The organism is Streptomyces viridiviolaceus (assembly GCF_014650995.1).
GTDB classification, from domain to species: Bacteria; Actinomycetota; Actinomycetes; order Streptomycetales; family Streptomycetaceae; genus Streptomyces; species Streptomyces viridiviolaceus.
In genome coordinates this window covers 113078-170515 of record NZ_BMWA01000014.1, presented here as the reverse complement: position 1 = coordinate 170515, position 57438 = coordinate 113078, and the positions used below count along the sequence as shown (strand labels likewise).

General features: G+C 71.2%; 48 protein-coding genes and 2 pseudogenes (1 of these 50 running past the window's edge). 21 read left to right on the top strand and 29 right to left on the bottom strand.

The window, feature by feature from the left end:
- The first annotated feature begins 109 nt into the window (after positions 1-109).
- The 4 genes and pseudogenes from IE260_RS21950 to IE260_RS21935 form a co-directional block, all read left to right on the top strand.
- Complete coding sequence (locus IE260_RS21950; RefSeq protein ID WP_189874449.1) at positions 110-1354, top strand: MFS transporter; 1245 nt, start codon at positions 110-112, stop codon at positions 1352-1354.
- A complete protein-coding gene (locus tag IE260_RS21945; protein ID WP_189874447.1) occupies positions 1351-2622 on the top strand; it encodes an amidohydrolase in 1272 nt (423 codons plus the stop codon). Before IE260_RS21950 ends, IE260_RS21945 begins: the two co-directional genes overlap by 4 nt.
- A 48-nt stretch (positions 2623-2670) precedes the next feature.
- Positions 2671-4323 (top strand): amidohydrolase, encoded by a 1653-nt coding sequence (locus IE260_RS21940; RefSeq protein WP_229881027.1) that lies wholly within the window; start codon positions 2671-2673, stop codon positions 4321-4323.
- A gap of 32 nt (positions 4324-4355) precedes the next feature.
- Positions 4356-4604, top strand: a pseudogene (locus IE260_RS21935) (alpha-hydroxy-acid oxidizing protein); the annotation flags it as partial.
- Positions 4605-4668: 64 nt separating this feature from the next.
- On the opposite strand, the gene IE260_RS21930 reads toward IE260_RS21935, so the two are convergent.
- From IE260_RS21930 to IE260_RS21885, 10 genes are all read right to left on the bottom strand, one after another.
- Complete coding sequence (locus IE260_RS21930; protein ID WP_189874445.1) at positions 4669-4953, bottom strand: hypothetical protein; 285 nt, start codon at positions 4951-4953, stop codon at positions 4669-4671.
- Between the two features lie 57 nt (positions 4954-5010).
- A complete protein-coding gene (locus IE260_RS21925; protein WP_189874443.1) occupies positions 5011-5364 on the bottom strand; it encodes a hypothetical protein in 354 nt (117 codons plus the stop codon).
- Between the two features lie 393 nt (positions 5365-5757).
- Positions 5758-7251: a glycosyltransferase gene (locus IE260_RS21920; RefSeq protein WP_229881024.1), complete on the bottom strand. Its 1494-nt coding sequence runs from the start codon at positions 7249-7251 to the stop codon at positions 5758-5760.
- A complete protein-coding gene (locus IE260_RS21915) occupies positions 7248-7418 on the bottom strand; it encodes a hypothetical protein (protein WP_189874622.1) in 171 nt (56 codons plus the stop codon). Before IE260_RS21915 ends, IE260_RS21920 begins: the two co-directional genes overlap by 4 nt.
- A gap of 399 nt (positions 7419-7817) precedes the next feature.
- On the bottom strand, positions 7818-9098 hold the full coding sequence (locus IE260_RS21910; RefSeq protein ID WP_189874441.1) for a glycoside hydrolase family 16 protein: 1281 nt from the start codon (positions 9096-9098) through the stop codon (positions 7818-7820).
- Between the two features lie 229 nt (positions 9099-9327).
- The gene (locus IE260_RS21905; protein WP_189874439.1) at positions 9328-10116 is read right to left on the bottom strand and encodes a restriction endonuclease; all 789 of its coding nucleotides are present in this window, start codon (positions 10114-10116) and stop codon (positions 9328-9330) included.
- 120 nt (positions 10117-10236) lie between these two features.
- Positions 10237-11088, bottom strand: a complete 852-nt coding sequence (locus IE260_RS21900) for a sugar phosphate isomerase/epimerase family protein (RefSeq protein ID WP_189874437.1) — start codon at positions 11086-11088, stop codon at positions 10237-10239.
- A gap of 29 nt (positions 11089-11117) precedes the next feature.
- A complete protein-coding gene (locus IE260_RS21895) occupies positions 11118-11954 on the bottom strand; it encodes a carbohydrate ABC transporter permease (protein WP_189874435.1) in 837 nt (278 codons plus the stop codon).
- Positions 11948-12835, bottom strand: a complete 888-nt coding sequence (locus tag IE260_RS21890; protein WP_189874433.1) for a carbohydrate ABC transporter permease — start codon at positions 12833-12835, stop codon at positions 11948-11950. The genes IE260_RS21895 and IE260_RS21890 overlap by 7 nt, the downstream gene beginning before the upstream one ends.
- A 27-nt stretch (positions 12836-12862) precedes the next feature.
- Positions 12863-14182 carry an ABC transporter substrate-binding protein gene (locus IE260_RS21885; RefSeq protein WP_189874431.1) on the bottom strand — a complete coding sequence of 440 codons (1320 nt, stop codon included), beginning with the start codon at positions 14180-14182 and terminating at the stop codon, positions 12863-12865.
- Positions 14183-14542: 360 nt separating this feature from the next.
- Here IE260_RS21885 and IE260_RS21880 point away from each other — a divergent pair, with 360 nt between their 5' ends.
- The 3 genes from IE260_RS21880 (at position 14543) to IE260_RS21870 (ending at position 17770) form a co-directional block, all read left to right on the top strand.
- Positions 14543-15544, top strand: coding sequence for an SIS domain-containing protein (locus IE260_RS21880; RefSeq protein WP_189874429.1), 1002 nt, complete (start codon positions 14543-14545; stop codon positions 15542-15544).
- Positions 15545-15752: 208 nt separating this feature from the next.
- On the top strand, positions 15753-16664 hold the full coding sequence (locus IE260_RS21875; protein WP_189874427.1) for a PfkB family carbohydrate kinase: 912 nt from the start codon (positions 15753-15755) through the stop codon (positions 16662-16664).
- A gap of 59 nt (positions 16665-16723) precedes the next feature.
- Positions 16724-17770 (top strand): LacI family DNA-binding transcriptional regulator, encoded by a 1047-nt coding sequence (locus IE260_RS21870; protein WP_229881021.1) that lies wholly within the window; start codon positions 16724-16726, stop codon positions 17768-17770.
- Between the two features lie 127 nt (positions 17771-17897).
- Here IE260_RS21870 and IE260_RS21865 read toward each other — a convergent pair whose 3' ends face one another.
- The 5 genes from IE260_RS21865 to IE260_RS21845 form a co-directional block, all read right to left on the bottom strand.
- Complete coding sequence (locus IE260_RS21865) at positions 17898-18350, bottom strand: DUF7144 family membrane protein (protein ID WP_189874423.1); 453 nt, start codon at positions 18348-18350, stop codon at positions 17898-17900.
- A gap of 30 nt (positions 18351-18380) precedes the next feature.
- Positions 18381-18845, bottom strand: coding sequence for an SHOCT domain-containing protein (locus IE260_RS21860; RefSeq protein WP_189874421.1), 465 nt, complete (start codon positions 18843-18845; stop codon positions 18381-18383).
- Positions 18846-18990: 145 nt separating this feature from the next.
- Entirely contained in the window at positions 18991-19854 is an 864-nt protein-coding gene (locus IE260_RS21855) for a YhjD/YihY/BrkB family envelope integrity protein (protein ID WP_189874419.1), read from the bottom strand.
- Positions 19855-19857: 3 nt separating this feature from the next.
- Positions 19858-21192, bottom strand: a complete 1335-nt coding sequence (locus tag IE260_RS21850; RefSeq protein WP_189874417.1) for a hypothetical protein — start codon at positions 21190-21192, stop codon at positions 19858-19860.
- 27 nt (positions 21193-21219) lie between these two features.
- Positions 21220-21879, bottom strand: coding sequence for an HdeD family acid-resistance protein (locus IE260_RS21845; RefSeq protein ID WP_189874415.1), 660 nt, complete (start codon positions 21877-21879; stop codon positions 21220-21222).
- Between the two features lie 217 nt (positions 21880-22096).
- Between IE260_RS21845 and IE260_RS21840 the strand changes: the two genes are divergently transcribed.
- The gene (locus IE260_RS21840; RefSeq protein ID WP_189874413.1) at positions 22097-22735 is read left to right on the top strand and encodes a potassium channel family protein; all 639 of its coding nucleotides are present in this window, start codon (positions 22097-22099) and stop codon (positions 22733-22735) included.
- Positions 22732-24141 (top strand): DUF2252 domain-containing protein, encoded by a 1410-nt coding sequence (locus IE260_RS21835; RefSeq protein WP_189874411.1) that lies wholly within the window; start codon positions 22732-22734, stop codon positions 24139-24141. The genes IE260_RS21840 and IE260_RS21835 overlap by 4 nt, the downstream gene beginning before the upstream one ends.
- Before the next feature lie 126 nt (positions 24142-24267).
- Here the strand turns inward: IE260_RS21835 and IE260_RS21830 are convergent, their stop codons facing one another.
- From IE260_RS21830 to IE260_RS21805, 6 genes are all read right to left on the bottom strand, one after another.
- Positions 24268-24465, bottom strand: coding sequence for a DUF8691 family protein (locus IE260_RS21830; protein WP_189874409.1), 198 nt, complete (start codon positions 24463-24465; stop codon positions 24268-24270).
- 129 nt (positions 24466-24594) lie between these two features.
- Complete coding sequence (locus IE260_RS21825) at positions 24595-25122, bottom strand: hypothetical protein (protein ID WP_189874407.1); 528 nt, start codon at positions 25120-25122, stop codon at positions 24595-24597.
- A gap of 18 nt (positions 25123-25140) precedes the next feature.
- Entirely contained in the window at positions 25141-26928 is a 1788-nt protein-coding gene (locus IE260_RS21820; RefSeq protein WP_373303378.1) for an MFS transporter, read from the bottom strand.
- 22 nt (positions 26929-26950) lie between these two features.
- Positions 26951-29629 carry a winged helix-turn-helix domain-containing protein gene (locus tag IE260_RS21815; RefSeq protein ID WP_189874594.1) on the bottom strand — a complete coding sequence of 893 codons (2679 nt, stop codon included), beginning with the start codon at positions 29627-29629 and terminating at the stop codon, positions 26951-26953.
- A gap of 160 nt (positions 29630-29789) precedes the next feature.
- On the bottom strand, positions 29790-30596 hold the full coding sequence (locus IE260_RS21810) for a YhjD/YihY/BrkB family envelope integrity protein (RefSeq protein ID WP_189874404.1): 807 nt from the start codon (positions 30594-30596) through the stop codon (positions 29790-29792).
- 129 nt (positions 30597-30725) lie between these two features.
- Positions 30726-32831, bottom strand: a complete 2106-nt coding sequence (locus tag IE260_RS21805; protein ID WP_189874402.1) for an FUSC family protein — start codon at positions 32829-32831, stop codon at positions 30726-30728.
- Between the two features lie 348 nt (positions 32832-33179).
- Between IE260_RS21805 and IE260_RS21800 the strand changes: the two genes are divergently transcribed.
- Positions 33180-34250 carry an NAD(+)/NADH kinase gene (locus IE260_RS21800; RefSeq protein WP_189874400.1) on the top strand — a complete coding sequence of 357 codons (1071 nt, stop codon included), beginning with the start codon at positions 33180-33182 and terminating at the stop codon, positions 34248-34250.
- Between the two features lie 45 nt (positions 34251-34295).
- On the opposite strand, the pseudogene IE260_RS21795 reads toward IE260_RS21800, so the two are convergent.
- The 3 genes and pseudogenes from IE260_RS21795 to IE260_RS21785 all read right to left on the bottom strand — a co-directional run bounded on the left by IE260_RS21795 (position 34296) and on the right by IE260_RS21785 (position 38093).
- Positions 34296-36424: pseudogene (locus IE260_RS21795) on the bottom strand (xanthine dehydrogenase family protein molybdopterin-binding subunit).
- Positions 36425-36528: 104 nt separating this feature from the next.
- On the bottom strand, positions 36529-37557 hold the full coding sequence (locus tag IE260_RS21790; RefSeq protein ID WP_189874398.1) for an FAD binding domain-containing protein: 1029 nt from the start codon (positions 37555-37557) through the stop codon (positions 36529-36531).
- Between the two features lie 11 nt (positions 37558-37568).
- Positions 37569-38093, bottom strand: coding sequence for a (2Fe-2S)-binding protein (locus tag IE260_RS21785; RefSeq protein WP_189874396.1), 525 nt, complete (start codon positions 38091-38093; stop codon positions 37569-37571).
- Positions 38094-38167: 74 nt separating this feature from the next.
- Between IE260_RS21785 and IE260_RS21780 the strand changes: the two genes are divergently transcribed.
- The 8 genes from IE260_RS21780 (at position 38168) to IE260_RS21750 (ending at position 45400) form a co-directional block, all read left to right on the top strand.
- The gene (locus IE260_RS21780) at positions 38168-38563 is read left to right on the top strand and encodes an antibiotic biosynthesis monooxygenase (protein WP_229881017.1); all 396 of its coding nucleotides are present in this window, start codon (positions 38168-38170) and stop codon (positions 38561-38563) included.
- Positions 38485-38727, top strand: coding sequence for a putative antibiotic biosynthesis monooxygenase (locus tag IE260_RS41755; RefSeq protein ID WP_229881014.1), 243 nt, complete (start codon positions 38485-38487; stop codon positions 38725-38727). Before IE260_RS21780 ends, IE260_RS41755 begins: the two co-directional genes overlap by 79 nt.
- A 319-nt stretch (positions 38728-39046) precedes the next feature.
- Entirely contained in the window at positions 39047-39262 is a 216-nt protein-coding gene (locus tag IE260_RS21775) for a hypothetical protein (protein WP_189874394.1), read from the top strand.
- A gap of 539 nt (positions 39263-39801) precedes the next feature.
- Positions 39802-40029 (top strand): ferredoxin, encoded by a 228-nt coding sequence (locus IE260_RS21770; RefSeq protein ID WP_189874392.1) that lies wholly within the window; start codon positions 39802-39804, stop codon positions 40027-40029.
- A complete protein-coding gene (locus tag IE260_RS21765) occupies positions 40019-41410 on the top strand; it encodes an NAD(P)/FAD-dependent oxidoreductase (protein ID WP_189874390.1) in 1392 nt (463 codons plus the stop codon). Before IE260_RS21770 ends, IE260_RS21765 begins: the two co-directional genes overlap by 11 nt.
- A gap of 24 nt (positions 41411-41434) precedes the next feature.
- Positions 41435-42670 (top strand): cytochrome P450, encoded by a 1236-nt coding sequence (locus tag IE260_RS21760; protein WP_189874388.1) that lies wholly within the window; start codon positions 41435-41437, stop codon positions 42668-42670.
- A gap of 247 nt (positions 42671-42917) precedes the next feature.
- The gene (locus IE260_RS21755; RefSeq protein ID WP_373303377.1) at positions 42918-44255 is read left to right on the top strand and encodes a PP2C family protein-serine/threonine phosphatase; all 1338 of its coding nucleotides are present in this window, start codon (positions 42918-42920) and stop codon (positions 44253-44255) included.
- A gap of 101 nt (positions 44256-44356) precedes the next feature.
- Positions 44357-45400 (top strand): MASE1 domain-containing protein, encoded by a 1044-nt coding sequence (locus IE260_RS21750; RefSeq protein ID WP_189874386.1) that lies wholly within the window; start codon positions 44357-44359, stop codon positions 45398-45400.
- Positions 45401-45427: 27 nt separating this feature from the next.
- On the opposite strand, the gene IE260_RS21745 is transcribed toward IE260_RS21750, so the two are convergent.
- The 5 genes from IE260_RS21745 to IE260_RS21725 form a co-directional block, all read right to left on the bottom strand.
- Positions 45428-47347: a DUF2264 domain-containing protein gene (locus IE260_RS21745; RefSeq protein ID WP_189874384.1), complete on the bottom strand. Its 1920-nt coding sequence runs from the start codon at positions 47345-47347 to the stop codon at positions 45428-45430.
- 21 nt (positions 47348-47368) lie between these two features.
- Positions 47369-49786: a polysaccharide lyase 8 family protein gene (locus IE260_RS21740; protein WP_189874382.1), complete on the bottom strand. Its 2418-nt coding sequence runs from the start codon at positions 49784-49786 to the stop codon at positions 47369-47371.
- A 19-nt stretch (positions 49787-49805) separates the two neighbouring features.
- Positions 49806-51179 (bottom strand): M60 family metallopeptidase, encoded by a 1374-nt coding sequence (locus IE260_RS21735; RefSeq protein WP_189874380.1) that lies wholly within the window; start codon positions 51177-51179, stop codon positions 49806-49808.
- Between the two features lie 169 nt (positions 51180-51348).
- Positions 51349-52443, bottom strand: coding sequence for a LacI family DNA-binding transcriptional regulator (locus IE260_RS21730; RefSeq protein WP_189874378.1), 1095 nt, complete (start codon positions 52441-52443; stop codon positions 51349-51351).
- A 62-nt stretch (positions 52444-52505) separates the two neighbouring features.
- The gene (locus IE260_RS21725) at positions 52506-53492 is read right to left on the bottom strand and encodes a hydroxyacid dehydrogenase (protein ID WP_189874376.1); all 987 of its coding nucleotides are present in this window, start codon (positions 53490-53492) and stop codon (positions 52506-52508) included.
- Positions 53493-53830: 338 nt separating this feature from the next.
- On the opposite strand from IE260_RS21725, the gene IE260_RS21720 reads away from it, so the two are divergent.
- The 3 genes from IE260_RS21720 to IE260_RS21710 form a co-directional block, all read left to right on the top strand.
- On the top strand, positions 53831-54778 hold the full coding sequence (locus IE260_RS21720) for an ABC transporter permease (protein WP_189874373.1): 948 nt from the start codon (positions 53831-53833) through the stop codon (positions 54776-54778).
- Positions 54779-54866: 88 nt separating this feature from the next.
- Entirely contained in the window at positions 54867-55727 is an 861-nt protein-coding gene (locus IE260_RS21715; RefSeq protein ID WP_189874590.1) for a carbohydrate ABC transporter permease, read from the top strand.
- Between the two features lie 48 nt (positions 55728-55775).
- On the top strand, positions 55776-57438 hold the 5' portion of the coding sequence (locus IE260_RS21710; RefSeq protein ID WP_189874371.1) for an extracellular solute-binding protein. The gene runs 11 nt beyond the window's last position; the window shows 1663 of its 1674 coding nt (coding positions 1-1663); the start codon lies at positions 55776-55778; its stop codon lies off the right edge, out of view.

The window sequence follows — 57438 nt, the reverse complement described above, 5'->3', positions numbered from 1 at the left end:
AGCGCCCCGTCGGACCACGGCGGCGGCGCACCGGCCCGCCGTCGCGGCCACCTCAGAGAGGATCACCGTGCCCTTCCTCCGTTCCCCTTCCCGCGCGGCGAGGCCGAAGATGAGCGCGCAGGTCAGGATCACCGTGGTGCTGCTGTTCGCGGCATGGTTCATCGACTATGTCGACCGGCTCGCCATCGCCACGATCCTGCCGACGATCGGTGACGAGTTCGATCTCGACCTCGGCCGGCAAGGGCTCGTCGTCTCCGTGTTCTTCGTCGCCTACGCCGCCGCTCAGATTCCCGGCGGCATGCTGGCCGACAGGTTCGGTGCCAAGCGGGTCACCTGCTGGGCCCTGCTGGCCTGGTCGCTGTTCACCGCGCTCACCGGTCTGGCCTGGTCCTTCACCGCACTGCTGTTGGTGCGCTTCGCCTTCGGGGCGGCCGAGGGCATCTTCCCGTCCGCGTCCATGAAGGCGCTGGTCGAACGGACGTCCCTCGCGGAGCGGATGGGTGCCCAGGGACTGATCATGAGCTCCAACTCCATCGCCTCGGTCGTCGCTCCGCTGGCCGTTCCGCCCCTGGCGGCCCTGGTCGGCTGGCGCTGGGCCTTCGTCTCGGCCGCCCTGCTGGGCGTCCTGGTGTACTTCGCGGTGCGGTGGTGGCTGCCCGCCCCTGCGGAACGGACCGAGGACATCGTGCGGCCGTCGGACGGTGTCCCTGTGCGGGAGGTCCTGCGCATCGGCGTTCTGTGGCGCTTCGCCCTGATGCTCTTCGGGTACTCCACCGTCGCGTGGGGGCTGAGCACCTGGATACCTTCCTACCTCAGCACGGAACGCGGACTCTCCCTCACCTCCGCCGGTGTTCTGATGGCCGTGCCCTCCCTCGCCGCCGCCCTGGGCACCCTGTTGGGCGGGCGTCTGTCCGACCGGCTCGAGGGCCACCACCGCAAGGTGATCGTGCCCGCCATGTCGGTCTCGGCGCCCGCCCTGTGCCTCATGGCAGTCTCCCCCGGCCTGGCCGGTTCCGTGGCCTGCGGCACGGTCGCCATCTTCGCCGCCTCCCTGTGCTACATGCCGATCTTCGCCGTGCCGCTGCGCAGCCTCCCCCCGGGGCTCGTCGGCGTCGGCAGCGCCGTCATCGTCTTCGGCGGGCAGGTCGCCGGCATGGTCGTACCACCCGTGCTGGGTGTGATCGCGGACGCCGTGTCCTTCGAAGCGGCCTTCGCCGTCCTGGCCCTCGGACCGGTCCTCACGGCGCTGGTCGCCCTTGCCACCCCGCAGGACACGGAGTCCTTCACCGCCGCCCTCCGTCACCGCACGCCCCGGGCCGACAGGTCCGTTCTTCCCGAGAAGGAGACCTCGTGACCGCCGAATGCACGGCACTCCTCGCCGGCCTGGCCCGGCAACTGCCCGCCCTGCACGCCCTCTACCGCGACCTGCACACCCACCCCGAGCTGTCCCACCAGGAGTTCCGCACCGCCGGGATCGTCGCTGCCCGTCTGCGCCAACAGGGCTGGGCGGTCACCGAGGGCGTCGGCGGTACCGGCGTCGTCGGCGTCCTCGCCTCCGGTGACGGACCGGTGGTCCTGCTGCGGGCCGACATGGACGCGCTGCCGGTACGGGAGGCGACCGGTCTTCCCTACGCCTCCACCCGGACCGCGGTGGACGCGGACGGCGCGGAGGTGCCCGTGATGCACGCCTGCGGCCACGACGTGCACGTCACGTGCCTGCTGGGCGCCACCGCGCTGCTGGCCGCCAACCGGCACGCCTGGCGGGGCACGGTCGTCGCGGTCTTCCAGCCGGCGGAGGAGGTCGGCGGCGCCCCGGCGATGATCGAGGACGGGTTCGCCGAGCGCTTCCCGCACCCGGACGTCTGCCTGGCCCAGCACGTGGCACCCGCTCCCGCGGGCCTGGTCGCCACCCGCCCAGGATCGGTCATGGGCGCCTCGGACAGCCTGGCCGTCCGCCTCCACGGCCGCGGAGGGCACGGATCCACCCCTGCGGCGACCGTGGATCCGGTCGTCATGGCCGCCGCCACCGTGATGCGTCTGCAGACGGTGGTCGCACGGGAGGTGAGTGCGGACCAGGCGGCCGTTGTCACCGTCGGGTCACTGCACGCCGGGGCCCGGGAGAACGTCATTCCCGACACCGCCGACCTCAGGATCAACATCCGCAGTGCGACGCCCGCGGTGCGCCGGCGACTGCTGGAGGCCGTCGAGCGGACCGTCCGCGCCGAAGCCACCGCTTCCTCGGCACCGAAAGAACCCGAGACCACCGTCCTCAGCAGTTTCCCGGTGACCGTCAACGACCCCGAGGCCACCGCGGCCGTCCGGCACCGGTTCCGCACCGTCTTCGGGCCGGGCCACGTGATCGACCTTCCCCGACCGCTCACCGGCAGCGAGGACTTCGGCGCCTTCGGGACCCTGCTCGGCGCGCCATCGGTGTACTGGACGTTCGGTGGCCTCGACCCCGCTGCCTTCAGCGGCGTCGACCTGCTGGAGGACGGGATCCCGCCGGAGACACCGCACAACCACTCCCCGCTGTTCGCGCCGCTGCCCGACCCGACCATCGAACTGGGCGTCCGCTACCTCCTCGTCGCGTCGACGCCATGGCTGGCGCCGCCCACCGCCTGACGGCGCGATCCGGATACCGAGCACACGAGCAGGACAGGAGACGCTTCCGTGCCCCACGCCCCGCAACGCATCTTCACCGGCGGTCCGATCCTCACCATGGATCCCGCCGCCCCCGAGGCGGAGGCCCTTGCCGTACGCGACGGCACCGTCGTCGCCCTGGGTTCCGCTCGCGACGTACTGCCCCTGCGCGATTCCGGCACCGACGTCGTGGACCTCGAGGGCCGGACGCTGATGCCCGGGTTCGTGGAGGCCCACGGGCACCCGACGATCATGGGCCTGGCCATCGCGCCGCCCGCCGTGGACGTCCGCCCCTTCACCGTGCCGACCGGGCGGGAGGTCTACGACACGGTCCGCGCGGCCGTGGCATCGGCACCCGGCCGGCCGGTGGGCGCGTACGGCATCGACCTTCTGCTCCAGCGAGACCTCGACCCACCCCACCGCGCGACGCTCGACGAGATCAGCCCGCATGCACCCCTGGTGCTGGTCTCCAACAGCGGTCACGCGGCGTACGGCAACACAGCCGCACTGCACGCCGCTGGAATCACCGCCGCCACGCCCGACCCGCCCGGCGCACGCTTCGTCCGCGACGCGCAGGGCGAGCCCACCGGCGAGGCGCACGAAAGCGCGGCCGTCATCGCGCTGATGAACACCGTCGCCGACGACCGCCTGGACGACCATCACGTGCAGGCCGCCCTGCGCTGGGCCTTCTCCCGTCATGCGCGCGCGGGCATCACCACCGTCACGGAGATGGCCGCCGAACCCCGGCTGCTGCCCGCGCTGCGCGCCGCCGCAGAACATCCGGACTCCGAGGTGCGAGTGCGTGCCTACGTCATGGGGACGCCCGACCTCGCCGCCGATCCCGACCGCCGGTTCGCCGGACACGCCCCGGCGCGGGCGATGTTCGGCGTATCCGGCATGAAACTGTGGGCCGACGGCACCCCCTGGCAGGGCAGCATCGCCACCAGCTTCCCTTTCAAGGACAACGACGCCACCCTCCGCATCGGCCTCGACCACTGCGCCCACGGCTCGATGAACTACAGCGCGGACGAACTCGCCGCCCTCACCCTCGCGTTCAGCGCTCAGGGGTTTCCGGTCGCCTGCCACGTGCACGGGGACGTCACCTTCGAGGCCGTCCTGGACGCCTACGGCAAGGCGGCCGCCGACGATCCCGAGCGGCTGCGCACGCTGCGACCGCGCCTGGAGCACTGCGGCGCCGTGACGGCGGACCAGTACCGCCGCGCCGCCCGGCTCGGAGCCACCGTCAGCCTGTTCATGGACCACGTACGGTGGTGGGGAGACGTGCTGGCGGACGACTTGTTCGGCCCCGAAGTCGCCGACCGCTGGATGGCCGCCCGTTCCGCCGTGGACGCGGGCCACCGGGTCTCCCTCCACAACGACGGCATCTGCTCCCCGACCGACCCGCTCTCGAGCGTCGCCACCGCGATCACCCGCCGCAGCCATACCAGCGGCCGTGTGCACGGCCCCGCCGAACGTCTCACGGTCGAGGAGGCCCTGAGGGCCGTCACCGTCAACCCCGCATGGCAGCTGCACCTGGAGAACGAGATCGGCATGCTCCGCGCGGGAATGCGCGCCGACCTCGTCGTCCTGACCGCGGACCCGCGTGTCGTGGGCCCGGACAGCTTCCGGGGGGAGGTCGCGGTGGCCGCCGCCTACCTCGGCGGCCGGCCGACGTGGTCCTGATGGAAACCCCCGAACGAGAAAGGCCGTGAGCCATCTTCGACTCCGGGGTGCGTTCCGGCGCCGACGTCGTCAAGGCCCTCGCGCTCGGCGCCACAGCGGTCGGTATCGGCCGCCCCTACGCCTACGGACTGGCTCTCGGCGGCACCGACGGTGTCGTCCATGTCCTGCGCGCACTGCTCGCCGAGGCGGACCCCATCGTGGCGGTCGACAGCTATCTTGGCGTCACCGACCTCGGCCCGGCGGCCATGCGGCAGGTCTGCTGCGGCAGAGTGAGCCACTGACGGCCGGTGGGCGAGCACACGGAGTGAGCGCCACCGCTCAGCGCCGCCCACCGTCCTGCATCCGTCAGACGCTGTTGCAGATCCGCTCGGCCTCGGCGCGGGCCGTGCTGCGCTCGACATCGGCGTCCGCGAGTGCCTGACGCTGGGAGGCGTCGGGATGGCCGCCGTCGGCCATCTGGGCCAGGTAGTCCTTCCTCATCGCCTCGAAGTCGTCGTCCGCCTGGTCGGCTGCCGCCTGGGCACTGGCGCAGTCGGCCGGAGTGGCCGTCGGCGCGGCAATGGCCCCTGCGGGCAGGGTCAGGGTCGTCGCGGCGAAGGCCGTTGCCACGAGCGTACGGATGGACATCATGAGGAAACCTCCCGGGCCGGCGGGGCACAGGTCACTGCTGTCGCCTGCTACGCCTGACTACGACGTCAGCGTGATCCATCGGCTGCTGTCGCTTGTGTCGACGCACTGCTGGTAGGGGTTGGGGGAGCCCTCTTGCTCCCGGCAGCTCCACGTGGAGCCCGCGGCGTGGACGGTCGTGGCCGCGTCACCCGTGCCGTCCCAGTCCCGGGTGTAGGCGCCCGCGACCTGGAGGGCGGCGGAGCACTCCTCGGCCCGGCCGGCCGACACGGCGAGTCCCGTGGCGTCGTCGGTGCCGCACACCACGCTGTTCGCCTCGCTCACGGGCCCGGCGGCCATCGCTACCGGGCCCGTGACGGCCAGCAGGGCGATGCCGGCCAGTCCCGACACTGCCGTGTTCCTCAACGCGTTCATCCGCTCTCCCTCGTCCCGCTGGTGCCGTCCACGAGTGACGTGGCCGACGCACAACCGTCCGGCCCGGCGCAGCAGGCCGAGAGCGCCGGCCACCGGCGGCCCGGACAGGTGATGGAGACGGCCGCCGGTTCCGTCATGCGAACGCCCCTGCGCCGCGGGCGGAGCCGTGCGGCGGCGGTACCGACCGGCGCGCACGGACACACGCCTCGGAAGGGCAGGTCGCAGGGGCTGCGTCCTCCTGCCACCATCGCCGAAGGAGACCGGCACCGCCACTCGAACGGCCCACCCGCATCGGCAGCCCCGGCGCACCGTTTGCCGTCCGCCCGGAGGCGGTGACCGCGGCGGAGCGGGTCCCGCCCCGGGGGGTAGGGCAGGACCCGCGGTCCATGGCGGCTACCGGGGGCGCAGCGATATTTCCAGCGTCTGCTCGCTGTACGGGTCCAGGAGCTTCGCATGCTGGGCCGGGGCAGGTGGACGGTCCATGGGGGCAGGGGCCGTCGGCGGTGTGGGGGTGCTGCCGTTGAGGGAGACCTCGGCGCCGTTCTGCCGGGTGCCCCAGCCGGTCCGGGCGCAGGTGACGATGCCGTACCAGCGGAGCCAGCGCAGTACCGTCCAGGCGAGGACGATCGCCAGCGGCATCATCAGCCAGGTCAGCGCCCGGGACCGGATCCGTTCGTCGCTGCGGATGATGCCGAGGTAGCGCAGGCCCTGGGCCCAGCCGATGAGGAACGGCACCCACAGCATGGATGCGGGCGGCAGGTTGTTGAACGCGAGTGGTTCCACCAGCAGCAGCCAGACGGTGACCATCTGCACGAGGAACATCTGGAACCAGCGCAGCAGGTGCAGCCAGAACGCGGGCCGGGCGGGAGACAGGTACTTCATGCGCCACACGGAGCGGATGGTGGAACCCCGCATCCACCGCAGGTACATCCGGGAGAAGTGGGACCACTTCTCGGGCATGGCGGTGAACACCACGGCGCTCGGCTGCTGGACGGTGAGGCCGCGTTCCTGGGCGTAGAGAGTGAGCAGGCTGTCGTCGGAGAACATCACGGGACGGCCCATGAAGGTCTCGTTGAGGTAGGAGCCGAGGTTGTCCCGGACGACGTCGGCACGGTAGGCGGCGAGTGGCCCGGAGTTCACCATGACGGCGCCGACCGCGGACTGGCCGGAGCGGTCGACGAGCTGGGTCGTGGTGAACCACAGGTCGGTGATGCGCGCCAGGAGGTTGGCGCGGTTGTTGGTGGCGATGACGATGCCTGCCACCGACTGCACCCGCGGGCGGGTGAAGGGGGCGAGGACTTCGGCGACCGCGTCGGGGGCGAAGCAGGAGTCGGAGTCGCAGGTGATGTAGATGTCCGCGTCGGAGCTGACGCGGACGGCGTGGGCCTGGGCGTGGCGCTTGCCGCCGTTGGGGACGCGCTGCCAGCTGGTGGCGACGCCGGCCTGCCTGGCGGCCTGTTCCCACCAGGCCCGGACCTCGGCGTAGTCGCTGCTGGTGGAGCCGTCGTCGACGATGTGGACGCTGTTCGGCAGGCGGGTCTGGCGGAGGAAGGATTCGAGGCCGAGCTTCAGGTAGCCGGGGTCCTCGTTGTAGACGGGGACGAGAATGGACACGTGCAGTTCGTCCAGTTGGCGGGCCAGCCTCGGCGTCAGCCGGCGGGGCCGCTCCAGGTGGTACATGAGGGTCTGTGCCATGAAGACGAAGAACAGGGCGAGCCAGACCATCGACAGGCGGCTGGTGGTGCGGGAGTTCCAGTCGGAGGCGACAAGGGCGTGGTGGGCGGCCCAGGCGGCGGCGAGGCCGAGGACGAAGATGCCCATCAGTACGGTGCCGGACCGGTGCTGGCGCGCGGCCAGCACCGGGATCCGGCGGCGCCTGCCGCTCACTCCTCGCCCACGCTGCGGCCACGACGGAACCGCAGGCGGATCAGAAGTGCCCCGGCGATGACGAGGGTGGCTGCGGCGGCGATCATCCATCCGCCGATGTAATAGGCGGTGCCGCCGATGACAACCGTGCCGATGCCGGTCTGGGCGAGCTGTCCGTTGTCGGACATGTGCTGTTCCCCCCTGGGAGTGAAAACTTGTGCGGATGCAGTGCATCAGGTTGACAGCGACCTGTGTGACGTTTGGACCTGAGTTGAACGGATGTTGCGCACTGCGGGTGACCTGCGCGCATGGGAGAACGTAGTTCCGCTACGACACCTTGGTGACCTTCGACTGGCCCGCCCGTTTCGGACCACTCACGGGGTCGCACCATCACCCGGACCGGGCTCAGGAAACGAAGACGGAAGACGAAGCCAACAGGGAGGAAATGGCTTCGGTCTCCTGATTGCGTCCACCCTTCGAACGACCCCTGCCGGCACTCACCGCGTCGGGGTCCGGCGTGCCGAGAGCGAGGGTCTCGGCCGTGTCCGGCGCGGGCCGGTGCTGCTGTCAGCCCCGGCCCGCGCCGTTCACCGGGTCACCGTCCACTTCTGGTTGGAGGCACCGGTGCAGGTCCATATCTGCAGCCGGGTGCCGTTGGCGGAACTGCCGCCCGTGGCGTCCAGGCACTTGTCCGCCTGGGGGTTGACGATGTCGCGGGCGGCGGGGACCGCCCACTGCTGGGCGGCAGAGCCGTTGCAGTCCCAGAGCTGGACGGGGGTGCCGTCCGCCGTGCCGCCCGATGCGACGTCCAGGCACTTGCCGAGCGCGCGGATGGTGCCGTCGGAGCCGACGGTCCACCGCTGCGCGGCGGTGCCGTTGCAGTCGTACAGCTGGACAGGGGTGCCGTTGGCCGTGCCCGCGCCTGCGACGTCGACGCACTTGCCGCCGACGCCCGTGATGGGACCGCCGCCACCCGGCTGACCACTGTCCGTGCTGACCCGGACGTAGTCCACCAGGAGTTGCTGGGGGAACACCGTGCTGCCGTCCGGGTCTCCGGGCCAGTAGCCGCCGACGGCGAGGTTCAGGATCAGGAAGAAGGGCTTGTCGAAGACCCACTGCCGTCCGCCGAGGTCGGCGGGCGTGCGCCGCTGGTACACGGTGCCGTCGACGGACCAGGTGATCGCGTTCGGGCTCCAGTCGACGGCGAAGGTGTGGAAGGCGTCGGCGAACGCCTGACCACCGGGCAGCGTGTACCCGGCGCCTATACCTCCGGAGCCGGAGTAGCCGGGGCCGTGGAGGGTGCCGTGGACGGTGGACGGCTCGAAGCCCACGTTCTCCATGACGTCGATCTCACCGGAGTTCGGCCAGCCGACCTGCCCGATGTCGTTGCCGAGCATCCAGAACGCGGGCCACATGCCCTGTCCGCGCGGAATCTTCATCCGGGCCTCGACACGCCCGTACGTCGTGGTGAACCGACCGGCCGTGTTGAGCCGGGCCGACGTGTACTCGCACCTTCCGTACCAGCACTGGTAGTTGCCCGGGTTCTCCCTCCGGGCGGTGATGACCAGGTGGCCCTGACCGTCGAGGGCGGCGTTCCGGTTGCCCGCCGTGTAGTACTGCCGCTCGTGGTTGTTGACGTTGTCGCCCGTCTCGGTCTGCCATTTGGTCCCGTCGACGGCGGAGCCCGCGGGCCCGTCGAACTCGTCGGAGAACGTGACGGCGGCCGCTGCCGGGGCGGCGGCGGAAGGCGCGGTGATCCCTTCCTCGGGCGCGGGCGCGCCTTGCGCCAGTCCGGTGGACAGCGACGCGAAGGCGAGGACCGAGGCGAGGGACAGCAGCAGGCGCCGGGGCGAGCGCGGGAAGTCCATGTCTCTCCCTTCCAGGAGATCGTGGGGGGTGATGCCTATTGGCATGCGCATGACAGACACGGAGCCGAGCGGCGCGCTGAACCGATTGATCACCGCGCCGATGTGAATGTGGGGACGACAACTCGACCTGTGGGGCGTTCAGTTCACTTTGTGATTTAAGAAGTGAAGAAAACACCTGTCAAGGGCTTGGTCCAGTCCAACTTAGTGAACAAGACACCGCCCCAGCCGGTCAGGGGTCGATGCCCGCTCGCTCCCACGGGCAGGGCATGGCGCCATCGCGCCACGCGTGCAGGTCCTGACCGTCCAGGCACACGATGCCGCACTGCTGCGCGTACTCAAGGGCGGGGGCGGTGAAGTCGCTCGTCGTGACGAGCACCGCGATGTCGGCTTCGTGCACGGTGAAGCACGTCCCCCCGAAGCGCTGCATGTCCTGCGAGCCGACCTTGTGGTCGTCACCGTAGCGCTTGCACTGGATGACCAGACGCCGCCCGTCGGGGGTGACGGCTATGACGTCGGCGCCCAAGTCGCCTGCTCCTCCCACCACTTCCACCTCCCGGCAGTGGTCCCGGGCGCACAGTTCGGCTATGGCGTGCTCGAAGCCGTCGGGGTCGAGCTCGGTGTAGTCGGCCGGGGAGCCGAGGTCGATGGCCGTATCCTCCTGCCCCTGCACCAGCGGCCCGGCCGTGGTCTGTGCCGCGTCCGGCACCAGGCCCTGCGCATCGAGGCTGTCCGAGGCCGTCTCGGCTGCTTCCTCCAGTGCCTCGGCGGCTCGGCGCACGTACCTCGCGGTCGAGAAGCGGCGCCACCTGGACCGGCACAGCTGTGCGGCCGCGACACCCATGACGGCGAGCGAGCCGGCCCACAAAGGGTGGCGTTCGGCGGCGCCGGCCGCAGTACGGACCAGGAACGCCATGCCGCACAGGATGATCGCGAGCAGGAGGAAGAACAGGGCGGTCGCGCGCAGATCGAAGCGCCGCTCAGGGTCCGTGCGTCGAACTGGGCGCGAAGGTACACCCATTGCGCTCCCTCCCGTAGGGCAACAACCATGGTCACCTTTCTACGCGTGCCCAAGATCGTCACTCTTAACAACGGCCGCCACATGCGCGCCCCACCGTCGTGAACAGGAAGGCCGCGTACGTCACTCCCCCGGTCCGGCGGTCGAGCACCTCCGCACCGCCGCATCGCACCGCTCCACCGCCGCCCGCGGATCGAGCGCGTACGTGCCGTCGCCGAAGAGCTCGAACGTCATGCAGCCGTCGTAGCCGTGACGCTCGAAGGCCCGCAGGTAATCGGACAGCGGGAGTTCGCCGTCGCCCCAGGCCAGGTGTCCCATGGGGCGGCCGTCGATCAGGTGGACATGGAGGATGCGGTCACCGAGTGCGGCGAAGGCGTCGTCGACGGATTCGCCGGCCACGGCCATCGTGGCCGTGTCCAGCACCGCCCCGATTCGGGCGGTGCCGATCTCGTCGAGCATGGCCGCCAACGTGCGCGAGTCGTTGACCAGGTTGGACTCGACACGCTGGAGCGCTTCGAGCACGCATGTCACGCCGAGGGTGTCCGCGTAGGCGGCGATGTCGCCGATCGCGTCGACCGACCGGCGCCAGGCGGGGCCCGGGGGTTCGTCCTCGCGGCCTCGGCCAGGTGTCAACAGCAGTTTCCCTGACCCGAGTTCGGCACAGACCTCGGCAGCTCGGCGGAACATGGCGATGCTCTGCGTGCGTAGCCAGTCGACCGGCGAGGCCAGATTGACCGGGTACATGACCTGCTCCGGCGTCAGACAGTAGGCCGCGAGGCCACGTGCTTCGATACGGCGCCGCATGCCGCGCACGTCCGCGTCGCTGACCTGTGGGACGTGCAAGTGCGGGGCGATGCCCCACAGTTCGAGCTCTTCGCGGCCCAGTGCCGCCGCGTCGTCCAGGAAGGTGTCGAACGGCAGGTGCTGGTAGGCGAAGTTCGATCCGGTCAGCCGCGGCAGCCGGGCGGTGGGCATGTGGTCACCTCTCGTACGTGAGGGCCGTTTCACTTCCCGATCCCGTCGGCCAGGCCCTTGACGATGTAGCGCTGCCCGAAGAGGAACAGGAGCACGACCGGGACGGCGGCGATCACCATGCCGGCGAACACGACGGGGAAGTCGGTGCCGTGCTTGCTCATCAGGCTCGTGAGGCCGACCGGCAGCGTCTGCACGTCGCTGCCGTTGGTGAACACCATGGCGAACAGGTACTCGTTCCAGGCGAAGAGCACGTGCAGCAGGACGGTGGAGGTGATGATGGGCTTGCACATCGGCAGGACGATCCGCCAGAACGCGGTCCAGCGGCCGGCACCGTCGATCTGCGCCGCCTCGTCCACCTCGCGCGGCAGGTCGATCATGTAGGCGCGGATGAGGAAGGTGGTGAAGGGGACGCGGAAGGCCGTGTAGAGGATGAGCAGCGCCCAGAAGCTGTTGTACAGGCCGATCGACTGGAACATGCGCACCAGCGGTACGAGGGCGACGGTCGGGGTGAGCATGAGGCCGCCGAGGATGACGGCGGTGAGTACCTTGTTGAGCGGGATGTTCACCCGCGTGAGACCGTACGCCGCCCATGCACTGATGAAGACGGTCGCCGCGGTGGACGTCACCGTGACCAGGACGCTGGTCACGAGGTAGTCGCTCACGCCGCGGTTCCACGCGTCGCGGTAACTGTCGAAGCTGAAGCCGGTGGGGAACGCGAAGGGGTTGCCGAAGAGTTCGGCGTTGGTCTTGAACCCGTTCAGCACCATCCACAGGAGCGGATAGAGCACCACCACCGCGAGGCCCAGCAGGAAGGCCCACACGAACAGGCGCGCGATCACGCCGAGGAAGCCGAGGCGACTCACCATTCCACCCTTCTTCTACGGGTGAACCACAGCTGCACCATCGCGATCGTGAGGGTGATCACGAAGATCACGGTGCCGATGGCCGCGGCGTAGCCGAAGTCGTTGCGTACGAAGCCGTTGCGGTACAGCCACGTGCCGAGCACGTGGGTCGAGTTGTCGGGGCCACCGCTGGTCATCACCATGACCTCGTTGAACACCTGGAAGGCGCCCGAGACGGTGACCATGACCATCAGGCCGGTCATCTCCCGTACCAGTGGGAGTGTCACCTGGAAGAAGCGGCGGACGGGCCCGACGCCGTCGAGCGCGGCCGCTTCGTAGAGCTCCGAGGGGATGCGCTGGATGGCGACGGCGAACAGCAGCGTCGAGTACCCGAAGCCCTGCCACTGGCTCATGGCGATGACCGCCGTCATCGCGGTGCTCTCCTGACCCAGCCACGAGTGGTCGAACGTGCCCAGTCCGGCGGCTTCGAGCGCATGGTTGAGCAGTCCCATGTTGGGCTCGTAGATGAAGTAGAAGAGCAGTCCCGCGACGGTCAGGGAGATCGCGGAGGGGATGAAGTAGATCGTCCGCAGGGCACGCTGCCATCGCGTGCTGCGGATGCTCTCCACCAGCGCGGCGAGCAGCAGGGCGCCGAAGACCTGGAAGACGACCGACAGCAGGGCGTACGAGAGGTTGTTGGTGAACGAGGTCCAGAAGACCGGGTCACGGAACAGTTCGCGGTAGTTGTCCAGGCCGACGAATTCCTGGCTGCCGCTGTAGATGTCCCACGTCAGCGTGGAGTACCCGACGTTCTGGACGAGCGGGAGGTAGACGAACACTCCGAGCAGGACAAGGGCGGGCGCGGTCCACGCGAGCCCGGCTGCTCTTCGGTAGAGGGTGCGCACCGGCTTGATTCCCTTCGGCCGCGTGGATCACTTGGCGGAATCGGAGGCCCGGCGCACGCCGTCCATGACCTGTTCGGGCGACTTGCTGCCGCTGATGAGCGCCTCGCCGCCGGCCAGCCACGCGTCGGCGACTTCCGGGACGGTCACCATGTCGAGCCAGCCCGCGAGCCGGGGAGCCTTGTTGATCAGGTCGATGCCCTCGTGGACGGCCTTGCTGGACGTCTTCGGCGTCACCGCGCCGACCACGGTGCTCGGCTGGCCGTAGGGCGGCGCCGAGAGGGTCTTCGCACTGTCCGACGTCGTCACGAACTTCATGAAGTCGACGGCGAGGGCGGCACGCGGCGACCGGGCGTTGACGAGGTATCCCTCGGGTGCCCCTTCGACGACTTCCGGGTCGCCCTTCGCGCCGGCCGCGGCGGGCAGCGGGAAGATGCCCAGGTCGCTCGGCCTGAGGTTGCCGCCGGACGTGGTGCTGTCGAACTCCAGGATCTCCTGGTAGTACATGGCGGCCCTGCCCTGTCCGAAGGCTTCCTGCGCCGAGGTGTAGAGGACGCCGTTGGTACCGCTTCCGGTGTCGGTGCAGCCGGAGACGAGCGTCTTGAACTGCTTGAGGGCCGTGAGATACCCCGGGTCGTCCCACTGGGCGGTCTTCGGGTCGTAGTCGGCCTCGCGCACGGTGGTCGGCACGTTGTGGGCGAAGAGCTGCTGGAGGTAGTGCAGGGCGGGCCAGCCGTCCTTGTTGCCGAAGGCGATGGGTTCGTAGCCGGCTTCGCGCAGGTCGGGACAGGCGGCGATCAGTTCCTCGAAGGTCTTCGGCACGTCGATGCCGGCCTTGTCGAAGGCGGACTTGCTGTAGCCCATGAACTTGCCGTTGTTGTACAGCGGGACGCCGTAGTAGCGGCCGTCGTGGGCGAACGCCGACAAGGACGACTTGCCGAACGTCCTGCCCCATTCGGTGCCGGGGCCGATCACCTCGGTGAGATCCGCCGCGCGGCCTCCGCGTATGAAGTTCTCCGCCCAGTTGCCGGTCCAGGTGAAGTAGATGTCGGGCAGGGCGTCGGAGGCGGTGAGCGTCTTGGTCTTGTCCTTGATGCTCTGGTCGGTCTCCTGGATGAGCTCGACGTCGACCTTGGGGTGCTTGCGCTCGTACGCGGCGGCGAGGTCCTCGAAGTAGGGCTCCAGGGGTTCGCCGGCGAACTTGGTGAGGATGCTCAGGGTGCCGGAGTACTCCGGCTTCGCGGTCACGTCGGCCGCGGGACCCTTCGCCGGTCCGGCGAAGCAGCCGGTGAGGACGAGTGCCGAGGCCCCGAGGAGTGCCGCGGACCGCGTCAGTGCACGTGCGCGCATGGGCTTCCTTTCGTCGAGTGGGCGGGCCCGCCGAAGGTGCGGGCACGTCGGATCCGCTGCGGGTGTCCGGGACACGGCCGCTGGCGTGCGGCGACTGTACAGAGAATCTGATACCGGTACCAGAGCTGGAACAGAGAACTTCTCCGAGAAGGACCGGGAGCACGCTCTCCACCGGCCGCCCCTTGCACTTTCCATCAAAGAACCTGCAGCTCACGGCGATTACTACAGTCGATCACGAACCGGTGAGCACGCCACCGCTGTTGACGCGACCGGAACGCTGTGTCAGCGTGTGGGCCGCGTGATACCGGTATCAGGTCGCTCAGCGCCGCCGGCCGCACCCGTTCCCGAAAGGACGCGAAGATGCTCGGATTCGACGAGCCGGAATTCCTCTCCCAGTTGGCGAGCACGGTGGCCCTGCGCCCCCGGATCGAGGAGCTCGCCGACCGCCTCACGGACGAAGGTCTCGACAACCTGTTCCTCGTCGGCGCAGGCGGCACCTACGCCCAGATGTGGCCGTACGAGCGCCTCGCACGCCGTACGTCGACCCTGCCCGTGCACGCCGTGATCGCGGCGGAGCTGGTCACCGGCGGCGAGGCGACGCTCGGCGAACGCTCCGTGGCCGTCTTCACCTCGGTGTCGGGCACCACCGAGGACAGCCTCCGGGCCATCGAGTACTGCAAGGCGAAAGGCGTTCGCACCGTCGGATTCACCGGCTACGCCGACTCCCCCGTCGCCCGGAGCGTGGACGTGGCCCTCGTGTCCGAGCCGAAGGCCTGGCCGTTCGACCCCCAGATGCTGCTGCTCATGGGCCGACTGCTGGCGCGCCGAGGGGAGTTCGAGGGCTACGAGAAGCTCGCCGACGAGCTCGCCGGGCTTCCCGGCGTCCTCCTGGAGGTGGCGAAGCAGGCCGAGCCGACGGCCGCCGCCTTCGCCGAGGCCCACAAGGACACCGACTACCACTTCCTGGTCGGCGGCGGAAACCTGTGGGGATTCACCTACCTGTACTCCATGTGCATCCTGGAGGAGATGCAGTGGCTGCGCACCACCCGCGTGCACAGCGCCGAGTTCTTCCACGGCTCACTCGAACTCCTGGAGGAGGACACGAGCGTGCTCGTCTTCCAGGGCGAGGACGAGACACGGGCCCTCACCGACCGGGTCGAGGCCTTCGCCAAGCGCATCTCGCGCGATGTCACCGTCTTCGACACCCGCGACCACGCGTTGACCGGCATCAGCCCTGAGTTCCGCAGCCTGCTCGCCCCGCTGGTGCTCGACACCGTCATGGGCCGGGTCAGCAAGCACCTCGAACGGGTGCGCGGACACTCGCTGGACCTGCGCCGCTACTACCGCGTCATGGACTACTGAGATGCCGAGCCGGCCGCTGCCGCTTCGGGGAATCCCGGCGGCGGCGGCCGGCGCAGCGCGGCGCAGCGCCCTCGTCCTGCGCGAGACCCCCGGCGTCAGGCGCCGCGCTTGTCCCGCCGTCCGCACCGGCCGGTGCCGAGTCCGGTGCCGGCCACCCGTCCGTGTCCCCGCCCCGTGGCGTGCCGGGGCCACCGCACAGGAGAACCCCATGAGAGTCCTCGGCTTCGGCGACAACATCGTCGACCGGTTCGTCGACCGCGGCATCGACTACCCGGGCGGCAACAGCGTGAACGTGGCCGTCTACGCAAGGCGCCTCGGTCTGGAGGCGGCTTACCTCGGGGTGTTCGCCGACGACCCCCTCGGCCGGTTCCTGCGTGAGGCCATCGCCGACAGCGGTGTGGCCGTCGACCGCTGCGTCGTGCGCGAGGGCGAGAGCGGTGTGTCCACCTTGCGGGTCGACGCCGGCGACCGTGTCTTCCTCGGCTGGAACGGTGGCGGTGTCACCGTTCGGGAGCCGCTCGTCCTCGACAGCGCCCTGCTCGCCTACGTGTCGTCCTTCGACCTCGTGCACTCCAGCGTGTACTCGGGCAGCGAGGGCGAGCTGCCCAAGCTCGCCGGACTCGACACGCTCACGTCGTTCGACCTCTCCAGCGAGGAGGAGTTCCGTACGCCCGACTACCTGGACCGCGTCTGCCCGCACGCCGACCTCGTGCTGCTGTCCTGCTCCCATCTGGACGAGGCCGCCACCCGGGACCTGCTGGCGCAGGCCGTGCACCGCGGAGCCGGGCTCGCGCTCGCCACCCGCGGCGCCGAGGGTGCCATCGCGCACGACGGCCGTACGACCGTCGCCGCGCCGGCGCGCCCCCTGGACGACGAGACGTCCGTCGTCGACACGATGGGCTGCGGTGACGCCTTCCTCGCCGGGTTCGTGGTCTCACTGCTGCGCGCGGGCTGGACGAGAGCGGCCCCGCCGGACAGCCGTCTGCTGGAGTGCGCGTTGCACGCCGGGGCGGACGCCGCCCATGACCAGTGCTTCACCGAGGCGGCATTCGGCCACGGCCGGCCCGGCGACCGACCGGCCGTGTCTAGCATGTGGACAGCCATCGACGAGGAGAAGTGAGGTACCGGGCAATGTCAGGAGAGCGGCCCCGCGCGTCGGCGCCCCCGACGATCTCCGAGGTGGCCGCAGAGGCCGGCGTCGGCCGGGCGACCGCGGCCCGAACGCTCGGCGGGTACGGATACGTCAGCCCCGAGCTGAAGGAGCGGGTGCTCGCCGCTGCCGAGAAGCTCGGCTACCGGGCGAACGCGCTGGCCCGCAGCATGTCGACGGGAGTGACCCACACGCTCGGGGTCATCGTCGCGGACATCGGCAACCCCTTCTTCGCGGGTGTCGTGCGCGGCATCTGCGACACCTCCCGCGCCCGCGGCTTCGACACGCTCGTGCTGAGTACGTACGAGAAGCTCGACGAGGAGGTCGCGGCGACCAACGTCCTCATCGACAAGCGCGTCGACGGCATGATCGTCGCGTCGGCCGCGGTCGACCGCGCTTCGGTCGGCCACATCCGCACGGCCCTCGACCGCGGCATCCCGGTCGTCCTCGTCGACCGCGCGGTGTCCGCGCTCGAACTCGACGCCGTCGTCATCGACAACCGGGAGGCGGCGCGCGAGGCGGTCGAGACGCTCATCGCGGCCGGTCACCGTCGTATCGGATTCGTCTGGGGACCGCCGGTGGACAAGCCTCCCGCCACACGGCGCGAACTGATCTCCGCCGCGTCCCGGAATCTGTGGACCGACGGGGAGCGCCTGCGCGGATACCTCGACGCGCTCGACGACGCTGGCATTCCCTTCGACCCCGAGCTGGTGATGGTGGGGCCGAAGGAGGAGGAGCGGGCGACGGAAGAGGTCGCCCGGATGCTCGGCCTCCCCGACCGCGTCACCGCACTGTTCTGCACCGAGACCGACGGCGTCACCGGTGCTCTGCGCGCCGTGCGGGACCGGGAGTTGTCCTGCCCTGGTGATGTGTCCTTGATCGGTTTCGACGACAGTGCCTGGGCGGCGGTCATGGTGCCACCGCTGACGATGATCCGACAGCCGGTGCACCAACTCGGCTCCAAGGCCGCCGAAGTGCTGCTCGACGTCCTCGAAGGAGCCGAAGCGCGCCGCGAGATGCACACACTCCGCACACGCCTCGTCCAACGATCATCGGTCGCGCCGCCGCCGGCCTGAGCACACCGTCCGCCGAGGAGACCGGTGGGCGCGGTGGAGTGGACGGTGCCGGTCGGCTCCCCCCGTCCACCGCGCTCACAGCACGCCGCCGGGGCCCACACCCCGTCCGCCTCGTGCCGGGGCCGTCTCACACGTGCCGCGGCGGGCGTTCCTCGGAGAGGTCGTAGAGATTGTCGCGCTCGACCGTGCACAGGGCCCAGATGATGAAGCCCGAGATCGCGATCATCACGACCGACCAGACCGGGTAGTACGGCAGGGAGAGGAAGTTGGCGATGATGACGAGTCCGGCGATGACCACTCCGGCGACGCGTGCCCACGTCGCGGTCTGGAGCAGCCCGATGCTGACGATCACGGCTACCACGCCCAGAACCAGGTGGATCCAGCCCCAGCTCGTCAGGTCGAACGCGAACACGTAGTTGCGCGTCGTGACGAAGATGTCGTCCTCGGCGATCGCCGTTATGCCTCGGCAGAGGTCGAGCACGCCGACGAGAAAGAGCATGACGGCGGCGAAGGCCGTCAGGCCGGTCGCCCACTCCTGCTTCGCCGTGTGTTGTGCCGGCCGGGGATGTGTCGCGGTCATGTTGCGCCTCTTTTCTTCGTGTGCGGATGCTCAGCGGCCGGAGGTGCCGCTGGTGGGGCCCGGGTGTTCGGCCGGGCCGTGCCCGCTCAGGACCAGTTCCTTCGCCCGGCGGAACTCCTCGTCGGTGATGGCCCCGCGGTCGCGGATCTCCGACAGCCTGGCGAGCTCGTCGACGCTGCTGGGCCGGCCGCCGGCCGCGGTCTGCCGGATGTAGGCGTTGAACTCCTCCTGCTGCGCACGCGCCTGCGCGATCTCCCGGCGGCCCATGCTCCTGCCGCGGGCTATCACGTAGACGAGCACGCCCAGGAAGGGCAGGACGATGCAGAACACCAGCCAGCCGGCCTTCGCCCAGCCCCCCATGCTGTCGTCACGGAAGATGTCGACGACGATCCGGAACAGCAGGATGAACCACATGATCCACAGGAAGAACCAGAGCAGGGTCCAGAAGGCGCCCAGCAGCGGATAGTCGTACGCCAGATAGGTCTGCGCGCTCATGTCGGTCCTCCGTCCCGGGCCTTCGCCCCGCAGCCGTTCCATGCCGTCATCAGCGTGCCTCCGGCAATCACCCGACGGCCTCACCCTGCGGGGGTGAGTGCGCGGCGCGCAGGCCCCCCCCGCGGGGTCCGGCTCTCGCAGTCGGTCAGGGTCCGCTCTCCGCGCGGCCGTGGGGTGCGGCGACCGCCCGGTACCAGGAGGTGGAGGCGGCGTACGCGCCGAGAGCCAGGCCCGAGACGGCCACCAGGAAGACGGCGATCAACCAGGAAAGGAAGGTGAAGACAGGTCCCAACGGGCCGAACTCGGCCAGGCTGTGCTCCATGGCCGTGGGCATCAGCACGCGGGCGGCCCGGCTCAGCAGGACCGCACCAGCGCCCGCGAGCAGTGCTCCGGGCAGCAGGCTCCGCCAGCCGATCCGGCCGCCCAGCAGCAGATACTGGGACCACCACCACAGCAGCGTCGCCGAGAGCACGGACAGCACCAGCCCGGCCACGGCGCCCCCGCCCAGGCCACTGCGCAACGGCGCCTGGAGCAGGAGGAAGACCAGCCAGAGGACCAGCCAGAGCAGCCAGCGCCAGACCGCGGTCCGCACCGGTGCGCGCGGCAGGTGCCAGCACCGCTCGCACACCGCCTGGAGCGCCCGGCTGAACGCGGTGGCCGACACCAGCGTCACCACCACACCCACGGCCCCGGCGGTGTTCCGTGTCGTGCCGGTGGCGGAGAAGACCTCGCGAATCTCGTCGAGGGTGTCGCCGCGCACTCCCAGCACCGTGCGGAGGGAGTCGGCCAGCAAGTCCTGCATCCAGCCGGGGGCGAACGCCGCGACGGTCATCAGCAGCGGGAGTCCGGTCAGGAACGCCTGCGCGGCGAGCCGTACGGATCCCTCCACGACGTTGAGTGCCGACAGGCGGGACAGCAACCGGGCCGTGGCGCCCGACCGCAGGCCCGCCGCGAGCCGCCCAGCCGTCGGCCTTCGGAACGCGCGCCCGAGCCCGGGTTTCCCGGCCATGGCTCACTGGGCCGCCCGGTCGGCCGGTCCGGCGGCGGCCGCGAGGATCGCCAGGACGACCAGGACGGCCAGGGCGACGCCGAGAACGAGAGCCACCGCTCCGACCGTGGGATGGTTCCAGAGCACCAGCGCCAGCGCTGCGGCCGCGATGACACCACCGGTGGTCCGCGCCCGGTGGTCCGTCAGCCGGCGTCCCGTGGACCCGGTGTGCACTCCGGCGCGGCCGAGGGCCCGGCCGGCGGCCGTCGTCCACCGTTGTGCCGTCGTGCGGACGGCGCGGGCAGGGCGTCCGGGGCCGTACAGGTACGCGGCCAGCGCCGTGATGACCGAGACGACCAGCAGGGTGCGCGTACTGTCGCGCAGGAAGCGGACGAACGTGTCGAAGATCGCCGCGGCGGCGTCGGGGGGCAGCGCCGTGGGCGGGACCGAGTCCAGATACACCCGTCGGAACACGGCCAACGCGACGAGCAGTACGGCCATCATCACGCCGGTACCGACCGCGGTGATCATCAGCATCACCCGGTGCGCCGGAGCCGTCCACACGGCGAGCACGGCGAGTACGACGGTCAGGACGGGCAGCCAGACGCCGAGGACGTCCAGCAGTCGCATCGTCTCCTGTGCCTTGCCCAGTTCCTCCGCCTCGAACAGTGTGATCGTCCGGTCGGTGTCCGGGATGGCGGCGGCCTTGTCGAAGCCCGCGTCGACGAGCCGCTCGCGTACCTGGTCGACGACCTCTCCCAGGTCCAGCCGGACGGCCCCGCCCTCGGCGCGCACGGCACCCTCGCCGTCGCCTGTGAGGACGTTCGCCACCGCGGCGTGCGCCCGCCGGTTGGCGCCCTCCCACGCCTGCTGGAAGGCGTCGCCGGCGACCACGCGGCCGACGATGCGGTCCACGACGGTACTGACCGCGTTGTGCAGCGGGGCCGTGAGGGCGTCGGCCCCCTCCACGACACGGGGTGGTGCCCCGGTGTCCTGGAGGGCCTTGGCGAGCGCGTCCGTGACCGCCTCGACGTCCACGTTGTCCACGACCCGGTCCGTGATGCGGTCGGTCACGACGGCCTGCACGGAGGGGTCGGACGCCAGGGGGGCGACGGTCTCTACGTACCTGTCGGTGTCGGAGACCGTGTCCTGGACCCAGGCCGCGACGACGGCCGCAGGGGCGAGCAGCAAGGCCAGCAGGAGCAGGAGGGAGGCGCCGGCCTGGCGTCCCCGCCTGTGACGCACCGCCGCGTCATGGCGCAGTGGCTCGTACTCCGCTCGTTCCTCGGCGGTGACGGCGTGTTCCGGCTTCGCGGCTCCGCCGGAGTCCGGCGAACCCTGGGACGCGGCCGGGTTCATGGGTGTTCCTTTCCTGCAGTTGGGGTGTCAGGCCGTCGGGGCGGGGGCGTGCGGCCCCGTGGTGCGCGCCTTTCGGAGCGCGGCCCGCCACGCCAGGGCGACCGCCGTCTCGGCCAGACCGAGCAGGACGAGCCACAGGCCGAGCAGCCGGGTCAGGGCGCGGGCCGACTCGGCCGGCAGGGCGAGGACCACGATCCCCGCGACGATGCCGAGCACCGCCGCGCCCAGGACGACGCCGCGGTGCGGCAGGTCGTCGACGGTGAGGGCCGTGTAGAGGGTGAGGATGCCGGACACGAGCCAGACCACCCCGACGATCAGCGAGAGCGCTGCGATCGTCTGCAGCGGATCCCTCAGGCACAGCACCCCGGCGAGGACGAACAGCACGGCGAGAAGCAGCCCGGGGAGCCGTTCGCTCCCCTCCCGTGCGAAGAGCGCCACGAACCGGAACGCCCCGGTCGCCAGCAGGTACAGGCCGGTGAGGACTGCCAGGACGTGCAGCGTCCCCTCCGGCCAGACCAGTATCAGGACGCCCGGCACCAGGGTCGCGACGGCCGAGCCCAGGAGCCAGGTCCATGAACGCCCCATCCGCGCCAGTGCCTGCAGGGGGCCGCCCGTCGCACCGGGGGCCGCCCCATCGGGTTCGTAGTCCTGCCCGGTACGCGATGTCGGACCACGCGGCATGCCCATGACGCCTCCTAGCAGTGCCCGAGTCGTCGCTTCCGGACCGTCGGCGCGTGGTGTGTGCGCAGGCGGTGCGGGCGGACCCGGCCACTTCAGGGTGATGCCTGTCACCGGTGCCGGGGTCACCCTCCACGGGTGATCCGCCGACGCCGCCGTGGCGGTGAGGTGGGAATCTCACGGTGCCCGGCTCAGCGGCCGGCCGGACAGGACGAAAAGACACGAGATGAGAGATCCGAGCACTGCCCGGACGGACCGCGCCAGGTCCGGGCCGGACGCGCACCGGGGCCGGTGGCTCCGCCCCGGCCGGTGGGCGGCGGTCCGAGCCGTCGCCCGCGCCGTGCTCATCACCGTCGGCCTCCTCGCCGCCTATTACCTGTTGCCCCTGGACGAGCGAGCGACAGCGGGTGCGACGGCGCTGCTCGTGTGCGGTTTGGTGGCGGTGCTGCTGGTGTTCTTGTGGGAGGTGCGGACCATCGCGCGCTCACCTCACCCACGCCTGAAGGCCGTCGAGGCCCTGGCCGCCACGCTGGTGCTGTTCCTGGTCCTCTTCGCCGGTGCCTACTACCTGCTGGACCGCTCCGCCCCGAGCTCCTTCAGCGAGCCGCTGACCAGGACGGACGCCCTGTACTTCACTCTGACCACGTTCAGCACCGTCGGCTTCGGGGACATCACGGCACGCTCGCAGGCCGGGCGCGTGCTGACGATGGCGCAGATGGCGGGAGGGCTGCTGCTCGTGGGCCTCGCCGCTCGGGTGCTGGCGAGCGCGGTGCAGGCGGGGCTGCGCCGGCAGCGCGGAGAGCAGGCGGCGCAGCCACGGTCCGGGACCGGCACCGGGACGCCCGAGCAGGAGGCCGGACCATGACCGTACCCAGCACTTTCACCGCGTGCCTGCCTGCGGCCGAGCGAGCGGCGTACGGGAGGCGGGCCCGCAGCCGGGCGTCGCGTTCGTGCCACGGCTGGTACGAGACGGCGCGGCAGCGCCCCGACCCGGTCGAGGTGATCGAGCGTCAGTCGGCCCGGCGGGTGCCGGAGCTGGTGCCGATTCGCTACGGCCGCATGCTGGAATCGCCGTTCCGCTTCTACCGCGGCGCGGCCGCGATCATGGCAGCGGATCTGGGTACCCTCCCCGACACCGGATTGCAGGTGCAGCTCTGCGGGGATGCCCACCCGCTGAACTTCCGGCTGCTCGCCTCGCCGGAGCGCCGTCTGGTCTTCGACATCAACGACTTCGACGAAACCCTGCCCGGACCGTTCGAATGGGACGTCAAACGGCTGGCGTCCGGCTTCGTGACGGCGGGCCGGGCGAACGGCTTCTCGGCCGCGGAGCAGAACGGCATCGTGCGGGCCTGTGTGAGGGCCTACCGGGAGCGGATGCGCGAGCTCGCCGGCATGCGCACCCTGGACATCTGGTACGCCCAGGACGACGCCGACCGGATACGGGAACTGCTGGCCTCGTCGACGGACAGGGAGGCCAGGCGCCGTACGGCCAGGGCCACGGCGCGGGCTCGCACGCGTACGCATCTGCGGGCCTTCGCGAAACTCACCCGCGTCACGGCCGAGGGCCGGCGCCTCGCACCGGACCCGCCGCTGCTCACACCGCTCGACCGGCTGTCCGCCGAACCGTCCGGGACCGGGAGGGAGAAGGAACTGCGGACCCTCCTGGAGGGGTACGCGAGGACCCTGCCGCCCGAACGCCGGCATCTGTTGCGCCACTACCGCCTGGTCGACATGGCCCGGAAGGTGGTGGGCGTCGGCAGCGTGGGCACGCGCTGCTGGATCCTGCTCCTGCTCGGCAGGGACGACGACGACCCGCTGCTGCTGCAGGCGAAGGAGGCCCAGGAGTCGGTGCTGGCCGCCCACACGGGCGGTGAACGCTACGACAACCAGGGCCGCCGGGTGGTGACCGGACAGCACCTGATGCAGACGACCAGCGACATCTTCCTCGGCTGGACCCACGTCACGAGCCTCGACGGACAGGGCCGCGACTTCTACGTGCGCCAGCTGTGGGACTGGAAGGGCATCGCCCGTCCGGAGACCATGGGGCCGGGTCTGCTCACCCTCTTCGGCCGGCTGTGCGGGGCGTCCCTGGCCCGGGCCCACGCCCGCTCGGGCGATCCCCTCGCCATCGCCGCCTACCTGGGCGGCGGCGACCGCTTCGACCGCGCGCTGACCGAGTTCGCCCAGTCCTACGCCGACCAGAACGAGCGGGACCACGAGGCGCTGCAAGCCGCCAGCCGGTCCGGACGGATCAGGGCGGAGCGGCTGTGAGAAGCCTCTCGCCCGGTCACCGCTACGGCGGCTGTCCGTAGGTACCCTGAGGCGGTCGTCGCCGAGCGGAGGCGAGGGGTGCACGGCCGTCCGGGCGGTGTGCGATGCCGGAAACGGGCCGGCCCCTCACTCCGGCAGTTGCCGCATCTCCATGACGCGCAGCCCCAGTGACTGGCAGCGTGCCAGCAGTCCGTACAAGTGTGCCTCGTCCACCACAGGGCCGAACAGGACGGTCTGGCCGGACATCACCACGTGGTCCAGCTCCGGGAAGGCTTTGGCCAGCGTTTCCGACAGGTGTCCCTCGACTCGGATCTCGTAGCGCACGAGCTGTCCTTCCATGGACTACTGGGCCAGGCGGACGGCATCCTTCCTGCGACCGATCGTCCGTCTGTCGTGTTCCTTCGGACCTCACCCGGTACAGGTGACCCGTCGCCCGGCGACGGACGCCACGGATCAATGCGTCAGAACGATCTTAAAAGAGATGATCAGCAGGCCGAGCAACAGGTTCACCGAGGCCGTGGCCGCCACGAGTCGCCGGGAAGCACCGGCGCGGCGAGCCGCGGCCACCGACCAGCCCACCTGGCCGGCCACGGCGACGCACAGAGCCAGCCAGAGGGCGCCTCGCACGTCCAGGCCCAGCAGCGGGCTGACCGCCACCGCGGCGGCCGGTGGGACCGCGGCCTTGACGATGGGCCACTCGTCACGGCACACGTGCAGCAGGACCCGGCGGTCCGGAGCCTGTTGCGCCATGCGCGCCCCGAACAGATGGGCATGCACGTGCGCGATCCAGAACACCACGCCGGTGAGCAACAGCAGCAGCACCAGCTCGGTGCGAGGGAAGGCCCCCAGGGAGCCGGAGCCGATCACCACGGAGGCCGCGAGCATGGAACCGTAGACGCCGCCCGTGTAGTCCGCTTGGGCCCGGCGTTCGGCACGGCGCGCCCGCCGGGCCGCGGTCGAGGGGATCCTGGTTCTGGACACCGGTGCCTCCCTGCCGTCTCAGCGCTTCGATCCGGTCGCTCCGGCCGGAGCACCGGTGCCCGGCTGCCCGGGACGGCCGTCCCGGGCAGCCGGCAGGTGCGGTGTGACCAGGAAACCGGCGAGTGCGACGCCGCCCGTGGCGAGGATCGCCGCCTTGAGACCGTCCAGTTGCGCGGAGGCGTAGGAGTCCGCGACGGCGTCGACCTCGGACGCGGGCAACCCGGCACGCTCGGCCGCCGAGCGCACCTGCTCGGTGGAGACGAAGGTGACCCCGGCCTCGAGGGAGACCCCGACCTGTTCCCGGGCTCCTTCGGACAGCCGTGGGTCGTCCGCCACCTGCGTGGTGAAGGCGTGGGCCAGCGCGCCGATGAGGATCGAGCCGATGAGCGCGGTGCCCAGCGCCGAGCCGAGATTCTGCGCCGTGAACTGGAGACCTCCGGCCTCACTGCGTTCCTCCTCGCCGACGCTGGACTGGACGACGTTGCCCAGCTGCGAGGCGAGCAGGCCGACGCCCACGCCCAGCAGCGCCATGGCTCCGGCGAACTGCGCGTCGTCGATGACCGGGTCGATGGTGGCCAGCAGCCACACGATGGCCGCCGCCACGGTCACCAGGGCCAGCCGGACCACCCGGCGCGGCCCCACCACCCGCCCCAGCGAGGACGCGCCCAGGGAGGTCACCAGCATGGTGGCGGACACCGGGAGCAGGCGCAGCCCCGTCTCGAAGGCGTCGAACCCCTGCACCACCTGCAAGTACAGCGGGATGGTGAAGAACAGCCCCAGCAGGATGAGGTTCTGGCACAGCAGCGTCATCAGACCGGACCGCAGCACGGGCCTGCCCAGCAGGGACAGGTGGACGAGCGGGTCGGCGCCCTCGTCGTCCCGCCGCCGCTCCCAGTAACGGAAGGCGGCCAGGACGGCCACCCCGGCGCCGATGACGAACAGCGTCGGGGCGAAGCCGAGCACGGTGAACGGAGGGTTGCGGGGCCGCACCCACCCCCAGGTGCTGCTCTGCAGCACGCCGAGCACACCCAGCCCCAGCCCTGCCGCCGAGAGCACGGCGCCGACGCCGTCCAGACGAGGGCGGGGGCCGGTCCGGGCCGGCGTCGCGATCACTCGACGGCACAGCAGGACGGCCACGACCACCACGACCTCGCCGGCGAAGACCAGCCGCCAGGTGAGGTACGTCGTCACCCAGCCGCCGAGCAGTGGGCCGACCGCGATCCCGGCGCCGGCGAGGCCGCCGATGACCGCGTAGGCGACGGCCCGGTCCTGCCCGCGGTAGGACTCCGCGACGAGGGCGGCCATGGCCGGCAGCACCATGGCGGCTCCGAGGCCCTCGATGACGGACCAGCCCAGCGTGAGGACCCACAGAGTCGGTGCCGCCGCGGTCAGGGCCGACCCGGCGCCGTAGACGACCAGCCCCAGGAGGAACATGCGGCGACGCCCCAGGATGTCCCCGAACCTGCCGCCGATGATCATGAACGCGGCCATGACCAGTGCGTACAGAGTGATGACGGCCTGGATGGCCGTCACCTCCGTGTCGAAGTCCTCGACCAGCTGGCTGATGGACACGTTCATGACGGAGGTGTCCAGGACCATCAGGAACTGGGCCGTACCGAGGACGATCAGAGCCCGCCAGTGCTTCACGCTGTCCACCTCGCCGAGTCGGCCGGTACGCCGGCGGAGTCGGCCGGCGCGCGCCTCCCGCCTCCTCCCATCGCATCCGAGGCGGACCGCCCGTGCCTCACCCGCCGCGGGGGAAGGCCCGCGCCCCGGCGATGTCACGCAGATGGGGAGGGCGGGCACCGACCCTCCGGCCAGGGGACGTTCACAGCAGTCGCAGGTCGCGCGCGCGGCGCACCGCGTCGCTGCGCCGGTTCACCGCCAGTTTCCGGTACACGCTCTTGAGGTGGGTCTTCACCGTGTTCACCGACACGTAGAGGTCGGCGGCGATCTCTTCTGTCGACATCAACCGGGCCAGCCGCTCCAGGACGTCGTGCTCGCGTCCGCTCAGCTCCACCGCGACGAGCAGTGGGGGCAGAGATTCCGGCACGGTGCGATCATCGCGTCGCGGCGGGCCGGGCGTGAGCCAGCCCGCTGCCAGCTCGTGCAGTGCCGGGGTGGCCAGGAGAGGCCGGATCCACCCTCCGGCATCCAGGAACGGACGCCGCAGACGCTCGCGCCGGGCGTCGAGGAGGGCCTGCGCGACCAGCCTGCGGGCGGCGACGGCGTCACCCGCGTCCTCCGCGACCTGAGCCCTCACCAGCGCCGCCCTCACGGTCACCGCCGGTCCGTTCCGGCCCTCGTTACGGATGCTGTCGAGCAGGTCGACCGCCTCCCTGGGGTGCCCTGCGGCGAGCTGGATCGCCGCGGCCTCCACGGCACACGCCGGCTGGTCGCCGGACACGTCCTGGAGCACCTGGGCGGCTTCGTCCGGCCGTCCTTCGGCCAGGTGGGCGGCGGATGCGACGAGCGCCTCGTGGCCTGCCGCCCAGGGTGAGGCCACCGCGGCGGACACGGCCGGGCCCGCCGCCTCGACGGCGGCCCGTGCCCTGCCCCTGACCAGCAGCAGACGAGCCGTGGCGAGGGCTCGCCCCGCCGCCGGCACCGGATCGGGCCTGCCCGGTGGGAACCGGGCCGTCTCGTCGAGGAGGGCCTGTGCCCGGCCCAGTTCGTGACGGTCGACGGCCACCGCGGCCAGGACCAGCCGTCCGATCCCGGAGCCGGACGGCTGGGGCGAACCGGCCCGCTCCGCCTCGGACACCGCCGCCAGAGCCTTGCGCTCGGCACGGCCGAGCCAGCCGTTCAGATAGTCGAGCAGGGCCAGGTGTCCCAGTGACTCCTCCCGGGGCAGCGCCGTGCAGGATCCGGCCGGGGTGTCGACCACGGTGGTCAGGGCGGCACGCGCGTCCTCGAAACGCCCGGCCCACAGGCGCACCGAGCCCAGGTGGGTCAGCAGAAGAGCGGTGAGTTCGGGATGCTCGTCCAGGAGGTGTGCCTCGACGTGCTGCCTCAGCCCATCGGCCGCTTCGGCGGCCCTCTCGGCCCGTGGGGGACACCCGGTCAGACGGGCGGCCAGCGCCTCCAGCAGTGCACAGCTCAGCCGGGCGGCCGCCAGGTCGGGAGCGTCGTCGGCCAGACGCTCCTCCGCACGGCGCAGGCGGGACAGACCATGATCGAGGTCATGCCGGGACAGGGCGCGGGCCGCGCGCACGAGGTCCGTCGCGGGGCTCCGTGCCTCGGAGCCCATGCGGGAGAACAACTGGGCCAGGTCGGCCGAGCGCAGCCCGGTGAAGAGCTGGCCGATCGCCAGGTCGTCGACCAGCGCGCCCGCAGCGCAGTCCCAGTCACCGGCGGCGGCGCCGTGGACGAGTGTTTCGGGCAGGAAGCCGGAACGACGCAGCCACCGCGCGGCCCGCCGGTGGAGTTCCGGCTCCAGGCCGGGCAGCCGCTCGCGCAGGTGGGCCCGGAGGATTTCCCCGAACAACGGGTGGAGCTGGTACCACGAGTGCCCGAGGTGCTCGACGAACGTGTTGTCGCGGTGCAGCCCGGCGAGAATCGGATGGGCATCGGACCGGTGGGTCAGTGCGTTGGCCAGATCGGGACAGAAACGCTCCAGGACGCTGACGCGCAGGAGGAGGTCCTGTGTTTCCTCCGTCTGTTCCTTGAGGACCTCGGCCAGGAGGAAGTCCGCGACCGTGCTGCGGTCCGCCTCGAACTCCTTCAGGTACACCTCCGGGTCGGCGCTCTCGCGAGCGGCCAGCGCGGACAGGCGCAGGCCGGCGGCCCAGCCCCGGGTGCGGTCCACGAGGGCGCGCGCCGCGGGAACCGACAGACTCAGACCGTGCAGCTCCAGCAGTTCGACGGCCTCGTCGGGGGTGAAGGCCAGCTCGGCGGCGCGGATCTCCGTCAGCTCGCCGGCGGCCCGGTAGCGGTGCAGCGGGAGCAGCGGTTCGGTGCGGGTGACGAGGACGAGGTGCAGGCCTTGCCCGGCGTGGTGCAGCACGTACTCCAGCTGCTCCGCGACCTCCGGAGCGGTCACGCGGTCGTACTCGTCGAGCACGAGGACGACGGGCCGGTCGCGATCGTTCAGCTCGGTGGCGAGCGCCGCCAGCAGTCTGCGGTCCACGCCGGCCGCGTCCACCGGGGACCCGACTGCCCCGGTGCCGCAGGCGCGCAGGGCCTGGAGGACGTAGGCCCAGAAGACACCGGGACGCCGGTCACCCGCCTCCACGGTGAGCCAGGCGACCGGCTGCCGCAGTCCGGCGGCCCAGTCGGCGGCCAGCAGGGTCTTGCCGGCCCCGGCCACACCGTTGACGAGTGTCAGCGGTGTCCGCAGAGCCTGGTCGAGGTGGTCGACGAGCCGCCGGCGTCTGAGGAACGTGGCGGGCCTCGAAGGCAGAGCGAACCGCGTGCGCAGAAACGGGTCTCCCAGGGGGTCGGCGCACGGAACCCCCGAAATAGCAGGAACGGTCGGTCCTTGAGCATTCCCGTAGGCCTCGACCACGGCGCTCACCACCCCTGTTCTTCAGGGTTGCGTCATGGCGGTACTCCTCCCCCAGGATCGCAGCGTTCCCGCCCCGGCGCGCGCGCACCGGTCCCCGGTCGCCGCTGTCGCGGCCCGCCCGGCCCGTCCTTGGCAGGCGTGCCGTGTGTGGTCGGTCGGCTCAGTGCATCGCACGGCCCACGACGGCCCCCAGGTGGATGACCACTCCGACCGCCACCAGCCACGACAGGATGACCATCACGACGCCGACGGGGCCGTACGTCTGTTCGTTCTCCACGATCGCTGCGGAGAAGTAGCGTGCGGAGAACAGCCCGAGGCCGGTCCAGCACACGCTGGTGACCAGGGCTGGAGGGAAGAGGGCGCGCCACGCCACCGCTCCGGCGAGCAGTACGTACATGCTCGCCCACCAGAAGACGACCGCCCAGAGGAAGCCGGTCAGGCCGAGCAGCAGCCACCCATCGAGCACCCTGCCGAACGCGGCCTGCGCGGCGGCGTAGGCGAGCAGTCCGGCGAGCCAGACGAGCCGGGCCGCGGTCTTCCGCCAGCCGCCTTCGCGGACGTCGAACAAGATCCGGTACCAGCTCTGGAGGGTGCCGGCCACGGCCATGGCTCCGAGCAGGAGCAGGACGACGCTGGTCACTGTGAGGCTGTACGAGCTTGTCGCGGGGGCGAACAGTGATGCCACGGCCCGCGCCGCCTGCTGGTCCAGCCCCAGCCAGCCGGCGACGACCTCGGCCGCATCACGGCCCGCCGCCGCGGTGATGATGATCAGGAACGGGAAGAAGCACAGGAACGCGAGCGAAGCCAGCTGGAAGGAGTGCCCGAAGAAGTCGACCGCCGAGAGCCGGTCCCACAGCCGGCCCGCCCCGCTCTCCTCGAGGCGACGGGACGCGGCCCGCCACCGGTGGGCCACACGCCACCGTTGCGTGTGCCTGCGCCGGCCGGTTGCGTTCCTGCCATCGCTCATGCAATGAAGTGAACCCCGGTCGGCCGGTGGTGTCGCGGCAGGAAAGGGACAGCGTACGGACAGCAGTCCGCGGCACCACACCTCCGCAACCCGTCGAGCTGCGCCCGCCAGGGTCTGACGGTGTGACCGTCACCGTGGCGGAGGCGCCCCCGCTGCCGTCAGGTCCGCGGCGACGGTGCGGAACCAGACCTCCACGTCGACCAGGTAGGGCAGGGTCTCGGCCGGGACGGCGGACGCGGTGGCGGCCGGCAGGGGCGCGGCGTGGGCCTGTGCACCGTCCGGCGGGAAGTCCGCCACGTCCGCCGTGGTGGCCGCCAGGCGCTCCGCAGCATCCCGGGCCCATCGCAACGCTTCCTGCGGTACCGCGTACGGCGTGCGTTCCTGGGGCAGCCAGTGTGCGCCGACGAGCACGTGGACGGCGCAGTTCAGCGCGGCCAGCCAGTCCCGGGAGCCCCCGCCGCGCCTCGGGGAGGGCTCCATGCGGAACTGCGCGTACGCCGCCTCTGCGATACGCAGCCGGTGCCTGATCAGCCACACGCTCTTCTCCCCCACCCGGTGCCTCAGTTCGGGGTCCTCGGGGGCCAGAGCGGCGGCGACGGTGAGCGGGATGAGGGGGGCCACGGCCCGCAGCAGTTCGGCGATGCTCCTGCGGACCTCGGCCCGGGCACCCGCGGGCCAGGCCAGCAGGCCGCACAGCAGACCGATGGCGCTGCCGGTCAGCACGTCGATCACGCGGACCTCGGCGAGCCGCCAGGACTCGGGGGCGAGCTGGGCGAACGCGGTGGAGACGACGAGCGTGAACGTCCCCTGTGCCCAGGCCGGACCACCCAGCGGTCCGACGGTGAACGCCACCACCATCAGCGGCACGAGCAGGTACGCGTAGACGTCGGTGGCGTCACCGGCCCCGGTGAGCAGCAGACCGGCCGCCACCGCGCCCGCCAGCGTGCCCACCGCCGCCGAGCGGACGACCGTCCAGGTGGCGACGGCTGTGGTGCGGCCCAGGGTCAGGACCGCCAGGAGCACCCAGAACCCGTGCGCCAGGTCCAGCGAGCCGGCCACCAGGCGGGCGACCGCGAGACCGAGCGCGGTCCGCACGGCGTTCTGCAGGACCACGGAACGCAGGGTGAGGTTGCCGGACAGCCGCACCAGCCAGAGCCGGGCCGGCGACGGTTCGGCGTACCAGAACTGGTCCCGGGGCAGTCCCGGCACCCACCGTGCGCCACCGCGGGCCACGGCGACGGCGGCGGACGCCGTCATGGCCGACGCGGCTGCGGCCAGTACCGCCGACCGTGTGCGCAGCACGTGGTGGCCGGGCGCCGTGCCCTCCGCCGTCCCTCGCCCGCGCAGCGCCAGGAACTCCGCGGTCATCTCCAGCAGCAGCCCGGGTCCCGTGGGGCGGCGCGCGCCGCGCAGGGCCTCTGCCGCCTCCGTACAGGAGGTGGCGATGCCCCGCAGGAGAGCCTGCGAGGGCAGGTCCCGGCCGGGTGGCTCGGTGTGTGCGCAGAGGGCGGCCAACTGGTCCAACAGACGCCGTGTGGAGGCCGCGGCCTGGGTCATGGCCCGGTCCGTACGTCCTGCCCCGGTCGGTGCGGTGCCCGGTGCCTGCAGGGAGAACCGGAGACCCTGGCCGGCGGCGCGCAGCCGCTGGGGCAGGTCGCTCGGGGGGCCGGCGACGCCGGCCGACGCGGAGGAGGAGCGTGCGGCGAGGTCCAGAGCGTCGGCGACCCGGTCGCGGTAGGCCGGCGGCCGGGGCTCCGGCAGCACCAGCAGCTCGCACAGGGACAGCAGTACGCAGCCGGCGACCAGGCCGGTGAGACGCTGGGGCAGAGTGTCGGGCGCGTAGGGAGGAAAGCAGGCCAGGATGTAGAACAACTGGAGCCCGGGCGCCACTCCCGCGATCCTCGGTCCCACGGCCGCGCCGAAGGTCAGCACGAAGCCGACCAGGAGCATCCCGGCGACGGCGGGTGCGGTGGCCGCGGCGAGGACGGTGCCGAGCGCGGTCAGCGCCGCGGCGGCGGGCAGTGCGGACAGGACGGTGCCGGCGCGGCGACGTGGGGATCCGGACAGCGGCGAGAGGATGCCGAGGGCGATGGGGGCGAACAGGGCGTACACCGCGGCGGAGGGAAGGTCCAGCAGGTGGACCGCCGGGTAGAAACCCGCGGCCGCCGCCAGGGCCACGCGGACGGCGCGCCGCACGGCCTTCACGGAGCCGGCGAACGATGGCCGCTCGGGCACGTCAACTCCTCAGCTCGGCGCTCCCCCCCCCGACGCCTCGGACACGGTCCTCACCGCCCCCGGTGTCCATTGTCGAGGCATTCCGGCGTCGGGCCACGAGGACACGACGCCGGGCCCCGCCCGGACGGCCCTACGCGGCGGCGCCCGCCCTCTGCCACGGCGTCGTGACGCTCAGGGGGCACTCATGGGAAGGGAGGACCGGAGCGCCCGAAAAGGCGGAGGTCGTGCGCCGGCGGCGTGGCGGGCGGGAACGCCGGCCGGGGCGTGGCGAGGATGGCACACGTCGGTTCACCCCCGGTGTCCGCCCCCACGGACGGGGGCGCCGGACGGAGTTCTTCGGAGGCAGTCGTGTCGGTGAGTCGCATCGGCCTGGTGGTGCACGGCGGGCGTCCGGAGGCAGCGGAGGCCGCACACGTCGTCAGGTCCTGGTGTGCCGCACACTCCGTTCCGTGCCGGGACATCGACGTGTGGAACGAGGGCGGACGGCACAGCGCCCGTCAGGAGATGGCCGAGGCGGGCGACCCCGACCTCATCGTCACCCTCGGCGGTGACGGCACGTTCCTGCGCGGTGCCCGGCTCGCCTCCGCCGTCGACGCCCTGGTCCTCGGGGTGGATCTCGGCCGGGTGGGCTTCCTGACGGAGGTCCCGGCCGCGGAAGTGCGCTCGGCGCTGGACGCCGTGGGCGAGGGCCGGCTCGAGGTCGAGCAGCGCATGCTGCTCAACATGCGCGCCTCGCGTCGCCTGGTCGTGCCCTCGGACATGGAGGCGCTCATGCGCTACGGGCGAGGACCTCTCCTGCCGCCGCCGCGCGTGCGCCCCGAGTGTGAGGCCGGCGGCGAATGGGGCATCGCCCTGGACGTGTCGGCGCTGAACGACGTGGTGCTGGAAAAGCTGGTCAGGGACCGGCAGGTGTCGGTCGGTGTCTACCTCGCCGGCCGCCTGCTGGCCTCCTACTCCGCCGACGCCCTGCTGGTCGCCACGCCCACCGGTTCGACCGCCTACAGCTTCGCGGCCGGCGGACCCGTGGTCTCGCCGAGAGCCGACGCCGTGATCTTCACACCGGTTGCACCCCACATGACGTTCAACCGCTCCGTCGTGGCCGCCCCCGACGAACCCGTCGGACTGCGCATCCTGGAACGCTCGGGCCAAGCCGCCGTCAGCATCGACGGCCAAGTCCGCGGCGTCCTCTATCCGGGCGACTGGATCGGGGTGTACGCCGCACCCCGCAGACTCCGCGCCGTGCGCCTGGGCCCGATGGACTTCTACGGCCGGCTGCGCGAACGCATGAACCTCACCGACGCGCCCGCCGCCATCGCGGACGGCACCCCCGCCCCGCTCTGGCCCGTCACGACCCCTCCACCGGGAGACCTCGCGCACCTCGCCATGCCCGAACGGCCCAGCCTCGGGCGTCTCGAGTAGGCACGGTGTCCCCGGCGCCGCTGCGCGGCTCGCCCGGACCTTCGGTCAGAGCAGGTCCTCGATCGTGATCGGCAGCTTGCGGACCCGGCGCCCGGTGGCGTGATGAACGGCGTTGGCGATCGCGGCCGCCACGCCCACCTGGCCGATCTCGCCGACCCCCTTCACGCCCAAGGGGTTGACGATGCCGTCCTCGACCTCGATGAGCTCGACGTCCACGTCCGGAGCGTCCGCGTTGACGGCGACGAGGTACTCGCCGAGGCCCGAGCTGACCCAGCGTCCGGTGTCCGGATCCATGTGGTTGGCTTCGAGGAGCGCCTGGCCCAGGCCCCACAGCATGCCGCCCATCAGCTGGCTGCGGGCGGTCTTGGCGTTGAGCACCCGGCCGGGTGCGAAGGCACCGGTCATGCGCCGTACCCGGACCACGCCCAGTTCCGCATCCACGGCGACCTCGGCGAACTGGGCGCCGAAGGTCATCGTCCCGTAGGGGATGTCGTGGGCCGGCGGGTCCCACTGGCCCGAAGCCTCGGCGTCCGGCAGGAAGTTGCGCCGCAGCAGATCGGTGTACGCCTCGGACGCCGTTCCGGCCGTCATGACGCCGTCATGTACGACGACGTCGGCCGGGTCCGCGCCGTGCAGCGGGGAACCGGGGTCCCCGACGGCCCTGTCGATGAGCTGCCGCCGCAGAGCGGTGGCGGTGTTGTGCACCGCCGCGCTGATCATGCCGGAGCCCGCGGAGCCCACCGCGGGGCGATGTTGGGCAGGTCGGTGTCTCCGTTCTCGAAGCGGCAGCGGTCCACTCGCATGCCGAGAGCGTCCGCGGCCACCTGCGTCATCACCGTGGCGACGCCGGTGCCGAAGTCGGGGGTGGCGGCCTGGACGACCGCGGTCCCGTCGGCGTAGATCCGCGCGCGGGCGCGCTGCGGGTTGGCGAGCGGGGCGACCGGGTAACTGGCGGTGGCCATGCCGGTGCCGATCAGCCAGTTGCCCTCACGGCGCGTGCCCGGACGTGGGTCCCGCCCGGCCCAGCCGAAGCGCCGGGCGCCGCGCTCGTAGCACTCCCGCAGCCCGCTGCTGGACCAGGGGAAGCCCGACATGGCGTCGACGTCCGTGTGGTTGCGCAACCTCAGCTCGATGGGGTCCAGGCCGAGGGCGTGGGCGAGTTCGTCCATGGAGCACTCGAGGGCGTGCATGCCGCTGGCCTCGCCCGGTGCCCTCATGAACGTGGGGGTCATGGTGTTGGCCCGGAACAACCGGTAGGAACCCTCGTAGTTGGGGCAGGCGTAGATCTGCGACGAGGTGCCGACGGAGGGTTCGGCCCAGTCGTCGAAGTGGGAGGTCGGGGAGAGTTTGTGGTGCCGGACGGCGGTGAGCAGGCCCTCGCGCGTCGCGCCGAGGGTCACGTGCTGCTCCTGCTCCTCGCGGTGGCCGACGGAGGTGAACATCTGCTCGCGGGTGAGCGCGAGTTTGACGGGCCTGCCGGTCTCGCGGGCCGCCATGGCGGCGAGCGAGGAGTGGGCGTGGACCATCGCCTTGCAGCCGAAGCTGCCGCCGACGTAGTGGGCGATGACCCGGATCTGCGACATCGGGACGCCGAGCAGCCGGGAGACGGTCATCTGTGTGGCGTTGACGCCCTGGGTGCCGTCGTACAGCAGCAGGTCGTCTCCGTCCCACTGGGCCGTGGTGGAGGACGGCTCGATCGGATTGTGGTTGTTGGCCGCGTAGGTGTACGTCCCTTCCACCCGGACGTCCGCTTCCCTCAGTCCGGCCTCCACGTCTCCGCGCTCCATGTGCCCCGGTATCCAGCCGCCGAAGATTCTCGCGGGTTCGTAGGCCCGGTCCCGGCCCTGGTCGAGGGTGGTCACCGGGGTGGTCTCCTCGTAGGACACGCGCAGCAGCCGCCCCGCGTGCTGGGCCCGTTCCCAGGTGTCGGCCACGACGATCGCGATCGGCTGGCCGGCGTAGTGGACGGTGTCGTCCTGCATCGGGAAGAACGTCTGCCCAGGTGCCGCCGTGCCGGCGAGCGAGGGGACGAGCGGAGGCTGCTCCGCGATTCCCGGCAGGTTCCGGTGCGTGAGGACCGCCAGTACGCCGTCCTCCTCCAGCGCGGCACTCGGGTCGATCTCGGTGACCCGTCCGGCGGCGATGCGGGAGCCGACCACGTACGCGTACGCCATGTCCGGGATGGGGATCTCGGCGGAGTAGCGGGCGCTCCCGGTGACCTTGGGGCGGCCGTCGACGCGGTCGAGCGGCTGTCCGACGGCGGAGGGGGTGATCGTGGTCATGTCGGGCTCCCGCTTCCGGACCCGGGTGCGGCCCCGGTTTCGTTTCCGTCGCAGAGCATGTCGAGGGCACGGACGACGGCGCGCTGCGCGAGTTCCACCTTGAAGGCGTTCATGGCGGTCGGCCGGGCGTCGGCCATCTCCACACGGGCGGCCATGGCGAAATCGTTCCTCTGCGTGGCCGCCCCGATCAGGAAGTCCTCGGCCCGCCTGGCCCGCCAGGGTTTGGTGGCCACCCCGCCCAGGGCCATCCGTACGTCCGCGATCACGCCGTCCATGACGGAGAGTGCGGCTGCCACCGAGACGAGCGCGAACTCGTAGGACGCGCGGTCCCGGACCTTCAGATAGAGGGAGTGCCGGGCGATGGGGGTGGCGGGCACCTCGATCTCGGTGATCAGCTCACCGTGCTCCATGGGGTGCTCACGGTGGGGGGCGTCACCGGGGAGGAGGAAGAAGTCGTCGATGGCGTAGGACCGTTCGCCTTTCGGGCCCAGGGTGTGTACCCGCGCGTCCAGCGCGACGAGGGCCACGGCCACGTCGGAGGGGTGGGTGGCGATGCAGTGCTCACTGGTGCCGAGCACCGCATGACCGCGGCTGAAGCCCTCGACGGCCGAGCAGCCGGTGCCGGGTTCGCGCTTGTTGCACGGTGATTCCGCGTCACGGAAGTACGAACAGCGCACGCGCTGCAGGAGGTTGCCTCCCATGGAAGCCATGTTGCGCAGCTGCGGTGACGCTCCCAGTTCCAGGGCCTGGGCGATCAGCGGGAATCGCTCGCGTACGACGGGGGCGGCGGCGACATCGCTCATCCGGGCCAGTGCGCCGATCCGCACGCCGCCTTCCGGGGTGCCTACGATGCCGGTCAGCGGGAGGTCGTTGATGTCGACCAGCCGGCGCGGGTTCATCACGTTCTGCCGGAGCAGGTCGACCTCGGTGGTGCCGCCGGCCAGGAAGTCGCTGGTGGGGTCGCTGCTCACGGCGGTGACGGCGGTCGCCGTGTCGGTCGCGCGGACGTAGGTGATGGGCCGCACGGCGGTCCTCCCTATGTGTGGTCGCGGACGGCGCGTATCGCAGCCCGGATGTTGGGGTAGGCGGCGCAGCGGCAGATGTTGCCGCTCATCCACTCCTTGATCTCGGCGTCGTCCCCGGCGTGCCCCTCCTCGATGAGCGCCACGGCGGACATGATCTGGCCGGGGGTGCAGTAGCCGCACTGGAAGGCGTCCTCAGCGATGAAAGCGCGTTGCATCTCGTGCAGTTCGCCCTCCTCGGCCAGGCCTTCGACGGTCGTGACCTCGCGGCCTTCGCAGCTGATGGCGAGAGTGAGACAGGCCAGCGCTCGTCGTCCGTCGACCCACACGGTGCACGCCCCGCAGGTGCCCTGGTCACAACCCTTCTTCGCGCCTGTGAGGTCGAGGCGCTCACGGAGGGCGTCCAGCAGGCTGACACGTGGTTCGATGTCCAGGGTGTGCTCGGCACCGTTGACCGACAGCCTGACCCGAACCGGGCCGGGGCCCCGTTCCGCCAGTACTGCCCCTCGTTGGGTGACGGTGGGGCCGGGAGCGGACATGGCACACCTCCAGGGAAAGGGCACTGTCTATTCTCATACGGCCCCATAACGGGTGCAACCGTTGGATTTGCGGCATGAGCCGGAGTGTGCCTCGAGCCCGAGAAGCGTTGACCGTCGTCCACACCTGGGAGGTGGTGCCGGGCAGGGAGCCGGAGTTCGAGCACTGGGCTCACGGGATCGAGGCCGAGGCGGCCGTGTTCACGGGACACCGGGGAGTCACCTGGCTGCGTCCCGAGGGCGACAGCCACCGATACCACGCGGTGGTCCGCTTCTCGGACACCCGGAGCCTGGAGCACTGGACGACCTCGCCCCAGCGGGCCGCCTGGCAGGCCCGCGTGAGACCCTTCGGCCACTCCGCCCACCCGAGGCTGACCACCACCGGTCTGGAGACGTGGTTCGACGTCCCCAACGGCGCGGCCCGGCCACCGGCGCGCTGGAAGATGTCCCTGGTGACCATCGTCGCGGTCTAACCTTCGCGCTGCTCTACGACGGGCTGGTCGCGGAGTACTTCCGCACCTGGCCGCTGCCGCTGCGCACCCTCGTCTTCCCGATCGTCCTCGCACCGCTGCTCACGTACGCGGTCATGCCGTTCGTCAGCCGGGTGCTGCGGTGGTGGCTCTACCCCGGCTCCTGACGGGGCGGGGGCGGGCCCTGCGGTGAGCGGGCCGGCCCGTGCCCTGTCCGCGTGCTGCAGGGCCCCACTGACAGGGCATCACGTGGAGTCCCTGCGGCGCCGTCACGCTCGCAGAACCCCGGCACACCGCCGTGACCGGGCGGGCGCCCAACGGCCCGCTCCGCTCGTGTGGTGGAGCCCGAGTTCGCGCGGCGGCTCATGGGGCGTGAGCGAGCGGGCCATCAGGGTGGTCTACGGCCGTGTCGGGCGGTCGGTGTCGTCCCCGTTGGCCATGCTGGGCCTGGAAAGCGGCACCTTTCACGGCGACAAGGAGCTCAGCATGCCGACGGACCCGGTCGGACGATTCCTGACGGCCCTGGACCCGGATCACCGCAAGGCCGTCGCCGCGAAGCCGCGCGAGGAACAGGAACGGCTCGCGCAGGCCTGGGAACAGGAACTGGAGGCGGACGCCGAGCTCGACACCCTCGACGAGTTGTCCCCGCCCGCGGCCGAGGCCGAGGCCGCACGCCGGGTCCTGGACCGCGGGACCGGCTGACGGACGTCCTGGCGGTCACCGGTGGAGAGGGACAGCCGTGCCGTGGTCGGCGGCTCGGCGTCGACAGGCTTCCGGCCAGGGCCACGGCCTGCCACGACCGCCTCACTCCGGCCGGGGCACGGGCGCAGGGCGGCGCCGAGTGCGGCGAGTTGCGGCTGCGAGCCTTCGGCGGGCCGGATCGCCGGCGACAGACGGTCGGCGCGCGCCGGTGCGGCGTACGGCGTGGCGGGCTCGGAAACCAGGGCAGTGGTCCCCCGAGTCTCGGTCGGGTTCCGCGCAGGCCAGGTCTGCCGGTGGTCGTCGAGGACGGCCTCGTCGAGCGGTCGGCACCGGATCGGCGGGCCCTGCCGGTCACGCGTCCGCCGTGGCACCGCGGCCGCCGGGTCACCGCCGGCACGGTGATGACAGGACGTACTCCCGGACCGACCTGAGCCGGCCGCGCCGCTCACCCGAACGGTCTTCTCCTCGTCGCCTGATTCCCCCCGGCGACCGAGGGTGGTCCGAGGGAGTTGACCGAGCCATAGGAGAGGACGGATCCCTTGGTAAGGATCGCCGTCGACCTGAACCGCTGCCAGGGGTACGCGCAGTGCGCTTTCCTCGCCCCCGAGGTCTTCACCCTCCACGGCGAGGAGGTACTGCTGTACGCCCCGGAGGCCGACGAGGCACAGCGCGAGAAGCTGGCGCAGGCCACCGCGGCCTGCCCCGTCCAGGCCATCCTTGTCGACGTGGTGGACGCACCGTCCGAGGCGGTGTCCGGTGATCGGTGACGGATTCCTGGAACGGTTCAGGCGCGAGGGCCGCATCGTCGTCGTGGGCGCCTCGCTGGCCGGCCTGCGGGCTGCGGAGACCCTGCGTGACAAGGGCTTCGCGGGCTCCCTGACGATGATCGGCGACGAGCCCCACGAGCCGTACGACCGGCCCCCGCTCTCCAAACAGGTGCTGCTGGGCCGGGCGACCGCCGACCGCACCGCCCTGCCCAGGCGCCGATCCGTCGACGCGACCTGGCGGCTCGGCGTCCCGGCCACCGGCCTGGACATGGCCGCCAGACGGGTGCGGCTGGGCGACGGCGACGAGGTGCCGTACGACCGGCTGCTGATCGCCACGGGCGTGCGGGCGCGACCGTGGCCGCGCGAGGAGGAGGCGGAACTCGACGGCGTCTTCGTACTGCGGACCCGCGACGACGGCGCCGCGCTGGCGCGGCGGCTGGCCGAGGGGCCGAAGCGGGTCCTGGTCATCGGGGCCGGGTTCACCGGATCGGAGATCGCCTCGGCCTGCCGCGAACGCGGCCTCGCCGTCACCGTCGCCGAGCGCGGCGCGGCGCCCCTGGTCGGTGCGCTCGGCGGGGTGGTCGGCGCGGTCGCAGCCGAGCTGCAGCGCGAGCACGGTGTGGACCTGCGGTGCGGGGTCATGGTGACCGCTCTGGAGGGCGATGCCTCGGGACGGGTCCGGGCCGCGCATCTGTCCGACGGCTCCACGGTGGAGGCCGAGGTGGTCATCGTCTCCCTGGGCGCCACGCGCAACACCGAATGGCTCGCCGGTTCCGGTCTCGGGGCCGGCCCTCGCGGCATCGCCTGCGACGCCGGCTGCCGCGCCTTCGACTTCCGCGGGATCGTGACCGACGACATCTACGCGGCCGGCGACGTGGCCCGCTGCCCCCACCCCCTGTTCGGCTACCAGTTCCTGTCCCTGGAGCACTGGGGCAACGCCGTCTCCCAGGCCGGGATCGCGGCGCACAACATGCTCAGCGAGAGCACCGACCGCCTCCCCCACATGGAGGTGCCGGCCTTCTGGTCCTCGCAGTTCGGAGTCAACATCAAGTCGGTCGGGGTGCCGTCGCTGGGGACGCAGGTCCTCATCACACAGGGATCGCTGGAGGAGCACCGGTTCATCGCCGTCTACGGGTACCAGGGACGCGTCATCGGCGCCGTCGCCTTCGACAACGCCCGGTGGCTGCCGTTCTACCAGGAGCTGATCGAGAGAACCGCGCCGTTCCCGCCCCAGTTCCCCACGGTCGACCGGCGCGCGGAAGGGCAGCGGCCGGTCGACGCGGGCTTCCCCGACCCGTCGGTCCCCAGCCACGGTCCCACGGTGACCCTCAGCGGATACTCGCCGGCCGACCGCCGGATGACCTTCACCCCCGCGCACTGACCCGCACGGCCACGAGGACTCGCCATGACGCCATCCCTGCTGCACCAGATCCTGGACTTCGCCAACCGTGCCGACCCGTACCCGATCTACGAGGAGTTGCGGAAGACGCCGGTCCACCACGAAGGCGACGGGCCGTACGTCGTCAGCACCTACTACGAGGTCCGCAGCCTCCTGCACGATCCCCGGATCAGCTCCGACGCCCGCAACCTGGCCTCGACCACCGGTGATCCGCTGACCGAGACGGCCCCGGAGGAGGGCGTCCTGCCGCCCAGCTTCCTGCGGCTCGACCCACCGGAGCACGACCGGCTGCGACGCATGACGAACCGGTCCTTCGGCCCGCCCCACTGCCCCCACCGGGTCGACGGGATGCGCGGAGAGCTGCACGGCATCGTCTCCGGCCTCATCGGCGACATCGGCGACACGGGACGGATCGATCTGGTGGACCAGTTCGCGTACCCCTTCCCGGTGACGGTGATCTGCCGCCTGCTCGGGGTGCCGCGCGAGGACGAGGCGCGCTTCCACGTCTGGGCCGACACGATCGCCGCGAGCCTGGACCCCGACCCGGACGCGGATCCCACCGAGCGGGGCAGGAGCGCGCACGACGCCCGGATGCAGCTCGGCATGTACCTGGCCGGGCTGATCGAGGAGCGCCGCAGGAAGCCGGGGGACGACATGCTCTCGGAGCTGGCCACGGCCAAGGGCCCGGACGGCACGATGGCCACGATGGAACTGCTCAGCACCGCGGCACTGCTGCTGATCGCGGGCCATGAGACCACCGTCAACCTCGTCACCAACGGAATGCTGACCCTGCTGCGCAACCCCGACGTGCTGGAGCGGCTGCGCGCGGACCCGCGGCTGGCCGTGCCCGTCGTCGAGGAGCTGCTGCGCTTCGAGCCGCCGGTGCAGCTGGTCCCGCAGCGCACCACCCTCACCGACGTCGAGGTCCGCGGGGTCACCATCCCCAAGGGCGCCTCCCTCTGGCTGGTCCTGGCGTCCGGCAACCGCGACCCCCAGCGGTTCGAGAACCCGGACCGCTTCGACCCGGACCGCAAGGACATCCAGCACCTCGGCTTCGGCAGCGGCATCCACAGCTGCTTCGGCGCACCGCTCGCCCGGCTGGAGGCCCGGCTCGCCCTGTCCGAACTGGCCCGGAGGCTGGAGAACCCCCGCCTGCTGGAGGACCCACCGCCGTACCGGCAGAACGCCGTGCTGCGCGGGCCGCGGCATCTGCACATCGCCTGCGACGGGATCCGCCCCTAGGCAGCGCCCTGCGACCGTGGGCCGAACCCGCGAGTCACACGACCGGCACGGGTATGCCATCCTGTTTTTTGGGACATGACCACTCAGACCGTTTCGCCCTGCTCTGTTGCGGCGTGAATGGATCAGGGGCGTGCCAGGAGATCGGAATGTACCGCTCACATGCGCGGGCGGACCCGACGACGTCCACGCGAAGCACAGGCCGCCGGCAGAAGGTGACCCGAACCGGACATGCAGCCACCGGGTGCTCATGATGGCAGGACCCGGCGAAGGGGCGCACCCCAGGCAGCCTCACATACCCGACCTGCACGTACGTCTCCGCGCGGAGTTGGGCCGGATCGACGAGCAGTTGCGGGCCATGCTGGACGCCATGGACCGGCTGCAGGGCCTGCTGGACGCGGTGGTGGCCATCAGCCGGGAGGTCGAGCTCCCCGCGGTGCTGCACCGTATCGTGACCACGGCCATGGACCTGGTGGGTGCCCGATACGGGGCGATGGGCGTGCTCGACGCGTCCGGCGACCATCTGGAGCGGTTCATCGCCGTCGGCCTGTCGGAACAGGAACGTGCCGATCTGACCGAGATCGGCCTTCCTCGCGGCCTGGGGGTCCTGGGACATCTGATCCGCCACCCCGGCCCCCTGCGGCTGGAAAGCATTCCCGCCCATCCGGCCTACGCCGGGTTCCCGCCCGGCCACCCGAGCCTGAACACCTTGCTCGGTGTCGCCATCAGCGTCCGCGGCGAGATCTACGGCGACCTCTACCTCTCCGAGCGGCGTGACGGCCGGCCCTTCGACGTCCACGACGAGAACGTCGTCGTCGCACTGGCCGGCGCCGCGGGCATCGCGATCGAGAACGTCCGCCTGTTCGAACAGGTACGCGTCGGTGCCGAGCAGTTCCAGCGGCTTCTGTTGCCGACGCTGCCCGACCTGCGCCCTTTCAGCGCCGCAGCCATCTACCGGCCCGCTGCCGAACCCAGACATGTCGGCGGGGACTGGTACGACGCCATTCCGCTGCCCGGCAACGTCGTGGCGGTCGTCATCGGCGACGTGGTCGGTCACGATCTGCAGGCAGCGGCCGCCATGGCCTCCACCCGGAACATGCTGCGCGCCCTGCTGTACGAACGGGGCAGTGCGCCCGGCGCGGTTCTCGCCCAGCTCGACCGCACCCTGCAGGCCATCACGGACAACCCCGTCACCACCACCATGCTGGCGCGCATCGAACCGTCCGGACCGGGCTGGCGCCTCCACTGGAGCACCGCCGGCCACGTTCCGCCGCTGCTGATCGTCCCTGGACGCGGAGCGGAATACCTCTTCGCCGAGCCCGGGCTGCCACTCGGGGTCGACTCCGAACAGCCCCGCCCCGACTACTCCCGGGTCCTGCCCCCGGACGCCACCGTCGTCTTCTTCACGGACGGGCTGATCGAAGATCCCGCCCGGTCCATCGACGAGAGCCTCGACGAGCTCGCCGGTCTCGCCACTGCGTACGCCGCGCTGCCCCTGCAGGAGTTCGTCCAGGCACTGGCCGATCACCACCCCAGCGACGGTCACGACGACATGGCCGTGCTCGCCCTGCGCAGCCCGCGCGCCTGACCTCGCGCCCGCGCCGAACACCGACTCGACGATGTCGTGGAGGATCCAAGGAATCCGGCGGATGATGGATTTCGGGGCAAAATCGACACGGAGGTCGCCCAATGACGGTGTCGCGGCGTGAACGGCTCCGTCGCAATGGTGGGGCAGCCCTGGACATCGTCGTCGTCGCCGCGCTCTACTACGGCTCAGCCGAGCTGGGGCTGCTTCAGCAACTGGTACGCGGACAAGTGACCCCTCTGTGGCCACCGACCGGTATCGCCCTGGCAGCTCTGCTCCTGCGCGGCCCGCGGGTCTGGCCAGGGATCGCGCTCGGCGCGCTCCTGGTCAACGTCTCCCTCGGGCCGTCGATCCCGGCCGTACTCGCGATCGCGTCGGGGAACACCCTCGCGCCCTTGTGCTCGTACGCACTGCTCCGGCGCGCTGGATTCCGTACCGAGCTGGACCGATTGCGCGATGCGCTCGCACTGATATTTCTCGGCGCGTTCACCGGGATGCTGGTCAGCGCGACGACGGGCAGCGCAACGCTGGCTCTCGCCGGCGTGCTGAGCGCGGACCAGTTCTGGCCGACGTGGTCGGTCTGGTGGACCGGCGACGCGATGGGCGTACTGGTGGTGGCGCCGGTCCTGTTCGTGCTCCGTTCGGCACACCGGCCGAAGGACGTCCCGCTGTCACGTTGGACGGAGGCACTGCTGCTGCTCGCGGCCACTGCCTGCGTCGGACTCGTCGAGACCGGCGACACACCCCTCATGTTCCTGGGGTTCCCGTTGCTGATCTGGGCGGCCTTCCGCTTCCAGCTGGCCGGGGCGGCGCCCTGCGCCCTGGCCGTGTCGACCTTCGCGATCATCGCTGCCAGCCGGGGATCGGCCCCGTTCAGTGCCCCCGACCTGCTCACCAACATGATCGTCCTGCAGGCGTTCAACGGTTCCTCTTCGCTGACGGCCCTGCTCGTCGCGGCGGCCGTCAGCGAGCGCAACCAGTCCCAGCGGGAGATCACTCGAGCCTGCGGGCATCTCGCCGACATGGTGGCCACGATCGCCGCAGGCGGCTATCACCCGTCACTCCCCGACCGCGACGGCCGGAAGGACGACGAGGACGAGCAGGGCGGCGGCGCCGGGCACCTCGGACGGACCAGAGGATCGGCGTGATCAACCCGGTCCTGCCGCCGCCGATGCCTACACCTCGATCGTCGTACCGTCCAGGAACGCCAGCGACACCGCTGCGTGTCCGGCACCCGCCCGCACGGAGACCGCGTCGCGCAGTGCCTGCGGATGGATCGTGTCGCGGGAGAGCACCACCAGGGACACGTGGGTGCTCCGGCCCCCCGGGTGTCGGTCCAGGCGCAGGTACGGGATCGCGGAACGCGGACCGAACGCGTTGGACTGCACGTCCCGGGCCACCTCCGCGGTACCTGCGTCCGTGTCCTCGCCCCAGCCGTACAGTGCGATGACGGCGCTGCTCAGCCCGTCGTCCGTACGGGACAGCGCCCAGCCCCGCCCGGTCAGTGCGGCAGGGGTCTCCGCATGCGCCACCGCGTGCCCGCCCTCCCGCACCGACACCCCTTCAGGTGCTTCGATCCGGTGGACGCGGAGCTCCCACGGGCCGTGCAGCACGCTCGTGGTCTCGACGCGGTAGCGGTGCTCGTCGCCCGGGAACCGGGCCGCGTACCAGGACGCGGCGATCCGGTCCTCGCAGCGCAGGGGGTGGATCCGTCCCCGCCGTGACGGTGTGCCGTGGGGTGACAGGAGTGCCAGGTGATTGTCGACGGCCCGCGCCACCGCGTGCGGGGCCGCCTCGGGGGCCGTGGCGGTCGAGTAGGCGAGCTTCGTGTAGTGCGGATCCTCCGCGCCTTCGGCCGGATCGGCGTCTTCCCCCTGGGGCGGCTGGTGGTCGCTGCCGTGGTTGATCAGCCTGACGATGCCGTCGTGCCGGGTCCCCTGCAGCAGCCAGCCCGGCGCCGGGAGTGCCGTGCAGGTGTCGGACTCCTCGATGGGGAGGGGCAGCTCCCGCTCCGTCCAGACCGGGTGGTCCGCCGGGAGCAGCAGCCCGAGGAAGCCCTTGCTCGCCCAGTACGGTGAGGCGGGTCCGGAGTAGGGCTGGGTGGCCGGCAGGAAGGTGCCGTACCAGCCCAGAGGCAACAACCCCCGTTCGTCCGGCACCCCCTGCTCGACGAAGTGCCGCAGCGTGCCGGAGGCCAGGCGGCGCGTGAGTCCGGGGGCGAGCGGAGTGCAGTCCGCCAGCGCTCCCATCCACACCGGGGCCAGGGCGGCGAAGCGGTACGTCAGGGAGCGCCCCTGGTGCACGGGGGCGCCGTCCGCGCCGAAGAAGTGCGGGTAATCCTCCAGGAACCTGCTCAGACGCTCTCTGTACACGGCCGTCCGGCCCCCGTCGTCGGACGCGATCCGCGACCAGAGCAGCGGGTACAGATGCATCGCCCAGCCGATGTAGTAGTCGAAGTTCCGGCCGTCCCCGTCGGTGTACCAGCCGTCGCCGCGGTACCAGTCCTCGATCCGGTCGAGGCCGGACTCGATGTCCCGGCGGCTGTGCGGGGCGCCCACCGAGGCGAGGAACTGCTCCGACACCACCTGGAAGAGGCGCCAGTTGTTGTCCCACGTGCGGCCGCCGACGAAGCCCGAGAACCAGTCGACGACGCGTTCCTGCACCCGGGCGTCCAGGCGGTCCCAGATCCATGGACGGGTCTCGTGCAGCGCGACCGCGATCGAGGCCGCCTCGACCATCTGCTGCGAACAGTCTGTGAGCGCGGGCCATGCCTCCTTGCCGTCCCGGTCCGTACCCGCGGCCAGGCCGGCCGCGTACCGCTCGGTCAACGCCGGGTCGGCGGCCCCGCCCGCGCCGGCGATCCGGAACGCCGCGAGCAGGAACGACCGGGCGAACCCTTCGAGTCCGTCCGACACGACCCCCGACCAGCTGTTCCGGCCCGGCAGCCGGTACTGGGCGAAGCCGGGTGTCGCGTACGGCACGAGCGCGTCCAGCATCCGGTCGGCCGTCGCCTCCCAGTGGGCGCGGGTCCAGCCGGTACGTGAGGACAGGACCCGGTCGGGTGGTGGCAGACGCAGGTGCGGTGCGACGGACATGGTGCTGCTCCTCGGGCTGGGCTACGGAACGAGTTCCGCGCGGTGGGTGTGGCCCCGCGACCCGCCGACCGTGACGGTGAGACGCCCCCTGCGGCCGGGGGTGACGCTCACCGTGTCGTCCGCGTCGGTCACCGCGCGCACGCGGAACGGCAGCTCGACGGCGACCGTGGTCAGGGTGCGGCCGGGATCGCAGACCGCCACCGAGATCCGGTCGTCGCGCCGCAGGACCAGCACCGAGGCCGGGCCGGAGGAGGTGATCCCGGCCGCCGTGCCCGCATTCCAGAAGTTCGCCGCGGTCAGGCCGAGCCGGCGCACCTCCACGGCCTGGACGACGGCGTCGTTGGCCACGACGTGTACCGGACGGGAGCGGGCCCAGGCGGCGGTGACGGCCGCGGACGCGCCGGGCAGCAGCACGTGCGCGTACCCCGCCGCGGTGGGCGAGACGCCGTGATCGATCCAGAGAGTGAGGTAGCGCCGGGTGACGGCGGTCGTGGAACCGCCGGTGTCCGCGCCCGTGTTGACGGCCCGCCAGGTGCCGGTGCGTTCCTCCCGCAAGGCGTGCAGTGCGGTCGTCTCGGGGAAGACGTAGCCTCCGACGCCCTCGATGTGCGCCCACCCTGCCCGGCCGAACTGCCCGGACCAGCCCTGTCCGTCGGGTTGCCGGACGCCGTCGATCACGAGACGCCGTGTGCCGTCGCGGCCCAGACTGCGGTTCTCGACGACCGTCTCGACGGTGCGGCCGTCCGTGGCGGTGATGCCGGCGCCGAGGGAGACCACCGCGTCGTCGATGAGGAACCAGGACTTCTTCGCCCGCAAGGTGCTGCCGGGCGCGCCGATGAGTTCCATGGAGACGGCCCCGTACCGGGCGTGGAGCACCGCCCCGCCCGCGACGGTGTTGGCCGGCCGGTAGGTGGACGTGCCGCCGCCCGTGCCGAGGTCGGTGCGCTGCCGGGTGTCGACGGTCGTTCCGGGAAGGCGGTAGGGGTCGACGGTCGGCCAGAAGCCGTCGTTGAACTGCGTCAGATCGTCCGCGTCGTAGAGATAGGCCATGCCGTCGCCGGTGTACCAGCCGTGCAGGTTCTCGCCGTTGCCCGCCTCGTACGCCGCGACGCGCTTCGAGGAGAGCGAGAGCGTGTACGCCCAGCGCGGCCGGCGGTGCACCACTCGGTCCATGTCGGCGAAGACGTGGAGACCCGTGGTGCGCTCCCCCACCGTGACGCCGTCGTCGTCCAGGACGTCCTTGGCGAGGGCGAGTTGGGGCGGTGTGGCCAGCCGCGCGAAGGGGGTGGTGCGGTTGCGTGTGAGCCAGCCCTTGGCGACGGCGCGCCAGCGGGCGGCGTACGCCCCGGGCGCCCCGGTCGCCAGCAGCAGGATCGCGGCGACGGCCGCCGCCCCGTCGCGGTGGTCGCCCGCCCTCTCCCGGGAGACGGCACGGCCGCGCACGGCGTCCATCATCAGGCCCTCGAAGATCACCGGAGTGAAACTCCGCTCGACGGCCTCGTACACCACCGACACCTCGGGGTCGGTGACCTCCCACGGGGAACCGGCCAGCAGCGCGAGGAGGTGGGCGATGCCGCTCAGGAGGACCACGCCGTACGTGCCGGTGTACGCGACCGTACCGTGCTGGACGAAGGAGCCGTCCTCGTAGAACCCGTCGCCCGAGGTGACGTACCGGAAAAGGCTGTTGCGGCCCGAGTCGCGTACGTCGGACAGGGCGTCCCGGGCCGATGCCAGCTTGGCGGTGTCCTGGCCGAGCAGGCCGCGGAGCGCGACGATCACGGCCTTGTCGGCGCGGTTGGCCCCGGTCTCGGCGAGGGTGGGAGAGTTGGTGCGGCGGTCCGCGTCGGGGCAGAACCGGTCGACGACGGACAGGTAGTCCGCCAGGTCGGCCGCGGGGAGCCGGTCGCGCAGCAGGACGGCGCTGTCCATCAGGGCGCGTGGAGCGCCGATCTCCCAGAACCACCAGTTGCCCGTCTCGCGCCGCGCCGGGTTGTAGGCGGTGTCGTACGTGAAGCGCAGCGCGGCCACGAGGGCGTCGGCGACGGCGGCTTCCGCCGTCAGTGACGTGCCGGGGGTGGCCCAGGCGGTGGCGATGGTGCGCAGCCTGGTGTAGCTCTGGCCGAAGTTGCCGGGGTCGGCCAACGGCGCGAGATCGGTCCAGAGGGCGGTGCGTGCGGCACTGCGGTCCAGGGTGTCCCAGTGTTCCTTCGCCGTGCTGTCCAGTGCCGCGACGGCCGCCGCGAAGTCGGGGTCGGCGGGGTCGAGGTCGCCGCCGGTGAGCAGGGCCTCGGCACGTTCGAGGAGCGCGGGAACGCCGGCCTCGGCGGCCTCGCCGGTCCCGGTGGCCGCACGGGCGTGCACTGTGCCCGCCGTGGTCACCAGGGCGGCGGTTCCTGTCGCCGCCGTCGCCGCCAGGAGGGAGCGTCTGCTGAGTCGCATGGGGGTCCTTCCGTCCCGGTCAGTCGGTGAGCGTGCTGGGGTCGACGGGCGGTTGCGGCAGGTGCAGCGCCGCCAGTTCCGCCTTGCCGGTCGCGTCGATCGGGAACGCCCAGGTGTGCACGAAGAAGTCGGTGAGGTCGTACCCCGCGATCCGGCTGGAGCAGGTGGCCAGGGCCCGGTAGCGCTTGGCGTTCTCCGTGTAGTCGGACTGGGGGTTCTCCTCGCGCACCAGCTTGTGCAGGCGGGGCCAGAAGTCCTCGCCGAACGCCAGCTCCAACTGGCGCAGCGGGACGAGCTTTTCGTACGCGCCGAAGGACTTCTCGTAGGTGAGTCCTGCCGTGCCGAACTTGCGCTGCGCGGACTGGAAGTGGTTCAGGCCCGTCGTCGGATCGACCGTCAGCAGGTTGGACGGCTGTCCCAGGGTGCGCTGCGCGGCCAGTGAGTAGATGTTGACGGTGACCTCGGTGAGGCCGGCCGGCTTGTAGGCCATCTGCTGATGGAGGTGGCCCAGTTCGTGGTAGAAGCCCCAGCCGCGGGTGCGCAGTCCCGTGACGGTGGTGGCACGGTCCAGATACGCACGCGGGAAGCCGTTGTAGCCGTGTGTGGCGTAGGCGCCGACGCCGGTCGGCACCTTGGTGACCTCGGTGAAGTGGTACGGCCCCGCCTTGCGCCGGTGCACCGGCCGCGATCCGTCGAGACCGCTGATCCGTGCGTGCGAGTCGATGATCGTCTCGATCAGCTCGAGCAGGGCGGCGTGGTCCTCGTCGCGGTACAGGAGCGCACCCTCGCGGGTGAGTGTCATGATCGTGTTCGGGGCGTGGAGTTCGACGTACGGGGAGGCGGTCAGCGTGTCGAGGCGCTGCCGGTACTCGGCCTCGGTGGTCTCGCCCAGCGTGAACACGGGCATCGGAACGGCGCCGGAACGGAACAGCACGCTCGCCTGCTCGCCGTTGCCCGTGAGCGTCAGGTAGACCGGGCCCCCGTGCGGGTCGGTCACCGTGTTGGCGCCGGCGAGCAGTGGGTAGCCGCGGGGCTGCTTGATCTCGCCGTAGTAGTCCCAGGCGCCGACCCAGAGGGTGGGGACGAGGCCGTCGTGCGGGCGGACCGTGAGCGCGAGTGCGGTGCCGGGCTGGGCGTACAGCCCCGTGGGCTCGAACTCGCTTCCGCGCAGTGCCTGTCCGAGACGGAGGCGTTCCGTCTCGGCGCCCGGCCGTGCGGTGACGAGGACCGTCGCCTGGGGCCTGCGGGTCCGCGCCGAGGCGGGACCGGCGGCGGTGCCGAGCGCGGCCAGGGCTCCGGCGCCCGCCGCCGAGGCGAGGACGGCGCGCCGGCTCATGGAGGACGACGCGGGCTGAGCGGGCGAGGGGAACGACGAGTACGTCGGAGTGCGCATGCGGAACTCTCCCTGCGGTGAACGAGCGCGGGACGGAGGCGTGCGGGGTGAACGGAACTCCGCGACAGCATGTAAGCGGTTGCTATCGAGCCGCAAGAGGGGTCGGGAAGTTACTGCGATTTTCTATGGCCGACTGCGGACAAGTACGGACAATGAATGCAGTAATCGTTCACACTCGGCTGTTCCTCGCGGACCGGGGCGTCACGGATTCGCGTACCACGATGTGCGTGCCCAGCCGCAGCGCGCCGGTCGTCGGCTCACGCCAGTCGTCCTCGTCGCCGCCCGACACGGCCAGCCGCACGGCCTGGCGCCCCATCTCCTCCAGCGGCACGTGCACGGTGGTCAGCTTGGGCCGCATCTCCTGCGCGACGGGGATGTCGTCGTATCCCACCAGGGAGATGTCCTTCGGCACCCTCTGCCCGGCCTCCTCCAGCGCCTGGGCGGCCCCGGCGGCGACCATGTCGTTGGCGGCGAACACCGCGGTGAAGTCGGGCCCGTCCCGCAGCAGTTCGGCCATGCGCCGCTGGCCGAAGCCGCGGCTGAACGCGCCGGGCTGGATCAGCTCCGGGTCCGGTGTCACGCCGCGCAGCTCCAGTGCGCGCCGGTGCCCGGCGAGCCGGTCGCGGGTGGTGGAGAGCTTGGGCGGGCCGCCCAGGTACAGGATGCGCTCGTGGCCCTGCATCAGGAGGTGGTCGGTGATGGCGAAGGCGCCGCCCTCGTTGTCGTACTCGACCGAGACGGTCGGGACGTGCTCGCCGAGCGGGGGCCTGCCGCACAGCACGAGTTTGGATCCGTCCGCGTCCAGCTCCCGTGCCCTGCGGGCCAGTTCGGAGGTGTAGGCGCGATCGGCGATGCTGCCGCCCACCACGATGACCGCATCGGCCCGCCGCTCGTGCATCAGCTCGATGAAGGCCAGCTCACGCTGCGGGTCGCCCTGGGTGCAGCAGACCAGGCAGAGCCGGCCGCCCAGCGTCGCCTCCCGCTCCACCCCGCGGGCGATGTACGCGTAGAAGGGGTCGACGACCTCGTTGACGATGATGCCGACCGTGCGGTTGGAGACTCCGGCGAGGGCGCGGGCATGGGCGTTGACCACGTAGCCGAGCTCGCGCATCGCGGACTCGACCCGTTCCCGGGTGGCCTGTGCGACCGGGTAGTTCCGGTTCAGTACGCGCGAGACGGTCGCCGTGGAGACGCCCGCGAGCCGCGCCACGTCGGTGACCGTCGCCCGCCGCTGCCCGTCCACGGCCGTGCTCTGCCTACGCATCCGGTCCACCCCCTGCTGGCTGTTGTGTGACGTCGAGCCTAGAGCCTGCGGAACCCCACCGCTCATGCGATCCGCCCCAGGTCGGCCCGGTACACCGGGTGTGCGAAGGCCGCGCCGTTCGCGTACCGGTTCAGCTCCTCGACGGCGAGCGCGCCGAGGCGCCCCACCTCGTTGCCCTGGGCGCCCGCCAGATGCGGGGTGAGGAAGACGTTCGGCAGGTCCCACAGGGGATGCCCCTTCGGCAGCGGCTCGGGGGACGACACGTCGAGCACCGCGTCCAGTCGCCCGCTGACCAGGTGCTCCGTCAGCGCCTGGGTGTCCACCAGCGTTCCCCGTGCCGTGTTGACCAGCAGGGACCCCGGCCGCATCAGGCCGATCCTGCGGGCGTCGATCATGCCGCGGGTCTCGGGGGTCTCGGGGGCGTGGACGGTGACCACGTCGCTCTTGGCCACCAGGGTGTCCAGGTCCGCGGGGGTGACCCCGAGTCCAAGAGCCTCGGCGTGGGTGACGTAGGGGTCGTACAGCAGGACGTCGGCGTCGAGGATCCGGAGCAGTTCGATGACCCGTCGGCCGATCCGTGAAGCGCCGACGACCCCGACGGTCAGCCCGTGCGTACCGAGCCAGTGCTGGCGGTCCAGGTCGGCTCCGGTGCGGTGCGTCCGCCGGGAACGGAACAGCTCGGCCAGGGGGAACACCCGCTTCGCCCCCATGATGATCGCGGCCAGCGTGTATTCGGCGACCGGCACGGCGTTGGCCGCGGCCGCGGAGGAGACGACGATGCCCCGGTCGAAGGCCACCGGGGACAGAAACGTCTTGACCGTGCCCGCCGCGTGGATCACGGCCCGCACGGCGGGCGCCCGTTCCAGCAGCGCCGCGTCGACGGGCGGGCACCCCCAGCCGGTCAGCAGGACCTCCGCTCCGGCCAGCGCCGCGACGGCGTCCGGCGAATCGAACTCGCTGATGAGGGACGGGCTGTTCAGGTCGGCGATGTCTTCGAGCCGGGCGCGCACCGGGGGCGGGAAGACGGCGTCGAGCAGTCCGGGGTTCATGACCAGGACCGTGCGCGGCCGCCTGGGTGCCGGTGTCGCTCCATCGGTCCCGGAACGAGCCGGCACCTCTTCGGTGGTTCGCACCCTGCCTCCGGACAGTAATCGTGTTCTATGGAATGACCGGCACGCTAAGGAGCAGCGCACCCGGCCGTCAAGCGCGGCCGCTGCCCAACTGCCCGTTTTCCGTCGCGATTTGTGTGTACGTCCCGACGCAGCCGCACAGTCGGGCAACGCGTAACACGGCCGTTTCCCCGCATCTATTGACGCTGAGGTTAACCGCTTACTAACTTGCCGCCGCAGAAGGTCACCACGCGCCACCCAGCCGAACAGGACGCGCCATGGCTGAATCAGCACCCCCGCTGCCGAAGGAACGGACCCTGTGGCAACGGATCAAGCGGGACCGGGTGATGCTGCTGCTCACACTGCCCGGGCTGCTCTACTTCATCGTCTTCCACTACGTGCCGCTGCTCGGTTACGTCGTCGCGTTCCAGGACTACGAGCCGTACCTCGGCTACATGCACAGCGTCTGGGTGGGCTTCTCCAACTTCACGGCGGCATTCGGTGAGTCGGCGTTCTGGTCCGCGACGTCCAACACCCTGGAGATCGCCCTCATCCAGCTGGTGTTCTTCTTCCCGATCCCCGTCGCCCTGGCCCTGCTGCTCAACAGCATCACCAGCGACCGCGTCAGACGCTTCGTACAGAGCGTCGTCTATCTGCCGCACTTCATCGGCTGGGTCATCATCGTCTCGATCTTCCAGCAGCTCCTGGGTGGCGCCGGCCTCCTGCCCGACGTGCTCGCGGGGCTCGGCCTCCCGCGCTACGACATGATGAGCGACCCCGACGCGTTCCCGTGGCTGCTCACCCTCCAGGTGGCCTGGAAGGACGCGGGCTGGGGCACGATCATCATCCTCGCCGCGCTGCTCACCATCGACAGACAGCAGTACGAGGCCGCAGCCATCGACGGAGCCGGCCCCTGGCGCAGGCTCTGGCACGTCACCCTGCCCGGCATCGCGCCCGTCCTGATCCTGCTGCTCATCCTCAACCTCGGGCAGATCCTCTCCGTCGGCTTCGAACAGATCCTGCTCCAGCGCGACGCGGTCGGCCCGGACGCCGGTGAGGTCCTCGACACGTACGTCTACTACCACGGCATCAAGGACAACGACTGGGGCGTCGCCGCCGCCGTCGGGCTCGTCAAGGCCGTCATCGGCACCGCTCTCGTCCTGGGCGCGAACAAACTGGCCCACCGCCTCGGCCACGAAGGGGTGTACCGCGGTGCTGACCGCTGAGAAGACACAGCCCGGCTCCGTACGCACGGAGCCGGCGAACAGGGACGGCCGCACGGCCTCGAGGAAGTCCGACGGCCGGCCGCCGTGGATGGAGAAGCCGACCCGTACCGGCCGGCTCGCCAAGGGCCTGGCCCTCGTCGTCGTGGTCTCCGCCGTCGCCTACCCGCTGCTCGGTGTCATCGGCACCAGCTTCGCCTCGCAGACCGACATCATCCGCTCCACCGGCCTCGTCCTGTGGCCGGACCACCCGACGCTCGACGCCTACCGCACCATCTTCACCGGCGGCGTCGTGACCCGGGCCCTGATCGTCAGCGTCGGCATCACCGTGGTCGGCACGCTCGCCAGCCTGCTCGTGACCATCGGCATGGCCTACGGGCTGTCGCGCCGCGAGGTCACGGGCTCCCGCTTCATCCTGATGACGGCGCTGTTCACCATGCTGTTCAACGCGGGCATCATCCCCAACTTTTTGCTGGTCAAGGGACTCGGCCTGTACGACACCTACGCGGCACTGGTGCTGCCCACCCTGGTCAGCGCCTTCAACCTGGTCGTCCTGCGGTCCTTCTTCATGAGCCTGCCCGAGGAGCTGTACGACGCGGCGAAGGTCGACGGGGCCGGCGACCTCGGCATCCTCGTACGGATCGTGCTGCCGCTGTCCAAGGCCGTCCTCGCCGTGATCAGCCTCTTCTACGCCGTGACGTACTGGAACGCCTTCTTCAACTCCCTCCTGTACCTGGACGACTCCGAAAAATGGCCGCTCCCCATGGTGCTGCGCACCTACGTCCTCCAGGGCCAGAGCCTCAACAGCGCCTCCGTCGGTGAGGCGCTCGCCCCGCAACAGGCCGTGCAGATGGCGGTCCTCGTGATCGCCGTCGTGCCGATCCTGCTCGTCTACCCCTTCCTCCAGCGCTACTTCACCAAGGGCGTGCTCACCGGGGCCATCAAGGGCTGAGCGCGGGCGACAACCGGCCTCTTCCCCACTTCTCTCAAGGAGATTTCCGTGTCGAGCTCCACTCCCCTCAACCGCAGAGCGCTGTTCCGCATGGGTGCGGGCGCCGGTCTGACGCTGGCCGCGGCGCCACTGCTCGCCGCCTGCGGCGACGGCGGTACGAAGGCGAAGGCGGAGGCCAAGAGCGCCTCGCTGCTGCCCCGAACCACGGTGCGCGACATCGGCCTCACCCCCGACCTGCCCGGTACCGCCGCCGGCGTACCGCAGGGCTACTTCAGCTATCCGGCCAAGCCGCTGCGGGCCACGAAGGGCGCCCCGCTGAAGGGGGCGTCCCCGATCAGCGCGACGCTGGAGACGTTCTCCCCTCCCCCGCCCGGCCGCTCGAGGAACGCGGCCTGGCGGGAGATCGAGAAGCTGCTGGGCGGCAAGGTCGACGTCACCGCGGTGCCCGCCGACGACTACGGCACCAAGTTCTCCACGATGGTCGCCAGTGACAGCCTGCCCGACCTCTTCATGTACCCCGAGGTCGGCGGCGTCGACAACAAGGCCGCCTTCCTCCAGGCCAAGTGCGCCGACCTGACCCCGTACCTGGCCGGCGACAGGATCAAGGACTACCCGAACCTCGCCGCGATACCCAAGGCCGCCTGGCAGGCCGCGATCTTCGGCGGGAAGCTCTACGGCATCCCGATCGCCCGCACCGGCACCGGCGGAGCCGGGTTCTACCGCCATGACCTGTTCGAAGAGATCGGCATCACCAGCCTCGACCAGATCACCGGCCTCGACCGGTTCGTCGAGGCGTGCAAGGAGCTGACCCGCCCCGAGAAGGACCAGTACGCGATCATCGCCGGAGTGACCAGCGTCCTCGCCATGTCGGCGGGCGCACCCTACTTCTGGCGGCTCGACGCGAAGACCGGCAGGTTCACCGCCGACCTGGAGACACCGGAGTACCGCCAGGCCGTGGAGACCGCCAGGTCCCTGTACAAGGCGGGCTGCTTCTACCCAGGCACCCTCCAGATGTCCGGGGCGCAGAAGGCCCAGTACACGGACATGTTCAAGAACGGCAAGGGCGCGTACGTCTACGACGGTCTGCCCACCTACCTGGCACCCGGCGTCGGCTACATCGCCGCCATGAAGGCGATCGACGCGTCGTACGACCCACGGCCCTTCATCCCGTTCGGCAAGGACGCCATCGCCTGGACGGACAACGTCGAGCTCCAGAACACGCACCTGAAGAAGGCGTCCGGCGAACGCGTGAAACAGGTGCTCGCGCTGGCCGACTTCGCGGCCTCGCCCTTCGGCAGCCTGGAGTACACGCTGATCAACTACGGTGTCGAGGGCACCGACTTCACGCGCGACGCCAAGGGCAACCCCGCGCTCACCGAGCGGGGCAGCCAGGACGTCACCGTCCCCTGGAAGTTCATGGCCTCCGCCGTCCCCGCGGTCTACAGCGCCGACTCCGAGGCGGGTGTCCGTCACGTGCACAAGACGCTGAGCACGATGATCCCGATGATGGAGCAGTCCCCCACCCTCCAGTACTCCTCGCCCACCTGGGACTCCAAGGGCAGCGGCAGCCTGCTCACGCTCAAGCAGGACGGGCTCAAGGACATCATCGCCGGCCGCAAGCCCATGTCGGCCTACGACCAGCTCGTCAAGGACTACCTCGCCAAGGGCGGCGAACAGGCCCGGAGCGAGTTCGAGGAAGCCGTCCAGAAGG

What these genes read in the sequence shown, in the direction of transcription:
- IE260_RS21860 (WP_189874421.1), bottom strand. Translation starts at nt 18,845, where the DNA reads ATGAGCGCGCAGACCTATCTGGCGTACGACTATCCGCTGCTGGGCGCC.
- IE260_RS21750 (WP_189874386.1), top strand. Translation starts at nt 44,357, where the DNA reads ATGACGGTGTCGCGGCGTGAACGGCTCCGTCGCAATGGTGGGGCAGCC.
- IE260_RS21730 (WP_189874378.1), bottom strand. Translation starts at nt 52,443, where the DNA reads ATGCGTAGGCAGAGCACGGCCGTGGACGGGCAGCGGCGGGCGACGGTC.
- IE260_RS21780 (WP_229881017.1), top strand. Translation starts at nt 38,168, where the DNA reads ATGAGCCGGAGTGTGCCTCGAGCCCGAGAAGCGTTGACCGTCGTCCAC.
- IE260_RS21725 (WP_189874376.1), bottom strand. Translation starts at nt 53,492, where the DNA reads ATGAACCCCGGACTGCTCGACGCCGTCTTCCCGCCCCCGGTGCGCGCC.
- IE260_RS21885 (WP_189874431.1), bottom strand. Translation starts at nt 14,182, where the DNA reads ATGCGCGCACGTGCACTGACGCGGTCCGCGGCACTCCTCGGGGCCTCG.
- IE260_RS21720 (WP_189874373.1), top strand. Translation starts at nt 53,831, where the DNA reads ATGGCTGAATCAGCACCCCCGCTGCCGAAGGAACGGACCCTGTGGCAA.
- IE260_RS21895 (WP_189874435.1), bottom strand. Translation starts at nt 11,954, where the DNA reads ATGGTGAGTCGCCTCGGCTTCCTCGGCGTGATCGCGCGCCTGTTCGTG.
- IE260_RS21850 (WP_189874417.1), bottom strand. Translation starts at nt 21,192, where the DNA reads ATGAACCCGGCCGCGTCCCAGGGTTCGCCGGACTCCGGCGGAGCCGCG.
- IE260_RS21810 (WP_189874404.1), bottom strand. Translation starts at nt 30,596, where the DNA reads ATGAGCGATGGCAGGAACGCAACCGGCCGGCGCAGGCACACGCAACGG.
- IE260_RS21845 (WP_189874415.1), bottom strand. Translation starts at nt 21,879, where the DNA reads ATGGGCATGCCGCGTGGTCCGACATCGCGTACCGGGCAGGACTACGAA.
- IE260_RS21840 (WP_189874413.1), top strand. Translation starts at nt 22,097, where the DNA reads ATGAGAGATCCGAGCACTGCCCGGACGGACCGCGCCAGGTCCGGGCCG.
- IE260_RS21735 (WP_189874380.1), bottom strand. Translation starts at nt 51,179, where the DNA reads ATGCGCACTCCGACGTACTCGTCGTTCCCCTCGCCCGCTCAGCCCGCG.
- IE260_RS21930 (WP_189874445.1), bottom strand. Translation starts at nt 4,953, where the DNA reads ATGATGTCCATCCGTACGCTCGTGGCAACGGCCTTCGCCGCGACGACC.
- IE260_RS21900 (WP_189874437.1), bottom strand. Translation starts at nt 11,088, where the DNA reads ATGCCCACCGCCCGGCTGCCGCGGCTGACCGGATCGAACTTCGCCTAC.
- IE260_RS21855 (WP_189874419.1), bottom strand. Translation starts at nt 19,854, where the DNA reads ATGGCCGGGAAACCCGGGCTCGGGCGCGCGTTCCGAAGGCCGACGGCT.
- IE260_RS21785 (WP_189874396.1), bottom strand. Translation starts at nt 38,093, where the DNA reads ATGTCCGCTCCCGGCCCCACCGTCACCCAACGAGGGGCAGTACTGGCG.
- IE260_RS21835 (WP_189874411.1), top strand. Translation starts at nt 22,732, where the DNA reads ATGACCGTACCCAGCACTTTCACCGCGTGCCTGCCTGCGGCCGAGCGA.
- IE260_RS21760 (WP_189874388.1), top strand. Translation starts at nt 41,435, where the DNA reads ATGACGCCATCCCTGCTGCACCAGATCCTGGACTTCGCCAACCGTGCC.
- IE260_RS21910 (WP_189874441.1), bottom strand. Translation starts at nt 9,098, where the DNA reads ATGGACTTCCCGCGCTCGCCCCGGCGCCTGCTGCTGTCCCTCGCCTCG.
- IE260_RS21915 (WP_189874622.1), bottom strand. Translation starts at nt 7,418, where the DNA reads ATGTCCGACAACGGACAGCTCGCCCAGACCGGCATCGGCACGGTTGTC.
- IE260_RS21740 (WP_189874382.1), bottom strand. Translation starts at nt 49,786, where the DNA reads ATGCGACTCAGCAGACGCTCCCTCCTGGCGGCGACGGCGGCGACAGGA.
- IE260_RS21755 (WP_373303377.1), top strand. Translation starts at nt 42,918, where the DNA reads ATGATGGCAGGACCCGGCGAAGGGGCGCACCCCAGGCAGCCTCACATA.
- IE260_RS21865 (WP_189874423.1), bottom strand. Translation starts at nt 18,350, where the DNA reads ATGACCGCGACACATCCCCGGCCGGCACAACACACGGCGAAGCAGGAG.
- IE260_RS21925 (WP_189874443.1), bottom strand. Translation starts at nt 5,364, where the DNA reads ATGAACGCGTTGAGGAACACGGCAGTGTCGGGACTGGCCGGCATCGCC.
- IE260_RS21715 (WP_189874590.1), top strand. Translation starts at nt 54,867, where the DNA reads ATGGAGAAGCCGACCCGTACCGGCCGGCTCGCCAAGGGCCTGGCCCTC.
- IE260_RS21745 (WP_189874384.1), bottom strand. Translation starts at nt 47,347, where the DNA reads ATGTCCGTCGCACCGCACCTGCGTCTGCCACCACCCGACCGGGTCCTG.
- IE260_RS21905 (WP_189874439.1), bottom strand. Translation starts at nt 10,116, where the DNA reads ATGGGTGTACCTTCGCGCCCAGTTCGACGCACGGACCCTGAGCGGCGC.
- IE260_RS21875 (WP_189874427.1), top strand. Translation starts at nt 15,753, where the DNA reads ATGAGAGTCCTCGGCTTCGGCGACAACATCGTCGACCGGTTCGTCGAC.
- IE260_RS21880 (WP_189874429.1), top strand. Translation starts at nt 14,543, where the DNA reads ATGCTCGGATTCGACGAGCCGGAATTCCTCTCCCAGTTGGCGAGCACG.
- IE260_RS21950 (WP_189874449.1), top strand. Translation starts at nt 110, where the DNA reads ATGAGCGCGCAGGTCAGGATCACCGTGGTGCTGCTGTTCGCGGCATGG.
- IE260_RS21775 (WP_189874394.1), top strand. Translation starts at nt 39,047, where the DNA reads ATGCCGACGGACCCGGTCGGACGATTCCTGACGGCCCTGGACCCGGAT.